Source organism: Coleofasciculus sp. E2-BRE-01, assembly GCF_040221695.1.
Lineage (GTDB): Bacteria > Cyanobacteriota > Cyanobacteriia > Cyanobacteriales > Coleofasciculaceae > Coleofasciculus.
In genome coordinates, this window is record NZ_JAVKEA010000216.1 from 1 (window position 1) to 57,671 (window position 57,671).

General features: G+C 45.6%; 42 protein-coding genes, 1 tRNA gene and 1 pseudogene. 23 read left to right on the forward strand and 21 right to left on the reverse strand.

Features of this window, described 5'->3' with window-relative positions; genetic code table 11:
- Positions 1–3,743 (forward strand): beta strand repeat-containing protein (locus tag RIG66_RS29255; RefSeq protein ID WP_446382931.1); only part of this gene is annotated, 3,743 nt, incomplete at its 5' end.
- A 289-nt stretch (positions 3,744–4,032) separates the two neighbouring features.
- Positions 4,033–5,680 (forward strand): annotated as a pseudogene (locus RIG66_RS29260) (IS1634 family transposase).
- A 280-nt stretch (positions 5,681–5,960) separates the two neighbouring features.
- Here RIG66_RS29260 and RIG66_RS29265 read toward each other — a convergent pair.
- The gene (locus RIG66_RS29265; protein ID WP_446382933.1) at positions 5,961–7,004 is read right to left on the reverse strand and encodes a pentapeptide repeat-containing protein; all 1,044 of its coding nucleotides are present in this window, start codon (positions 7,002–7,004) and stop codon (positions 5,961–5,963) included.
- Positions 7,005–7,121: 117 nt separating this feature from the next.
- The gene (locus tag RIG66_RS29270) at positions 7,122–8,243 is read right to left on the reverse strand and encodes a site-2 protease family protein (RefSeq protein WP_446382935.1); all 1,122 of its coding nucleotides are present in this window, start codon (positions 8,241–8,243) and stop codon (positions 7,122–7,124) included.
- Between the two features lie 268 nt (positions 8,244–8,511).
- Between RIG66_RS29270 and RIG66_RS29275 the strand changes: the two genes are divergently transcribed.
- Positions 8,512–9,015 (forward strand): 2TM domain-containing protein, encoded by a 504-nt coding sequence (locus RIG66_RS29275; RefSeq protein ID WP_446382937.1) that lies wholly within the window; start codon positions 8,512–8,514, stop codon positions 9,013–9,015.
- Positions 9,016–9,039: 24 nt separating this feature from the next.
- Here the strand turns inward: RIG66_RS29275 and RIG66_RS29280 are convergent, their stop codons facing one another.
- Complete coding sequence (locus RIG66_RS29280; protein WP_446382939.1) at positions 9,040–9,990, reverse strand: precorrin-6A/cobalt-precorrin-6A reductase; 951 nt, start codon at positions 9,988–9,990, stop codon at positions 9,040–9,042.
- Positions 9,991–9,993: 3 nt separating this feature from the next.
- Complete coding sequence (locus RIG66_RS29285) at positions 9,994–10,188, reverse strand: hypothetical protein (RefSeq protein WP_446382941.1); 195 nt, start codon at positions 10,186–10,188, stop codon at positions 9,994–9,996.
- Between the two features lie 393 nt (positions 10,189–10,581).
- Here RIG66_RS29285 and RIG66_RS29290 point away from each other — a divergent pair, with 393 nt between their 5' ends.
- Positions 10,582–13,122: a sugar phosphate nucleotidyltransferase gene (locus RIG66_RS29290; RefSeq protein WP_446382943.1), complete on the forward strand. Its 2,541-nt coding sequence runs from the start codon at positions 10,582–10,584 to the stop codon at positions 13,120–13,122.
- A gap of 21 nt (positions 13,123–13,143) precedes the next feature.
- Here RIG66_RS29290 and RIG66_RS29295 read toward each other — a convergent pair whose 3' ends face one another.
- A complete protein-coding gene (locus RIG66_RS29295) occupies positions 13,144–13,275 on the reverse strand; it encodes a hypothetical protein (protein WP_446382945.1) in 132 nt (43 codons plus the stop codon).
- A 165-nt stretch (positions 13,276–13,440) separates the two neighbouring features.
- Here RIG66_RS29295 and RIG66_RS29300 point away from each other — a divergent pair, with 165 nt between their 5' ends.
- The 3 genes from RIG66_RS29300 to RIG66_RS29310 all read left to right on the forward strand — a co-directional run bounded on the left by RIG66_RS29300 (position 13,441) and on the right by RIG66_RS29310 (position 15,165).
- Entirely contained in the window at positions 13,441–14,007 is a 567-nt protein-coding gene (locus RIG66_RS29300; RefSeq protein WP_446382947.1) for a single-stranded DNA-binding protein, read from the forward strand.
- 413 nt (positions 14,008–14,420) lie between these two features.
- Positions 14,421–14,624, forward strand: coding sequence for a hypothetical protein (locus tag RIG66_RS29305; RefSeq protein WP_006098999.1), 204 nt, complete (start codon positions 14,421–14,423; stop codon positions 14,622–14,624).
- 145 nt (positions 14,625–14,769) lie between these two features.
- Positions 14,770–15,165 (forward strand): hypothetical protein, encoded by a 396-nt coding sequence (locus RIG66_RS29310; RefSeq protein WP_446382949.1) that lies wholly within the window; start codon positions 14,770–14,772, stop codon positions 15,163–15,165.
- A 70-nt stretch (positions 15,166–15,235) separates the two neighbouring features.
- Here RIG66_RS29310 and RIG66_RS29315 read toward each other — a convergent pair whose 3' ends face one another.
- Positions 15,236–15,430 carry a hypothetical protein gene (locus tag RIG66_RS29315; RefSeq protein WP_006098826.1) on the reverse strand — a complete coding sequence of 65 codons (195 nt, stop codon included), beginning with the start codon at positions 15,428–15,430 and terminating at the stop codon, positions 15,236–15,238.
- A gap of 605 nt (positions 15,431–16,035) precedes the next feature.
- On the opposite strand from RIG66_RS29315, the gene RIG66_RS29320 reads away from it, so the two are divergent.
- The gene (locus tag RIG66_RS29320; protein ID WP_446382951.1) at positions 16,036–16,410 is read left to right on the forward strand and encodes an STAS domain-containing protein; all 375 of its coding nucleotides are present in this window, start codon (positions 16,036–16,038) and stop codon (positions 16,408–16,410) included.
- 253 nt (positions 16,411–16,663) lie between these two features.
- Positions 16,664–19,336, forward strand: coding sequence for a TIGR03960 family B12-binding radical SAM protein (locus RIG66_RS29325; RefSeq protein ID WP_446382953.1), 2,673 nt, complete (start codon positions 16,664–16,666; stop codon positions 19,334–19,336).
- A 283-nt stretch (positions 19,337–19,619) separates the two neighbouring features.
- Here the strand turns inward: RIG66_RS29325 and RIG66_RS29330 are convergent, their stop codons facing one another.
- The gene (locus RIG66_RS29330) at positions 19,620–22,418 is read right to left on the reverse strand and encodes a UPF0182 family membrane protein (RefSeq protein ID WP_446382955.1); all 2,799 of its coding nucleotides are present in this window, start codon (positions 22,416–22,418) and stop codon (positions 19,620–19,622) included.
- A gap of 444 nt (positions 22,419–22,862) precedes the next feature.
- Here RIG66_RS29330 and RIG66_RS29335 point away from each other — a divergent pair, with 444 nt between their 5' ends.
- The gene (locus RIG66_RS29335) at positions 22,863–23,042 is read left to right on the forward strand and encodes a tetratricopeptide repeat protein (RefSeq protein ID WP_446383002.1); all 180 of its coding nucleotides are present in this window, start codon (positions 22,863–22,865) and stop codon (positions 23,040–23,042) included.
- Positions 23,043–23,364: 322 nt separating this feature from the next.
- Here RIG66_RS29335 and rfbB read toward each other — a convergent pair whose 3' ends face one another.
- The 3 genes from rfbB to RIG66_RS29350 form a co-directional block, all read right to left on the reverse strand.
- Positions 23,365–24,438: a dTDP-glucose 4,6-dehydratase gene (gene rfbB / locus RIG66_RS29340; RefSeq protein ID WP_446382957.1), complete on the reverse strand. Its 1,074-nt coding sequence runs from the start codon at positions 24,436–24,438 to the stop codon at positions 23,365–23,367.
- A gap of 125 nt (positions 24,439–24,563) precedes the next feature.
- Positions 24,564–25,904, reverse strand: a complete 1,341-nt coding sequence (locus RIG66_RS29345) for a TonB family protein (protein ID WP_446382959.1) — start codon at positions 25,902–25,904, stop codon at positions 24,564–24,566.
- A gap of 87 nt (positions 25,905–25,991) precedes the next feature.
- Positions 25,992–26,702, reverse strand: coding sequence for a precorrin-2 C(20)-methyltransferase (locus tag RIG66_RS29350; RefSeq protein WP_446382961.1), 711 nt, complete (start codon positions 26,700–26,702; stop codon positions 25,992–25,994).
- 41 nt (positions 26,703–26,743) lie between these two features.
- Here RIG66_RS29350 and RIG66_RS29355 point away from each other — a divergent pair, with 41 nt between their 5' ends.
- Entirely contained in the window at positions 26,744–27,457 is a 714-nt protein-coding gene (locus tag RIG66_RS29355) for an esterase/lipase family protein (RefSeq protein ID WP_446382963.1), read from the forward strand.
- Positions 27,458–27,889: 432 nt separating this feature from the next.
- Here RIG66_RS29355 and RIG66_RS29360 read toward each other — a convergent pair whose 3' ends face one another.
- Complete coding sequence (locus RIG66_RS29360) at positions 27,890–29,851, reverse strand: cation:proton antiporter (protein WP_446382965.1); 1,962 nt, start codon at positions 29,849–29,851, stop codon at positions 27,890–27,892.
- Positions 29,852–30,246: 395 nt separating this feature from the next.
- On the opposite strand from RIG66_RS29360, the gene RIG66_RS29365 reads away from it, so the two are divergent.
- Positions 30,247–31,578, forward strand: a complete 1,332-nt coding sequence (locus RIG66_RS29365; protein WP_446382967.1) for an ArnT family glycosyltransferase — start codon at positions 30,247–30,249, stop codon at positions 31,576–31,578.
- 219 nt (positions 31,579–31,797) lie between these two features.
- On the opposite strand, the gene RIG66_RS29370 is transcribed toward RIG66_RS29365, so the two are convergent.
- A complete protein-coding gene (locus tag RIG66_RS29370; protein WP_006099102.1) occupies positions 31,798–32,202 on the reverse strand; it encodes an AbrB family transcriptional regulator in 405 nt (134 codons plus the stop codon).
- 460 nt (positions 32,203–32,662) lie between these two features.
- Between RIG66_RS29370 and RIG66_RS29375 the strand changes: the two genes are divergently transcribed.
- The 6 genes from RIG66_RS29375 (at position 32,663) to sppA (ending at position 38,350) form a co-directional block, all read left to right on the forward strand.
- Positions 32,663–33,106: an Rrf2 family transcriptional regulator gene (locus RIG66_RS29375; protein ID WP_446382970.1), complete on the forward strand. Its 444-nt coding sequence runs from the start codon at positions 32,663–32,665 to the stop codon at positions 33,104–33,106.
- Between the two features lie 27 nt (positions 33,107–33,133).
- A complete protein-coding gene (locus RIG66_RS29380) occupies positions 33,134–33,526 on the forward strand; it encodes a GFA family protein (protein ID WP_446346743.1) in 393 nt (130 codons plus the stop codon).
- Positions 33,519–34,484 carry an adenosylcobinamide-phosphate synthase CbiB gene (gene cbiB / locus RIG66_RS29385; protein ID WP_446382972.1) on the forward strand — a complete coding sequence of 322 codons (966 nt, stop codon included), beginning with the start codon at positions 33,519–33,521 and terminating at the stop codon, positions 34,482–34,484. The genes RIG66_RS29380 and cbiB overlap by 8 nt, the downstream gene beginning before the upstream one ends.
- A gap of 235 nt (positions 34,485–34,719) precedes the next feature.
- Positions 34,720–35,259 (forward strand): bifunctional pyr operon transcriptional regulator/uracil phosphoribosyltransferase PyrR, encoded by a 540-nt coding sequence (gene pyrR, locus RIG66_RS29390; RefSeq protein ID WP_446382974.1) that lies wholly within the window; start codon positions 34,720–34,722, stop codon positions 35,257–35,259.
- Positions 35,260–35,326: 67 nt separating this feature from the next.
- Complete coding sequence (gene fni / locus RIG66_RS29395; protein ID WP_446382975.1) at positions 35,327–36,355, forward strand: type 2 isopentenyl-diphosphate Delta-isomerase; 1,029 nt, start codon at positions 35,327–35,329, stop codon at positions 36,353–36,355.
- Positions 36,356–36,535: 180 nt separating this feature from the next.
- On the forward strand, positions 36,536–38,350 hold the full coding sequence (sppA, locus tag RIG66_RS29400) for a signal peptide peptidase SppA (protein WP_446382977.1): 1,815 nt from the start codon (positions 36,536–36,538) through the stop codon (positions 38,348–38,350).
- A gap of 736 nt (positions 38,351–39,086) precedes the next feature.
- On the opposite strand, the gene RIG66_RS29405 is transcribed toward sppA, so the two are convergent.
- The 4 genes from RIG66_RS29405 to RIG66_RS29420 form a co-directional block, all read right to left on the reverse strand.
- A complete protein-coding gene (locus RIG66_RS29405) occupies positions 39,087–40,004 on the reverse strand; it encodes an alpha/beta fold hydrolase (protein WP_446382980.1) in 918 nt (305 codons plus the stop codon).
- A 259-nt stretch (positions 40,005–40,263) separates the two neighbouring features.
- A complete protein-coding gene (locus tag RIG66_RS29410) occupies positions 40,264–40,926 on the reverse strand; it encodes a GDYXXLXY domain-containing protein (RefSeq protein WP_446382982.1) in 663 nt (220 codons plus the stop codon).
- Positions 40,927–41,012: 86 nt separating this feature from the next.
- Entirely contained in the window at positions 41,013–42,374 is a 1,362-nt protein-coding gene (locus tag RIG66_RS29415; protein ID WP_446382984.1) for a DUF2157 domain-containing protein, read from the reverse strand.
- Between the two features lie 512 nt (positions 42,375–42,886).
- Positions 42,887–44,008 carry an amidohydrolase family protein gene (locus RIG66_RS29420; RefSeq protein WP_446382986.1) on the reverse strand — a complete coding sequence of 374 codons (1,122 nt, stop codon included), beginning with the start codon at positions 44,006–44,008 and terminating at the stop codon, positions 42,887–42,889.
- 166 nt (positions 44,009–44,174) lie between these two features.
- On the opposite strand from RIG66_RS29420, the gene RIG66_RS29425 reads away from it, so the two are divergent.
- Positions 44,175–44,654 (forward strand): GNAT family N-acetyltransferase, encoded by a 480-nt coding sequence (locus RIG66_RS29425; RefSeq protein ID WP_446382988.1) that lies wholly within the window; start codon positions 44,175–44,177, stop codon positions 44,652–44,654.
- Positions 44,655–44,818: 164 nt separating this feature from the next.
- On the opposite strand, the gene RIG66_RS29430 is transcribed toward RIG66_RS29425, so the two are convergent.
- From RIG66_RS29430 to RIG66_RS29440, 3 genes are all read right to left on the reverse strand, one after another.
- Complete coding sequence (locus RIG66_RS29430; RefSeq protein WP_446382990.1) at positions 44,819–46,273, reverse strand: adenylate/guanylate cyclase domain-containing protein; 1,455 nt, start codon at positions 46,271–46,273, stop codon at positions 44,819–44,821.
- Between the two features lie 187 nt (positions 46,274–46,460).
- A complete protein-coding gene (locus tag RIG66_RS29435) occupies positions 46,461–47,198 on the reverse strand; it encodes a DUF1995 family protein (protein ID WP_446382992.1) in 738 nt (245 codons plus the stop codon).
- Between the two features lie 300 nt (positions 47,199–47,498).
- On the reverse strand, positions 47,499–48,767 hold the full coding sequence (locus RIG66_RS29440; protein WP_446382994.1) for a glycosyltransferase family 4 protein: 1,269 nt from the start codon (positions 48,765–48,767) through the stop codon (positions 47,499–47,501).
- Between the two features lie 597 nt (positions 48,768–49,364).
- Here RIG66_RS29440 and RIG66_RS29445 point away from each other — a divergent pair.
- Positions 49,365–49,453 (forward strand) — tRNA-Ser (locus tag RIG66_RS29445).
- Between the two features lie 132 nt (positions 49,454–49,585).
- On the opposite strand, the gene RIG66_RS29450 is transcribed toward RIG66_RS29445, so the two are convergent.
- Positions 49,586–51,037: an isochorismate synthase gene (locus RIG66_RS29450; RefSeq protein ID WP_446383004.1), complete on the reverse strand. Its 1,452-nt coding sequence runs from the start codon at positions 51,035–51,037 to the stop codon at positions 49,586–49,588.
- Between the two features lie 196 nt (positions 51,038–51,233).
- Between RIG66_RS29450 and RIG66_RS29455 the strand changes: the two genes are divergently transcribed.
- From RIG66_RS29455 to RIG66_RS29465, 3 genes are all read left to right on the forward strand, one after another.
- A complete protein-coding gene (locus RIG66_RS29455) occupies positions 51,234–52,613 on the forward strand; it encodes a cytochrome P450 (protein ID WP_446383006.1) in 1,380 nt (459 codons plus the stop codon).
- Between the two features lie 113 nt (positions 52,614–52,726).
- Positions 52,727–53,638 carry a 2-carboxy-1,4-naphthoquinone phytyltransferase gene (gene menA / locus RIG66_RS29460; RefSeq protein ID WP_446382996.1) on the forward strand — a complete coding sequence of 304 codons (912 nt, stop codon included), beginning with the start codon at positions 52,727–52,729 and terminating at the stop codon, positions 53,636–53,638.
- A gap of 766 nt (positions 53,639–54,404) precedes the next feature.
- Complete coding sequence (locus RIG66_RS29465; RefSeq protein ID WP_446383008.1) at positions 54,405–56,201, forward strand: alpha-glucosidase family protein; 1,797 nt, start codon at positions 54,405–54,407, stop codon at positions 56,199–56,201.
- A gap of 46 nt (positions 56,202–56,247) precedes the next feature.
- Here RIG66_RS29465 and cax read toward each other — a convergent pair whose 3' ends face one another.
- Complete coding sequence (gene cax, locus RIG66_RS29470) at positions 56,248–57,366, reverse strand: calcium/proton exchanger (RefSeq protein ID WP_446382998.1); 1,119 nt, start codon at positions 57,364–57,366, stop codon at positions 56,248–56,250.
- Between the last annotated feature and the right edge of the window lie 305 nt (positions 57,367–57,671).

Here is a 57,671-nt window from a genome sequence, read left to right on the forward strand (position 1 = left end):
GACTTGGAGATGCGGGCAACATAGATATTAATGTATCGAATAATCTCACTGTAGCTGGAGTGAATGCCGGGTTTTCTAGTCGAGTCACCAGCAATGTTGAAGCGGGAGGAGTTGGCAACGGTGGCGATATCAACATTCAGGCTAACTCGCTTTCCATCACAGATGGTGCTGGAGTGCAAACCTTCGTTAGTAAAGCTGCTGGTACCATCCCTGCCGGACAAGGCAATGCTGGCAACATCAATATTAATGTTCGAGATGATTTTACCCTTGATGGTGTCAATTTTGTGCCAAGCGAAGTTACTAGCGGTTTAGATGTTAGAGCTACAGGCAGAGGCGGAGACATTGATATTGAAGCGGGTTCATTCTCTATCACCAATGGTGCTCAGTTAACTGCTAGCACCTTTGGACTTGGAGATGCAGGAAACATAGATATTGATGTATCGAATCATCTCACTGTAGCTGGAGTGAATGCCGGGATTCCTAGTTTAGTCGCCAGCAACGTTGAAGTGGGAGGAGTTGGCAATGGTGGCGATATCAACATTCAAGCTAACTCGCTTTCCGTCATAGATGGTGCTGGAGTACAAGCAATAGTTCGTCAAGCGTTTAATTCATTCCCGGCAGGACAAGGCAACGCTGGCAACATCACAGTAACAGCGTCGGAGTCTATAGAACTAATAGGCGCTTTAGCTAATGGGCGATTTAGTAACTTACTGACTCAAACCGAACCAGGAACTACCGGAAATTCGGGAAACTTGTCGATTACTACAGGACGGTTAACGGTTAGGGACGGAGCATGGATATCAACTAGTGTTGCAGGTATAGGTGAGGGTGGAAACTTGACCGTAGCTGCCTCTGATTCAGTAGAATTAATTGGTACAGTAACCACGGCTAATGGAATACGTTCTAGCAGCTTGATTACTCAAACTGAAGAGTTGGGTGGAAATGCTGGAAACTTGACGCTTGATACAGGACGGTTGCTGGTTCAGGATGGGGCTCATCTATCAACAACGACTTCTAGTGCTGGAGAGGGAGGAAACCTCAGCGTTACTGCCGATTTAGTTGAAGTGAGAGGATTGTCTGCTGGCTTGGGTGCTTTAGCTACAAGTAGTGGAGATGCTGGAGATTTAACTATTGGTACGGAGAAGTTAATTATTCAAGATGGCGCACTAGTTTCGACATCCACTGTGGGTGAAGGACAGGCTGGAAATCTGAATGTCACTGCCAGAGAATCTGTAGAAGTGAATGGTACTTCACCCGATGGTCAAGCTTTTAGTTCTCTATCTACGGAAACTTATAGTCGTGCAAATGCAGGAGATTTAACAATCTCCACTCGACAACTAAGTATTCGGGATAGAGCTAGAGTATCAGCTTCTAGCTTTGGGGCAGGGGACGGCGGCAATTTAACCGTAACTGCCTCTGAGTTTATCGAACTGAGCGATATGTCACCCGATGGTCAAACGTTTAGTAGTTTGGCTGCCGGTACTTCAGAAACTGGAACGGGTGGCAATGTGAACGTTTCAACGGGTCGGTTGACGGTTAGAGAGGGAGCAGCCGTATCAACTTTGACGGCAGGTAAAGGTGATGGAGGAGATATAGTTGTTACGGCTTCGGAGTTAGTAGAAGTCATTGGTATCGCACCAGATAATCTCGGTGCCAGTGGCTTATCTACTCAAGCAAAGTTAGGGTCGGAGGGCAATGCCGGGGACTTAACGATTAACACAGAGCGATTGATTGTCCGAGATGGGGCTGAAGTATCAGCCAATACCTTGGGTCAGGGTGATGGAGGAACCTTAACGGTGACTGCCTCCGAATCAGTAGATTTGATGGGTAACAGTGGCTTGTTCACTAGCACTGAGTTAACCATGGGAGGAGACGCGGGAGACTTAACGATTAACACAGAGCGATTGATTGTCCGAGATGGAGCTCAAGTATCAGCCAATACCTTAGGTCGGGGTAATGGAGGGACATTGAGCATAAATGCTTCTGAGTTGGTACAAGTCATTGGGGAAGCAGCCAATGGACAACCCAGCGTTTTGGGTACTCAAGTTAATGAAGAGGCGACAGGAAATGCCGGAAACTTAAAACTTGATACAAGTCAGTTAATGATTCAAGATGGAGGTCAAGTCTCAACTACGACGTTTGGCTTCGGCAAAGGTGGCGACTTAACGATAGAAGCCTTAGACTTCGTGGAAGTAGTGGGGACTACAGCCGATGGTAGCATTCCCAGTAACCTGAGTGCTGGTTCTTCAGGTAACAGCGATTCTGGAAGCCTCAGGATTACCACAGGACGACTGCTAATCCGGGATGGAGGACAGTCAACAACAGGAACTTCTGGTGTGGGCAAGGGGGGTAATCTGATTGTAGACGCCTCAGAGTTTGTGGAAGTAACTGGCACAGATGCCAAAGGAAACCACAGTAACTTATCTACAATCGCTGCTTCAGGTTCCACAGGAGATGCTGGAGATTTATTGCAAATCGATACAGGAAAGCTAATCATCCGGAATCGGGGCGTGGTTGGCGCTTCTACATTTGGCACAGGAGCGGCAGGTGGCTTAGTTATCAATGCTTCTGAATCTGTGTCTCTGAACAATCAGGCGCGTTTGTTGACTAATTCAATGAGTGTTGGTGGGGCTGGGGATATGAGGATTACCACACCACAGTTAAGTCTTCAGGAAAACTCCTCCGTATCTGCGGCTACTGTATCCAGTCAAGGTGGAGGGATTACCTTACAAGGTTTAGACACCTTGCAAGTCAATAACAGCTTTATTTCCGCTTCCACACAAACAGGTACAGCCGGAAAATTGACGGTTAATGCGGCTGACTCCGTACAACTCACCGGAGCAGGCGGTTTAGCTGTTGCAGCCACCAACGGCGGTACGGCGGGAGACTTAACCGTTACAACTCAGGAACTTCAGGTGGAAAAAGGAGCGCAAGTTACCGTCAGCAGTCCCCAAGGACAAGCTGGAAATCTCACAATCGCGGCGGATTCCATCGTCCTCAATCAAGGCACAATCTTTGCTGAAACCGGAATCAGTAGCGCACAAGAGGGTGCCAATATTACCCTGGACGATTTAAACCTGCTATTCCTAGAAAACGAAAGCCTGATTTCTGCCAGCGCCCTCGCCGACGCCAATGGGGGTAACGTGACAATTGATTCGACATTTATCATCGCCCTACCTCCAACTGGTACAGAAGGAAGTGATATTATTGCCAATGCGGTGCAAGGAAACGGAGGGCGCGTCACCGTTACCACTCAAGGACTATTTGATATTGCATTTCGACCTCAACGCACTCCCTTAAACGACATTACCGTTAGTTCTGAATTTGGACTCGATGGTGTCTTTGTGGAAAACCGACCTGATATTGACCCGAACCGAGGATTAACCGAATTAGAGAATAACTTTGTTGATGCAGAACGCCTGATTGACCGTTCCTGTAATGCGGGGGGTGGGGCGTTAGCCAGTAGTTTTATTGTTACAGGTCGCGGCGGTATTCCAGCGAGTCCTCTGGATGTTCTGGAGAGTGACGTGATTGTTAGTAATTGGGTGAGTTTAGATGAAGATACTCCAACCCAAACATATCCAGAATCTGTCACGCCCAATTCAAGTCAATCTCGGCAAATTATTGAAGCGCAAGGGTGGGTGAAATTGGCAAATGGGCAGATAATGTTGGTGGCAGAATCTCCCACCGTAACACCTCAGGTGAATTGGCAAAACGCCACAGGCTGTGAAAGTCCTGAATAACAGTAGTGATAAAGGTCGAGTTTATGATGACTAAATAAACTCCTACACTGCCCTTTACCCAGCACCCAGCTAAAATAGTGGAATAGATATTACGATTTTAGGGGCGCAAGGCTTGCGCCCCGACAATTTCATTGAAATGCACCCTGTTTAAATCCTACATTCCGCAGATATTTCAACAGAATTCATAGCGATGAAATTGAATAAATTAAATCCCAAAATATTTGGCCAGTAACTGTTTCAGGCGTTTTTAAGGTAAAATAATGGAGTCAAAGACTAAGAGGGAAAAAGCATGAAAGAGAGTCAGGATACGCTAAAAATTGAAAATTTAGACCATTTAGCAATAGTGGCGGGAATAATAGATGAGATGGGATTGGTGGAAGAAGTGAATAAAATAGTAGGGATAAAAAAGAAAGAAACTCTTAGTCCCGGACAAGTCATGAAAGCGATGATTTTGAATGGATTGGGATTTTTGAGCGCCCCACTATATCTATTTGAAAACTTTTTCGTGGGGAAAGCCACAGAACACCTAATAGGAGAAGGAGTATTGCCGGAACATTTGAATGATGACCGATTAGGAAGAGGATTAGACAAATATCACCGAGCGGGAATAACGAAAATATTTACAGCATTATCCCTAAAAGCAACGCATATTTTTCAAGTAGAAATGAACAGTGTTCATATAGATGGGAGTTCAATGGCAGTACAAGGAGAGTATGAAATAAAGGGAAAAAATAACGAAATAATTGAAGGAGAAGAGCGAGAAGTAGAACCCGAGATGAAAGCCATAGAGATAGTTCATGGATATTCGAGAGATAAAAGACCAGATCTGAAACAATTTATCATTGACATGATTGTAACCGGAGATGGAGACGTGCCGCTGTATCTAAAAGTGGATTCCGGAAATGTCGATGATAAAAGTGTATTTGTCGAAAGATTAAAAGAGTTTAAAAAACAGTGGACATTTGCGGGGATATATGTGGGAGATAGTGCCTTATACACAGCGGATAATTTATCAGCGATGAGAGAGATGAAATGGATAACAAGAGTGCCGTTAAGTGTGAAAGAAGCAAAAAATAAAATAGTAGAGATTGAAGAGAATGAATGGGAAGAGAGCCAAATAAAAGGATATAAGATGGCAGAGCGAGAAAGTGAATACGGCGGCATCAAACAAAGATGGGTAGTTGTAGAAAGCGAAGCGAGGAAAAAAGCAAGGCTCAAACAAATAGACAAGCAGATAGAAAAACAAGAAGAAAATGCACAAGCCAGTGTACGCAAGCTTTACAGACAGTTGTTTGCTTGTAAAGACGACGCAAAGAAAGCCATTAAAACACTTTCTTGCTTCATGGAAATATCACCAAATAAAAGAAATTGAATGTCGAGAAAAACGAGTTAAGCAGCCTGAGAAAAAGAGCGAGAAAAAATTCTATCAAGTTAGTGGTCAAGTTGAGAGGCAAGAATCCGTCATCGAAGCGGAAAAAATCAAAGCAGGCAGATTTATTTTAGCGACGAATATATTAGACGGAACTGAGGTAAGTAATCAGGAGATATTAGAAGAATATAAAGGACAACAAAGTAACGAAAGAGGATTTAGATTTCTCAAAGATCCGTTGTTCTTCACATCGAGTGTATTCGTTAAAAATCCCCAGAGGGTGGAAGCGATTGCGATGATAATGGCACTATGTTTGTTAGTGTATAACCTCGCCCAAAGAAAATTGCGAAAAGAATTAGCATCTGCCAATGAGACCGTGAAAAATCAGGTCAAAAAATTAACAGGTAGACCGACAATGAGATGGATATTTCAGATGTTTCAAGCTGTGCATTTAGTGACTGTAGCTGGAAAGCGATACGTGAGTAATTTAACCTTAGAACGTCAACACATATTGAAACATTTAGGAAAATATTGCCGGGAATATTATTTAATTGTTGAAGATGGATGAATCAGAGTATACAAATAATACTATTTGGTCATAATCCGAAGTTATTCGCGGAAATTAAAATTGTTTTCGTGGTCATTATCCTGAAAAAAATATCCAAGTTTTATCCAGGAAATTATTTTTTAAATGTAAGTTGATAAATTTACATCATTAATACTCCATGTTCGTCTAAGAATGAACAAAAAAGCAACAGAAACGCAAGAATTGTTGGACTGATTGATTTTGTCGGAGTAAATTTTTTATTACTTCCTAATGCTGTCCGTCAGGATCTGCGGAATGTAGGTTAAATCCTTCTTTTAGCCTCTCGATGATACAAAATATTTTCGTTTTTTTTGAATTTAGCGGGTTGGAGATTGATGCTATCAATATAAGCATTGCTGAGATCCACTTGACTCAGATTAGCATCACTCAGATTAGCGTCATTCAGATTAGCATCACTCAAATCTGCCCCTCTCAAATCAGCCCCGCTTAAGTTAGCACCACTTAAATTAGCATCGGTAAAATCAGTATTTCTCAGATTAGCCCCACTCAAATCAGCATTACTTAAATCCGCATTATTGAAGTCAGCATAACTCAGATTAGCCCCACTCAGATCAGCGTCACTTAGGATAGTATCCATCAAATCGGCTTGACTCAGATCCGTTCTACTCAAGTTAGCATGACTTAAATCTGCCCGACTCAAGTCCGCACCCTTTAAATTAGCACCAATAAGATTAGCATTGCTCAGGTTAGCATCAATCAGATCAGCACCTTTCAGGTTAACTTCACTCAGATCCGCATGACTCAGATCGGTAGCAATCAAGCAAGCACCAGAGAGTTTCGCAGCATTCAGTTTCGCTTTATGAAGTTTCGCTTTATCCAGGTGACTGTTACTCAGATCAGCGGTAATTAAATTGGCTTCTTGTAAGTTAGCTTCATAGAGAAACGCTTTCGGTAAGTTGATACGTTGTAAATTTGTCCCTGGAATATTGAGTCCTCTCAAACTCACACCATCTTCATTCAAATCTTGCAGGGCTTGAACCCGCGCATAGCTAGTTTGTCGTCCATGGGCAGCGTCTATTGTGCGCCAAGCTTGGTAATAGAATTGTTTTTTTCGATTCGGCGTTTCTTTTAAAAATAAAACAACCGCCGCAAAAATACTGATAGCTTCAACATTATTCAGAATTTTAGAAAGTTGAGAGTTCTCATCCGTAATCAGGATCACGCCGATGACCAGAACAGTCGCCCCGACAACAACTGACCAAGTGGGTAACTTCCAGAAATAAGCGACGAAATGAACTGAAAATTTTCGTACCCAAAAGATTAATCGCTTAAGTTTTGTCTTCACTGAATCACTATTTAACCTCCTAATACATCTTTTCCAGGATGCCCATCTATTATAAATCCCCCGAACTTTATTCGAGGGATTAGGCTTAAGTCTTTAATTTCACTGACGCCAATAGGTTTAAGCGGGATTGGTTTGAGTTCGCTTCTCTAGGAGACTAACAATTGATGCCTTTTCCAGCAGCCCAACCAGGACTCCATTTTCGCGCACCACAGGCAATTGAGTAAATTTGCCTTGTTCCAGCAGCGTAATCACTTCTAACAGAGACTGATCGGATTTGACGATCGCATCCAAATCCACAGGCTGGATCAGTTCACTGACTGGAGTCGTTGTCCAGTTTGAGGTGGGGATCGTTTTGAGATCATCAACCGCGATCGCACCGATCAATTGTCCTTGTTCATCAGTCACCAAGAACTTGCGCCATTCTTTTTTGCCGATAATATAGTTGTTGGCAAATTCCCGCAGCGACAGATCAGCCGAGATAATTGGACTCTCTGGAATTACCGCATCTTCAGCTTTCAGATCCTGGAGTTTTTCTTGCAGGGTGGCTGATTGCGCCGACATACCCGCATTTTGCAGCAGGAATACCCCAATTAATAGCGTCCAGATGCTACCAAAGTTACTCAGTCCCAAGACAGAAAGGATGCCGATGCTGATTCCCATCCATCCCACAACCTGACCAACCCGGCTAGCAAAAACAACACCTCGATAGGGATTCCCGGTGATTTTCCAAACCACGGACTTGAGGATATTGCCACCATCTAACGGTAAGCCAGGAATCAGGTTGAACAGGGCTAAGACTAAATTGATCGAAGCCAGTAAACTGAGAATGGCTGCCAAGGGACCAGAGACGCCGCTGCTCACGCCGATACCCGTAAATAGGGCAAAAAGGGCTAAACTAACTAAAGGACCCGCGATCGCCACCCAGAATGCGTCGGCTGGCGTTTGAGATTCCTTCTCTAAGCTGGCTAGACCCCCAAAGAGAAACAGGGTAATCGATTTCACCTCAATGCCCTGGCGAATGGCGACTAAACTATGCCCCAATTCATGGGCTAAAACCGAGGCAAATAGCAACAGCGCCCCCACGAATCCCAGCACCCAGGGTAAAAGACCTGTCAATCCAGCAAACCCGCCGAGATATCCGCCAAACTCAAAGGTGACCAAAGCTAGAACTAAAAACCAGGAGGGATTTACATAAAAGGGAATCCCCCATAAATTACCAACACGAATACTACCGTTCATACGAATTACCTCAAATCTACTGTCAAAGAAAACGTTTTTATAGTTGTTATAGTGTCCTCCTTGGGGTCTGAATCTATCGTAACGAAATGTAAAACTTCCGTTCCACTATTATTTTTCGTAAAATCCGACCCTAGGGGTTCGGTTGTGAACATCAGCAGGTCTGTGCTGTCTGTCTAGGTGTCGTTGATAATAATAGAGGAAGGACAACCTCAATGTGCCACTATTTGTTGTTTTCATCTTCAGCCCACTCATCCTCTTAATTTAGGTCATGTCTGTTTCTGAATCCACTACTATCCAGTCTTATCACCAAGAAGAACTCCAGCAAATCCTGAATCTCGCGATCGTCCGTCAAGCCAATGGCGGCGAGTTTTCCCGGACGCAGCTTGTGGAAATTGCAGCTGAATTGGGAATCTCGCCAGCGAACCTCCAACTAGCGGAACAGGAATGGCGGCTTCAGCAGCAACAGCAGCACAAGCGCCAGGAGTTTGAACAATATCGGCGCAGCCAATTAAAGCAGCGGTTGGGCAAATATATTATCGTTAACAGCTTTTTAGTTGTGATTAATTTGCTCAGTGATGGTCAGCTTTCCTGGGCATTGTATATTCTCTTGTTTTGGGGATCAGGACTGGGTTTGAAGACGTGGAATACTTATCAACTTCAAGGAGACGCTTATGAGAAAGCGTTTCAAAAGTGGTATCGCCAGCAACAGTTTAATCAGTTGACTCAATCCATTTTTACCCGGCTGAACAATTGGATTAAGGCAACAGGGTGATGTTTTGATTTTTTCTTTTATGTCCTAACTAGAGTGCGTAGCGCTATATCTCTGGCAAAACTCCAACGCTACGGCGACATCACTGGTTTGCTGTGGATACGTTACCACCGGACGATCAATGACAATTAATGGAATTCCCAACTGCGCCGCCACTTGTCGCTTCGTCGCCTCTCCCCCGGCTACCCCAGACGCCTTAGTCACTACCCGTGAAATATCCCAGTGACGCCAGAGTGCCATTTCCAATTCAACGGGTACAGGGGGGCGTAGGGCTATAATGCGATCGCGACTAAATCCGGCTGCGATAGCCGCCTCTAAAGACGTAACGGCGGGAAGAATCCGGGCAAATAGAGTCGATCGCGCTTGCCAGTCTTGAAATAAGGATAAAACTTTATAACCAACGGTTAACAGTACCCGTTGTTGGTTCAAATAGTTACCCGCCACCAACGTTTCAAAGCTGTCTAAGGTAATCACAGGGGGTTGATTATTCGTCTGTAGGGGCGGGTTTAGGGAATTTGGTTTCGCTGTTGATGATAACCTTTGTTCAAAACCCGCCCTGACCGATGTGTAGGGGCGGGTTTCACTATTATCATTTGTTGTCACCCTGATGTTACTAAACCCGCCCTGATTTCCCCCATCTCCCTCGTTTCCCTTAACCAGAGGACGTTCAAAACGCAGGTAGGGAATTTGGTAACGTTGTGCAGTCGCGATCGCAATTCGGGAAATTTCTACTGCATAGGGATGAGATGCATCAAGTATGGCTGTAATCTGCTGCTGTTGACAAAGCTGCTCAATCTGCTTCCCATTCAAGCGCCCTACTTGTATCTGTAAACTGGGTGTTTGAGGATAAAGTGACTCAGCGGCAGCTGTTGTCACCGTAACCAGACAAGGCAGATCTCCAGACGCGATCGCCTCTGCTAACTGTACACTCTCACTTGTCCCACCAATCAGCCACAGACGCCTTTGACTCTCTGGCAAAACCTACCGACCTTTCAGCGCTCTGTTAAAGTTTTTCCGATAAGACTTATTAGCCACAATCAAAACGGGCCACAACAGAGACAAATAAATCCGGTTAGGCAAGCCACGGGAGAAGTTTGTCCGATTGAACCCCGTCCAGAACTTCCAAGCGCCGTAGCCATAAATCCCTAACACCAGAAGCAAAACTAATACTTTCATCCAAATTAACCCCCAAGAAGCCGAATCAGGGACTGTTTTACACCGACTGCGAAGCCTCAGCCGAGCAAAAGCGAGCCTGCTAATTTACTCATTTTAGACCAACTCCTCCAAAACGTCTCCGGTGATCTCTGGAGGTATACGAATCCTTGAATAACTTTTCAAATCAAGCTTTCAGCTTTTTGACTTTAACATTTCAGTCCTGGGTAGAATTGATCCCAGCTACAAGTCAAAGTAGCATATAAGTTCAGTTCCAGTCTATTTATCCATCTATGTGTCAGTTGTAGCGTGACCTTGCTAGCTCAGCTTTTCTCATCAGGAACGGTTGAACGAGACAATAAGTAGAAAACTATACGGTTCAAACCCCGTCAAGCCCAAAAATTTTTAGGAGGACTTATGCGAGCAGTGCTGATGGCAGGCGGTTCGGGAACACGTCTGAGACCACTAACCTGTGATCTGCCCAAACCCATGGTGCCGGTACTCAATCGACCGATCGCGGAACACATTATCAACCTACTCAAACGCCATAACATCACCGAAGTCATTGCTACACTTTACTACCTCCCCGATGTGATGCGGGATTATTTCCAAGATGGCAGTGACTTTGGCGTGCAAATGACGTATGCGGTCGAAGAAGAGCAGCCCCTCGGTACTGCTGGTTGCGTGAAAAATATTGCCGAACTACTCGATGATACCTTCATTGTGATCAGTGGTGACAGCATCACCGACTTCGATTTGCAAGCCGCCATTGAATTCCACAAAAGTCGTAAGTCGAAAGCCACCATTGTTCTCTACCGCGTCCCCAATCCTGTGGAATTTGGGGTGGTAATTACCGATGAACAAATGCGGATTCGCCGCTTTTTAGAAAAACCCTCAACCAGTGAGATTTTCTCGGATACGGTAAATACAGGCACTTACATCTTAGAACCGTCTGTCCTGGATTACCTGCCCGAAAACACAGAATCTGACTTTTCTAAAGACCTGTTTCCCCTACTCTTAGACAAAGGGGAACCCATGTATGGCTTTGTCGCGGATGGATATTGGTGTGATGTCGGTCATCTTGATGCTTACCGCGAATCCCACTACGACGCCTTAGATAGAAAAGTAGAGATTGACTTTGCCTACGAAGAGCAGAAACCAGAACTATGGGTGGGGCAAAATACATCCATTGATCCTACAGCTAAAATCGAAACCCCAGCCCTAATTGGCAGTAATTGTCGCATTGGTCCAGGGGTAAATATTGAGGCAGGAACCGTCATTGGGGATAATGTCACCGTTGGGGCTTACGCTGACCTGAAGCGTCCGATTCTCTGGAATGGTTCGATTATTGGCGATGAAGTCCATCTGCGGGCTTGTGTCATTTGCCGAGGAACGCGGGTGGATCGTCGTGCCCATGTCTTAGAAGGTGCGGTTGTGGGGGCTTTGTCCACCGTGGGAGAAGAAGCGCAAATTAGCCCTAGTGTGAGGGTTTGGCCCAGCAAGAAAATTGAATCGGGTGCCATGTTAAACATGAACCTGATTTGGGGAAGTACAGCGCAACGGAATCTTTTTGGTCAGCGCGGCGTTCAAGGCTTAGCAAATATTGATATTACGCCAGAGTTTGCGGTCAAATTAGGGGCGGCTTACGGATCAACCTTAAAAGCGGGGTCTCAAATTACCGTCTCTCGCGATCAACGTAGTATCTCTCGCATGGTATCGCGATCGCTAATTGCGGGCTTGATGTCGGTGGGGGTTCATGTCCAAAACCTAGAAGCCACAGCCATCCCCATCGCTCGTCTGGTTGTACCCACACTAACCGTGATCGGGGGGATTCACGTCCGGGTACACCCGGATCGCCCTGACTATATTCTGATCGAGATTTTTGATTCCCACGGCATCAATATCTCTAAGGCGAAGGAGAAGAAAATTGAAGGGGCTTACTTCAAAGAGGACTTGCGCCGATCGCCGATTCCAGAAATCGGCAATGTCAACTACCCCAGCCAGTTACTCGATCTCTATAGCGTCGGCTTTGAGCGGCATTTAAATGTGCAAGCGATTCGCAATAGTGGCGCGAAATTAGTGATTGACTATGCTTATGCCGTTTCTGGGGCGGTTCTCCCCGTCTTGTTGGCGAAATTCGGCTGTGATGCCGTTGTCCTAAATGCCAGCTTAAATCAAATGTCCCTATCTGCCGATGAACGAGAAGGATTGCTAACCCAACTCGGTCAAGTGGTGGAAGCCTTAAAGGGCAATTTTGGCGTGCAGGTGTCCGCGAATGGGGAACAACTGATCTTGGTGGATGAATCCGGAATGCCTGTACGTGGGGAAACCCTAACCGCGCTGATGGTTAGCGTGATGCTGACGGCTCATCCTCGCAGTACTGTAGTGGTTCCGGTTCATACCTCCGGTGCTGTGGAACAAATCGCCCGTCGTCATGATGGTCGAGTGATTCGTACTAAGGCGAATCCAGCGGCGTTGATGGAAGCCTCTCAAACTAATCCTAATGTTGTGTTGGGTGGTTCTGAGGAAATGGGCTTTATTTTTCCGCAACTCCATCCCGGATTTGATGCCATGTTCTGCATCGCCAAGTTAATTGAGATGCTAACCATTCAAGAGCGATCCTTAGGTCAGATTCGCAGCGAATTGCCTCGGGTGTGCCATAAAATCTATACCATGCGCTGTCCTTGGACGGTCAAGGGAGCATTAATGCGCCACTTAGTCGAAACCCATGCCAATGATGACTTAGAACTGATTGATGGGGTGAAAATTGTGGATCGGTACACAGACAGTTGGGTGTTGATTTTGCCCGATGCTGGAGAACCCCTAGTCCATATCTTTGCCAACAGCGATGATCGGAATTGGGTCGATGAAAATCTGAGAAAATATCGCACGTATGTGCAAGAGTTCATCGAACAAGAGCAAGGGTTAGAACTGCCCCAAGCAGAATCGACTGTCTAGGAGGTGTAAAGACGTAGCAGGCTACGTCTCTACCGTCAGGGCGGGTTTCGTACTTTCTGTCTTCTCCCTCCTGACAATATAGTACTTTTGTTCTAAATTAAAGAAGGAAGCCGTTGAGTTATAGCAACGGACTCCTTTTTCGTTGGTCAACATAAGTCTGCTAGGTAAGGAGTCAATAGCTCCTATCAGAGTGATGATAGAATGGGCGAATATGGTTTTTTAAACGACCAATTGTCCCAAACATAAGCGCGACTCAACTAGCAGTCATGGTCAATCAGTGACTCGACCAATTACCCAAAGCGCCAGGAGATATTAACGATGAATAGCTGCGTCTTGATGGCACAAATTATTCAAGATCCAGAACTGCGTTACACCTCAGATAATCAAACCCCGATTGCCCAAATGCTGGTGCAGTTTCCCAGTGTGCGTTCTGATGATCCACCTTCAACACTTAAAGTAGTCGGTTGGGGCAATTTGGCTCAAGAAATCAAGGAAAACTATGGGGTTGGTGATCTTGTAGTCCTGGAAGGGCGTCTGAGTATGAATACGATTGAGCGCCCCGAAGGATTTAAAGAAAAACGGGCTGAATTAACCACTTATCGAGTTCATAAGCTGGGTGCAGATACGGACATGGGGCTACAAACGGCTACCGTTTCCCCAACGATGCAGGCGACAACAATCCCATCATCACCTAAGCCTAACGAGAATGTGGTTCCCATGCGATCGCGCCCAGCCCCTCCAACCCCGGCACCTGTATCTGCACCCAGAGATCAGGACTATGATTATTCATCGCCGATTGAGCAGCCGACTTATGAACCGACTACGGTGCCAAACGTTCCCCCGGTTCCTGATACCCAGAAAGATTTAGATGATATTCCGTTTTAAAGATAATTGGCACACCTTTAGCGTCTCTTAAGGGAGGGAAATCTTGAATGTAAAGACATGCCATGGCGCATCTATAGGGGTGGATTTCATGACTAAGAAATGTTAACCACCCTCAAATTCTGACTGTTCCCGGTTCCCTCGCCTTACCACCTATTCAGCCGCCCCTACTTATCGACTGCAATGAGCCGCAACTTGGTAAGATATTTAACTGCCAATGTTGCGGTACCGATGATCGAATCTGGCAAAATTTGCTATAATTTCCAAAACTAATCATTCAGATTAGTTTTAATAATAGTGTTGGTTAATTTGTCAGATAGGATAGAATTGTGTTTCAAGTTCTCTACCCCCTCATTCAGGCGATTCAGCCTTTCCTCATACCCTTGTGCTTTTGTCTAGCGTGGACAATAGTAATCATGAGCCTAGTAACAGTCGGGTTGGCGATTAAAGACGGTGTGGCAAATGCTAAGCGTATGCATCAAATCCCTTGTAGCCACTGTCAATTTTTTACCAACGATTATCGTCTCAAATGTACCATTCATCCGTCTGTTGCCAATTCGGAACAAGCGATTAATTGCCGAGACTATTGTGCAGCTAATCAGAGTATAACGCTGAATTAGCCAAAGGTTGTGGACGTGCCTATATTAAAATAATTCTAAAATGCTGTAATCCTTGTTAGTATTGGATTACGGCAAATACTTAAGGTTATCCCCTCAGATTGAGATTCAACCGAGGGGTGGTTTTCATGAAAAATATTGTGACAAAATGAGCATTATTCAGACTCACCAGATCGTTTGTTTAGAATACGCAACACGCCACTTATACGCTGAAGTGATTGAAGTCGTTGAATGGCGGCAGATTTGCTGGTTGCGTCCTTTGATGTTAGCTGTAACCTCAAGCGAGAATGAAGATATAACCTCGGTTCTGCCTCAATCTCTCAGATTGTATGATTTGCGTCAAGGACCTGACGTACTTTGGCCCACAAAGTTTTTACGACTGGTTTGGGATACGGAGGTCATTCCTCTATTAGCGCAACTGGAAGACTTACATCGTCACCCAAAAGATAATTCTGATACTCGCCATCAACTTGCTGATTTCATTGCTGAAATTTGGCAAACCTATCCCCAGGAGTTTGATTCATCCCTGAAATCAACTCTATAGGGTAATCTAAAACTGGCTTTTGGCACTTACAAAAATTTCCCGTCTAGCTGGTGATGATTAACGTAACCCTCTAAACACTAGGAACTAACCGGATTCTACCCGCATCCATCTCAGCCATTAATAATTCAAGGGCTTCGTAATCAGCATCGGAAATATATCCTAAGCGAGTTAATTCGTAGTTAATTTCATTCTCTATATCAGGAGTTAGTTGCCTGATATAAAGCGCTCTTTCAACCAAATGGCGGATAACGTAGGTGGTTTTCACTGTTGATATACACAGAATTCCATACTAGATCAATTCTCTGGGAAATTGCTAGACGAGAGCGTGATTATAATCTTTTTTTTTAGTGATCTATGTCACTGTTATTTGGCAAAAAATCGTATAGGGAATTGATTTGATAACTAAGCAGACGGTTGGCTTAAGCCGCTGAAAAAGGAGCAATTCTAACAGTTTATCGCAGATCAGTCCTTCTTGGGTAATCGATTAGCGTATTTGATTATACAAAAAATTGTTAAAGAAGTAGAATAAATGCTAAAACATGATTCATTTTATTCTCTACCTGAAGGAAGATGTCACAGATAGGCTATTAATTATAAATATAAAGCAACTGGTATTAAGGATAAATATTTCGTGACGCAGAAATTGTGGGATAAGACTTTTGACTAAGTGTTCATTATTCAGTATATTAGGATACAAAGTTGAATCTTTTTTTACGGAACACTAAAAACTGAAAGAAGGAAAATCACCGACGAAGGAAGCCTTAACCCGTTATTAATGAAAATTTGTAGCTGATTGGAGAATTGACGCGCTATCTTTAGGTGGATTCTCTAATCCAATGTCTTAACCTATACAAATCTGAGGAGTGAGCTATGGCAATCACAACTTTAAACTCCAAATTATCAATCGTTAGACCAACGGGTCAGGTTAATGCCTCTAATGCGGTTGAATTGGATCGGCAACTGAAATCAGCTATTTTGTCGGAACGCTATTCGACGGTGCTGGTAGATATGCAGCAGGTAGAAACCCTTGACAGTGCTGGCTTGGGTGTATTGGTATCCGCGTTGCGTTTAGCGCAACAGCGAAACCAGCGCTTTAGCATTTGCAGTGTGGGGGATTCGGTTCGGATGATTTTTGAGCTAACTCAACTGGATCAAGCTATGGAAATCTTTGAAAGCTATGATGCGTTCTTGGCAACCTTAACCGCTCAAGAAGACAGCTCAAGACGGACAATGGCGTATGCTTAATCCCTTGGCATTAGCTAGCTCAAACGCTCAGTAGTGTTCCCTGATAACGCTGTCAAGTAGATGTCCCTGATATCGAGAAACTAGGACAATATCATAAAGTAGGTGAATTGTACACTTCCCTGACGGATTCATTTGTTCTTATTGGAGACAGTCACAGGATTGTCGAGTGACGATTGGGCATTATTGCTAGTCTTCTGTAAGATGGATGAGTTGTAAGGGTTAACCGCACTCGATTCAGAGGGGCAAGGTTGTCATGACGATCGCACCAGAGAAACTACTGACTAAAGACATCATCAAACCAGCCCGCTACCTGGGGAACGAGTTAGGCGCTGTCCATAAACCCTGGGACACGGCTAAGGTGCGCTGGGTATTAACCTACCCAGAAGTCTATGAAGTGGGTGCATCTAATTTAGGGCATATTATTCTCTACAACATCCTAAACACTCAACCTCGACAACTTTGCGATCGCGCGTATTTACCCGCATCCGATTTAGCCACGAAATTGCGGGACACTCAAACCCCTTTGTTTACAGTCGAAAATCGGCGATCGCTCACCGACTTTGATATCCTGGGATTCAGCCTCAGCTACGAACTTGGGGCAACCAATATCCTGGAAATGCTTTCCTTAGCCCAGATTCCCCTCACTTGGCAAGAACGGGCAAATCATAGCATTACCGAAATTCCCCTAATTTTTGCTGGCGGACAAACCGCGACATCCAACCCAGAACCCTACGCCGACTTTTTAGACGTTGTGGCGCTAGGGGATGGGGAAGAATTACTCCCCGAAATGGGTTTAATTATTGAAGAAGGAAAAGCCGCCGGATTAACTCGCACGGAATTACTCTTAGACTTGGCGCAGATTCCGGGGGTTTATGTGCCACAATTCTACGATATGGCAGAGGATGGTTCAGTTCATCCCAATCGCCCCGATGTGCCAGCGCGGATTTTGCGGCGAGTCGCTACACCAATCCCGGAGTATTCTATTGGACTCGTACCCTATATCGAAACCGTTCATGATCGGTTAACGATTGAAGTTCGACGCGGTTGTACCAGAGGGTGTCGTTTTTGTCAACCGGGAATGTTAACCCGCCCCGCTAGGGATGTAGAACCGGAGAAAGTCGTGGATGCGATCGCAAAGGGAATGGGGGCGACGGGATATAATGAGTTCTCTCTGCTTTCCCTCTCCTGTTCCGATTACCTGTCCCTACCCGCCGTGGGATTGGAGGTAAAGAATCGTCTCAAAAATGAGAATATCTCTCTGTCTCTCCCCAGCCAACGGGTAGATCGGTTTGATGAGAATATTGCCAATATTATCGGCGGTACGCGCAAAAGCGGGTTAACCTTTGCCCCAGAAGCTGGCACCCAGCGGATGCGGGATATTGTGAATAAGGGATTGACGAACGAAGAATTGCTGCGGGGTGTGAAGACGGCATTTGAGCAAGGGTGGGATAAAGTTAAACTCTACTTTATGATTGGCTTGCCCGGTGAAACCGATGCCGATGTGATCGGGATTGCGGAAACGGTGAGGTGGTTGCAGCAAGAATGTCGGGCATCGGGGCGGAAACGGTTTAACTTTAATATCACGATTTCTAACTTTACGCCTAAGCCGCATACACCATTCCAGTGGCATTCGGTGTCTACGTCTGAGTTTATCCGCAAGCAAGACTTATTACGCGATGCTTTTCGCCGGATTAAAGGTGTGAAAGTCAACTACACCGATGTGCGAATTTCGGCAATGGAAGACTTTGTGGGGCGCGGTGACAGACGCTTAGGGGCGGTGGTGCGTCGCGCCTGGGAATTGGGTGCGGGAATGGATGCCTGGTGGGAAAGTTTAGATAAAGCGTTTGCGGCTTGGGAAGGTGCGATCGCAGAATCAGATCTTACCTGGAAATATCGCCAAATCGAAAATGGCGAATGGAATGTGTTTGATGGTGCAAACCTCTCGCACTCAGACGGGGCGGGTTTAGTTGCATCTGGGTATAAAGCAAAGGATAGTAGTGAAACCCGCCCCTACACCCTTTCCCCCTTACCCTGGGATCATATTGATACCGGGATTGATAAAAACTGGCTGATTGAAGACTTACAACGCGCCCTAGATGCGGCGACTGTACCCGATTGTGCCTTTGAGGGCTGTTCTCACTGTGGGATCTGTGGCACGGATTTCGGTCATAATATTGTCTTTGAACCGCCACAAATTCCCGAATTTACAGGTCATTTTAAGCCAAATCAACACAAAGCGCAGCGATTGCGGGTGTGGTACGGTAAGGTGGGCGAAATGACATTAGTCAGTCATTTGGATTTAGTCCGGTTATTTGACCGTGCCGTGAGACGGGCATCGTTACCGATTACCTTTACTGGCGGATATCATCCTGGACCCCGGATTATGATCGCGAATGCGTTGTCATTGGGGATGTCGAGTAGTGGTGAGATTGCTGACTTTGAGTTAACCGAGTCGATGGATGTGGCGGAGTTTCAGCAACGGCTAGCGGATCAGCTGCCGCCGGATATCCCAGTTTATCAGGTTGAAGAAGCGGATTTAAAGGTTCCAGCGACAACCCGCCTCTTAGAGAAAGCGGAGTATCGGCTTGAAGTGGTAAGCGAAGCGGGATCAGCGTCGCTGCAACAGTGGCAAAATTGGGTTAATCAGGTAAACCAGGCTGAGGCGATTTGGCTAGAGAAGCGAACCAAGTCGGGGAAAAAGAAGTCGGTGAATTTACGCGATCGCTTATTTGAGTTAGAACTGATAGAGGTGAAAACAGACGCCCCATCCCAACCCGCCCTGCTACGTTATGTTGGCAGTTGTCGGAATGACGGCACGCTGCTGCGACCTGAAGATATCATCTATATGGTAGAGCAGGTAGGGCAACAGGAATTCCAGTTATTGCACAGTCATCGACAACGGCTCATTTTAGGTGAGGCGATTTAACTCAGGATGAATGTCACTGACTTAAAGCCCCGACACCCGCGAGGAGATTGATACATTTATCAGTGCTTTAAAAGAGGCGATTCCCTTTGTAATAGCGCTCCAATGTCAGGCAAGATAAAGAATAAATCATCGGGTTATCGCCATTTGTCCCAATTGCAGCCGTTCTGAATAATTAAGGATTTTTTCCCCACGTTGCCCTGTTCCCTGTGGGGATTAACTAATGTCCTAACGTATCCTCGTAGTGCTATAACAACAAAGGTTCTGGAGTTCGGCTCAGGGAAGATTAATTTTGGTCGCCTGCTGACTTTCTCAGATCGGGTGCAGATTTTGGGGTTTGGTTCAATTGCTGTAAGATGCTCTCCAATTCTTGTTGGTATTGACCGTATTTTTGCCAATTGCCTTGACGCATGGCTTCCTGTGCTTTTTGATAGGTTTCCAAGGCGGATTGGGCGAGTTTGGAAACTCCTTCTTTTGGTGGAGCAGATGGTAGAGTCGAAGTAGGTTGTTGCACGTCTGCTTGGGTTCCGCCAAAGATAGTCGCTAAAGCTTCCTCTAAGGTTTCTTCCATAACCACTTCTTTCGCATAAGCAACAATTACCCGCTTCAATTCTGGCAGTTCGCCTTGTTCAGCCCGCAGATAAACGGGTTCGACGTACAGTAATGATTGGTCAATGGGAATCACTAACAAATCGCCGCGAATTACTCGCGATCCTTCCTGACTCCATAACGTTAATTGTTGGGAAATTTGCGGATTTTGGTCAATGCGAGCTTCAATTTGGGATGGACCATAGACGAGTTCTTGTTTCGGGAATTCGTACAAGAGCAATTTGCCATAGTTTTCCCCATCAGAACGCGCTGCCATCCACGCAATCATGTTATCTTTATTGACGGGCGTAAAGGGCAGAATTAGAATAAATTCTTCGCTTGACGCTTCGGGTAAGCGCATGATCACATAGTAAGGCTCCATGATCCGCTCATCCCCTTGATAGATTTCGGTAGGGAAACGCCACAAATCCTCCCGATTGTAAAAGACTTGGGGATTATTCATGTGGTAAGACAGATACATCTGCGCCTGAATGGTGAATAGATCCAGGGGATAGCGGAAATGGGCTTTTACATCGGCAGGAATCTCGTTTTGGGCGGTAAATAAGGTGGGGAATATTTTGCGATAGGTTTGCAGTACTGGATCATCTTCATCAACAACCACAAACTGCATGGTGCCATTAAACGCATCCACGACAACTTTAACAGAGTTGCGAATATAATTGATATCGCCTAGAGACATTTGGGCGATATCGTCGCCTTGGACGATGGCGCTAGCATTATTACTTTGAGAAACAGGTTCAGAATAGGGATAGCGATCGCTTATCGTATAAGCATCAATAATCCACTGCAATCTGCCATCAATTAGGGTAATATAAGGGTCTTTATCAAACCGCAAAAAGGGTGCAACTTGGTTCACCCGTTCCCCAATCTGGCGATGGTAATGAATGCGGGAGGTGTTGATAAAGTAATTGGAGATTAAAATTTTTAGATCGCCCAAATCATAAGCATAAGCTAATCGTTGCCAGAGGGAAGGAATGGGTACGCCACCTTTCCCGGCGTAGGTAGTGAAGGCATTTTCATCGCCACGGGGATAGTCAAATTCTTGGGTATTTGTACCTGTAAATATATAGGTGTCGGTTTCTTCGCCATAGTAAATGGCGGATTCATCCACCTGAAGATCGACTTGAGAGATAGGCGGAATATCTTTGATAAACAGTTCGGGTAAGCCATCCTCGGTGACTATATTAACCGGACTCATCACCAAACCATAGCCATGGGTATATTTTAGCCGTTCGTTGACCCAAGTCTGAGCGCGATCGGGGACTTGGGAATACACTAATTCCCTGGGTGAAAGCATCACCTGTCTGTAATTCTCGTCAATAGTGTAGCGATCAACATCGACATCTTTAAATCGATAGTAAAGGCGAATTTCTTGGAGTTGGCGATAGGTACTTAATAACGGTCGATAATCCCACAAGCGAATATTACGAATCGTGGATTGGTTTTCTTGCAACGCTTGACGACTTAATTGTTCTTCCGCTGGATAGTCCTGGGTTGGTACTTCGTCTAAATCATAAGCTTTGCGCGTATAGGCGATATTATGTTCAATGTAAGGCTTTTCTTTTTCTAATTCATTCGGTTCGACAATAAATCGTTGTTGAAACCAGGGAAAAAGACCACTGAAAACGAAAAAAGCAATCAGATAAATTCCGATTCCGTAGGTAGGTAAGGTAATATTGTTTTGCCAAATTGCCAGGATAAACGACAAGCCTAGCAGAAGGGATACAATGCTCATAATCCAGAACGCTAGACGTTGAGCATGAGCATCGGTGTACCCTGCACCATAGACGACACCATCGCCTGTGAAGAGTAATTCATAGCGTTCTAGCCAAAAGCCGATCGCGATAACTAAAGCAATTCCTGCTAACAGTAAACTGAGATGGGTTTTTACGTCTTTAGTGAGGAAATGTTGCCAGTAGCGATCTAACCTTATTTTGCCTTTTAACACATAAACGGCAACAGCTAGAACAAACCCCCAGCCTAAGAGAGTCAATACCCAATCTTTTAACCCCTCATAGAACGGAAACTGAAACAAGTAAAACCCAATATCCTGTTGATAAATGGGGTCAGTCAGATTAAACTCGGTGGCATTCAGATATTTTAATATCGTCTCCCAAGCCGATGCACTGCTGGTGGCGGCGGCTAAACTAATCAGGAAGATCGCCACTAAGACGGCGGAATTGGCGATACTATCGGTATAGGGAGCTAAATCACTACCGTCTAGGAAACGAAACGCGCGATCGCGAGTTAGACGCTGCGCCATCCAGTAGTTAAACCATAAGAATAGTCCGTAAATAATAAAGGTTCCCACCCAAGCAATAATTTTCCAGGTGATCCGTGTCCAGAATACATCTGAAAAGTTAACGGAATTAAACCACCAGGCTTCTGTAAGAATGTGAACCAGGGTGTGAGAGAAAGGTAAGCCGAGGATAACGACTAATAGAAAGCCTATGATAATTTTATTGGCTGATTTCATAATTTTTAATTTAATTAACTCACCGGAATCCGTAAGCCATAATCCAACCCTAACACGAATAGCACGCTCCTTAACCTGAGTTTGTAGTAAGCGCTGTCTTCGCTGATGGCACTCAAGTGCCAACTACGAACTCTAACGCTAGTACCATTCTTCTTCAGCATGAGATTATCAACTCACTGCTCACTGCTAAGAGATTTGGACTTCCCATTATAGTGAAGAGACATGATTTTTTCCTCTAACAAACGGGATAAAAATTTTCTTGGGGTGATTCAGTTGTCACATTCTTACGCTGTGTCAGTTCCAAGAATGAAAGCAAGTGACCAATCAAGTATCAATAAAAATTGTCAACTCTATTAAAAATTGATATTTTTTATCAATAACTTAAAAGAAAGATTATTAGAAACAGGTGACTTCAGAGAAGCAATTGAGGACTTCAATTAAGCAATCGAGTTAAATCCTAACTTGGCTAAAGCCTACAATAATCGTGGAGTGTCATATTTTTCAATCGGGAACATTAATCGTGCGATCGCGGATTTCCAAAAGGCAGCAGATTTATCCAGACAACAGGGCGACATGACGCTTTATCAATCGTCTCTTGACCAAATTCAACAGCTTCAGCCGTAAAGAGGTACATAGGGTAAGGGTACGGCATTGCCGTACCCCTACGATTTATATAGATTGAGGTAATCTTTTACAGAAGTTTAAATTGTAGGTTGGGTTGACACTAGGAAACCCAACAGAATCTAGGGCTAAGGTTCCCTTACTACGAACCCAAGCTAACGCTCTATTGTCATTCCAAAAGGGACACAAGAGCGCTAATCTCACAATTAAGGTGTGCCACGCCACTCCCCAAACGATCGCAATTGATTACAGAGCAGGGAAGAGTGAATTTGAATGCCGAACAGCTTAATCCTCACCCCACTATCTGCAAACATCCTTTGCTGATTTAACCATAAATTTTCCGGTAGTAATCTTGATACTCCTTCGACAGCAAAGGCTCCCACCAATCCCGATGGGTCAAATACCATTCAACGGTGCTACGTAATCCTCCTTCAATCGTTTCTTGAGGCGTCCAACCCAGTTTTGCCTTAATTTTGCGAGCATCAATCCCGTATCGGCGATCGTGTCCCGGTCGATCTTTTACAGAAGTAATTAACTTTTTACTCGGAGAAACAGGCAAATCCGAGGCTAATTCATCCATAAGCTGGCAAACCATCTGAACCAAATCCAGGTTTTTGATTTGGTTGTTACCGCCAATGTTATAGGTTTCGCCGGGAGTTCCTTGGTGAATGACTAAATCAATGGCTTGACAGTGATCATTCACATAAAGCCAATCCCGCACATGCTGTCCATCCCCATAAACAGGTAAGGGTTGACCCAGCATGATGTTAATGCACATCAGGGGAATCAGTTTTTCGGGAAACTGATAAGGACCATAGTTATTGGAGCAATTGGTAATTAGCGTCGGTACATTGTAGGTATGATGATAGGCACGGACGATGTGATCACTACCCGCTTTAGACGCCGCGTAGGGACTGTTGGGTTGATAGGGTGTGGTTTCACTAAACAAGGGGTCATTCGGATTCAAACTGCCATAGACTTCATCTGTAGAGACATGGAGGAAGCGATCGCTCTTGAGAGATCCCCGCTTTTTCCAATGCTGGCGAAAGGCTTCCAAGAGAGTGGACGTACCTAAAACATTCGTTCTGACAAATGCTTCGGGTCCCAAAATTGAGCGGTCAACATGGGATTCCGCCGCAAAGTGGGCAACGGTATCAATCGTCTCACTGCGGAGTAAGGCATCAACGAGAGTGCGATCGCAAATATCTCCCGCTACAAACCGCAAATTCTCTCGTCCCTCGACTGGCTCTAGATTCCGACGATTGCCGGCGTAACTGAGCAAATCGAGAACAACGACTTGATCCTCTGGGTAGCGATCGCACCAGTGATGGACGAAGTTGGAGCCAATAAACCCCGCTCCACCTGTTATGAGTATGCGGCGAGGTTCTCGTGAAGGCATAATGACTTGGGTTCCTTTTTGCTGTAATCTCGGAGGGGATAATTCTAACCGTCGATCATCTTAACATCCGGTTGGGGATCAAGGAGTAGACGGGTTCAAAATTGATCCCGAATGCCCTTTTGGGATTAGAGTGTGGGTACAACCACGTTAGGTAGATTGGAGGCTTCAGGGCTTTCCTCTGTTGGATTAGCTGACTCTTCCGGTTGGTCTTTTGGAGCCTCGGACTCTGAGGTTGTGTCTGATGGCGATGGTTGTTCAGAGTTTTCTGGATCACGATCCGAGGTTTCTGGATCGGATGAAGAAGAACTTGGGGAATTCGAGCCCTCAGCCGCCTCCGGATTCTCAGGTTGGGGTGTTGGCGAATTAGACCCCTCAGGAGTCTGATCCGAGGCTTCGGGAGGTGTTGGCTTCGGACAAACCTTGTCTTGATCAGAGAACTCAACAGAGACTTGGTATTCCTGTGGCTGTTCGGTGCGATTCAGAAAACGATGAGCTTGAATTGTATCTTGTGCCTTTTGCTCAAGAATGGGATCACCGGTTCGTTGCATGAGTTGTAAATTCGTTGGTTTACCATCAGCCCCGACGACAACCCGATAAAGGGGTGTGCCACTAAGCTGTTTTTGGCAAGCGGCTATAGGGTAGTTAGCAATCAATGTTCTCCGTTTTACGGGCGGAGGTTCCACTTTATTCTCTTCAGCGCTAGTGCTATCCAACTGGTTATTCGAGTTGGGTTTCTGTGCTATTGGTTGCTCTAGTTCTGATGCAGAATCTTCGGTATCTGGGGTTGGTTCGTCTGTCGTGGCGGAGGAATCATCCTCGTGTTTGTCGTTGATGATATGGTGTTCCGTTGATTGAAAGCGTGGATTTGTCAACACCGATGGGTTGCGATCGCGTAATCCTTTTCCTATACCATCAATACTCGGTGTCGGCTCTGTTTCTGTGGCTCTTGATTCAGGATTCATTGTTCCTGGGGGAGGCGGTGGCGGAAGTTGGCTAGGAAAAACTGGAATTCCTAGATTTCTCCTCATGGATGGAAATGGGGTACTCGGTTGATTCAGGGAGATTCGGGTTCGGGTTCGTTTCGGAGTCGAAGACGACGATGACGGAATTTTTAACGATTGGGAAGGGGGCGCCACGGAAATGTTGCCATCGAGGGGTAAAGAATCTAAGGAATCCTGAGAGGGGAGAGGTGGGAGTGGTGGGAATGGCGATTGTAATGGTGTTTGCTGATAAATATAGGGGGGAACCGTTGGCACCGATAAATCGGGTAGGCGACTCAAATCGGCTTCGCTTAATTCCAACATTTGTACAGTTCGCCGCGTCGGTGGCGCTTCATTGGAAAAAACGGGGACATAAGAGGGTAAGGTTAGCCCCAAGATGACATGAATACCCACCGATGCCATAACCGCGATTCCGGTTGGCTGATTAAGTTTCTCGGAAACCGTTCTAAATAAGAGATTCGACATAGCCGTTATCATTCTCTCCGTTGCGGGGTTGTCGGGAATTCTATTGGTTTTAATAAAAATAATCTAGAGTCTAATTGAACCCAGGGATTAGGTAACGTTGACAATCATGATGGAAAAGTAGGGTAATTTTAGGGTCGGGCGATCGCGTAAATCGTGATAAATCACTTGATCGGGTAGGGTAGCGCGTTCGACTACCCAGGCGGTGTCCAATAATTGGCGGCGATGCAACACCTGCCAGACCTGTTCATACACCGAACTCACTTTCATCAGGACGATGACATCCGCCCAGTCTAAAATTGTTTCCAGTTCCTTTACATTATAGAGAGCTGGCAGCACCACCAAGCGATCGCGCTGTACCGTTAGCGGTAATCCTAACACTGAGGCGGCTGCCATGGGTGAACAAACGCCAGGAATCATTTGCACTACGGCGTTGGGTTGCTGCTGTTGCAGGGTTTGCGCCAAATACGTGAATGTGCTGTAAAAACTGATATCCCCTTCACAAACAAACGCCACATCTTGCCCGACGTTTAGATAATGCCAAACCTGTTCGGCGGCTTCCTTCCACGCTTGGGTAAGAATGTCAAGGTCTTGCACGTAAGGAAATGTTAAAGGCAGTTGAACCTGTTGAGCGTCTAACCATTGCCCCACAATTTGCTGTGCCATACCCAGTTTCCCCCTCACTCCCGCCGGAAACGCCACCACGGGTGCTTGTTTGAGGATACGCAGGGCTTTAAGCGTGATTAATTCGCGATCGCCTGGACCCGCACTCAGACCGTAAAGCGTGCCAACTTGCCCCATGATTATTTGTTACGTTTGATTAAAAAGCTCTACAATCCCAAATGCCACTACCGACTGTTATTCTACCGGGTTTTTTTGCCGGGGCAACTGAATATCGAGGATTAGAAACCGCGTTAAATCAAATTGGGTTTCCCACCGTTACTGTACCGCTACGACAAAGCGATTGGATTCCCACCATTGGCGGTCGCTCAGTTGTACCAATTTTACGCCAACTTGACCAAACCGTGAAACAGGTTATGGCAGATTACAACGCCACTCAGGTTAATCTGATTGGTCATTCCGCCGGAGGCTGGATTGCCCGAATTTACCTGGGCGAAAAACCCTACGATATTCATGGCGATGTGACACCCTCAGTCCCCGGATTATGGAATGCTCATCCTGCTATTGCCACATTGGTAACATTGGGGACACCTCATACTAGCCAAGAGCGCTGGACGAAACGCAATCTGGATTTTGTGGCAATCCACTATCCGGGAGCGTTTTATCCCCACGTTAAATATATCTGTGTCGCAGGTAAAGCCATCTATGGTCAACGACGTTTGGGTCAATGGTTAGCCTATAACAGTTATCAGCAAACCTGTGGAGTCGGAAATTGTTGGGGAGATGGGATTACTCCCATTGAAGCGGCTCATTTAGAGGGTGCAGTCAATCTTACCTTAGAAGGGGTGCTGCATTCACCGCGAAGACAGGGACTTTGGTATGGTTCGCCAGAACCAATGAAATCGTGGGTTCCCTATTTAAGGGCTGATGAATAAGTGCTGTGGTGAGGGGGAGCGGGGGAAGCCGAGGAAGACTTCGGCGTGAGCGCTCAGTCGAACGCTGGGGAAGCTGGGGGAGCAAGGGTACATCTTCCTGATAGTGGTGCAAGGGTTTTGATGAGTTTTATTCTCTTTCCTGGAAGATGAGCCAATGTCAATGCTACTCAAAGCATTGATGGCTAAGAGTTTTTGGTTTGTGCAGCAAACCCTATTTAAGGTAAAAATCGTAGGGGCGCAAGGCTTGCGCCCTTTATTCAATGAGCGATTCCTCTGAATCATTAGACAGTATTGAATAAAAAAACCTGCATTTTGAGTCAGGGCGGGTTTTGTTGAAATGTTATCGCTACCCCCACTAAGGAAGCGTCTAAACCCGCCCCTACACACTCGCACGCCATGCCCGAAAAGCTTGGCGAAGGAGTCAAAACTGTTTCATCCTTCAACCTTCGCCTCTTGTTCACCCTTCGGTTTATTGGCAATTTCTTTCACCGCTTTCTCTTCCACAGGCTCAGAAATCGGGATTTCCTCGACTTCTGGCAACTTTTCTACCGCCAGCCGAGAGGACGAACTGCCACCGGATAAGCGTTTCAAGAGTTTAGGTCTGGGATCATGCAGCAGATAAATAATTTGATCGTCAGCCTGCCAAGTTTCATTCGCGCTAGCCACTTGTAAATTCCCTTGGCGTTCGATTAATAAGGGAACCAGTTCCCCCGCCCGAATCAACGCTTGTAAATGCGCTCGCTGAAAGGCTAATCCCGACTCTTTTAACGTGGTTGTACCTAACTTGACTTGCCCCTCGACAATATATTTGTTCCACGTCTTAATCGGTAGTTGCGGCACAAAGGCTTGATGGATTTTCGTTTTATTATTCGTGGTATTGGCTTGGGGATCACGAGGAAATACGGCAACCACTCGCGGCGGAGTAAACTCTTCAACCGCTCGTTGAGCTAAGACTAAGTTCACCTCACCATTCTGGGTCATCGCCAGAAATGTACCCACCGATTCAATCCCAGCTTCTTCTAGAACCTCAACATCTAAACCACTGCTTTGGAACACCCGCAGATTTTCCTCCTCGGCTTTTTGGCAGGCTTCGGGATCAGTGTCAATCAGGACAACCTCTTCTTCCTGTTCTTGAAACAAACGCGCAATAAGACGACTCAAAGGATTACAGCCCACAATCACCGCACCCGTTGCCTTTTCCTGGGGATTCAGTTGTAGCCATTGGGCAACCCAACGCGCCGTTAACCCTTGTAAAAATACCGTCAGCATAATCGTCAAGAAGACCAGGGCTTTAATCGAATCTCCCCCATTAATCCCGCGTTCGGTGAGAAGAATCGCAAATAAGGAGGCGACGGAAGCACTGACAATTCCTTTGGGCGCAATCCAGGATAAAAAGATTTTTTGACGCCAATTTAAGCCGCTATTCCAGGTACATAAGCTGACACTCACTGGGCGCACCAGGGTCATTAATGCCAAAACCGTGAATACACTGCCCCACCCTAAAGCGAAAACACTGTCAATGGACAAATCGGCGGAGAGGAGAACGAAGAGTACGGAAACCCCCAGCACTGTTAATTGTCCTTTAAACCGTCGCAACAGGCGCTCTTCTGGTAGAGAAGACGCACCGACAACGATTCCGGCGACGACGGTTGCCATTAATCCGGATTCGGAGCGAATCGTTTGTGCCAAGCCAAATAAGCCTAACATCCCGGCTAGCACCACCAGGTTTTTCAGGTCTTCTGAAAGAAAATCGGCTCGTTTGAGAAATAAACCCAGCAGCCAGCCACCGATACCACCAATCACACCACCAATACCCAGGCGTAACCCTAGACCGACAATTGCAGCCGAGGCTCCCGCCTCGCTGTTGAGAATGGTATCGAGGACAACAACGGATAGAATCGCCCCCACTGGGTCAATTAACACCCCTTCTCCTTCTAAAAGGGCGGCAACTCGTCGATCAACTTTTACTTGTTTAAGCAGTGGACCAATAACCGTCGGACCGGTCACAACTACGAGAGCCGCATAGAGAAAGGCAATCGACCAGGGAAATTCTCCTAACCAATGGGCAGCCATCCCACCGCCTAGCAGTGTAATCAGCGTTCCCAGGGTGACGAGGTTTCTCAGAGAACCGGATACTTTGCCTAAGTCGCGTAGGTTGAGGTTCAGTCCTCCCTCAAACAGAATTACGGCAACTGATAAGGCAACAATGACTTCTAAACCCACTCCCAGTTCTTGAGGGTGTAATAAACCCAAACCATCGGAGCCGAGGGACACGCCGAAGATGAGCAGGAAGACGATGCTGGGGACTTTTAGGTATTCGGCAATCACCTGAGCGCTGATTCCAGCACAGACAGCGATGACCATTTGTAGGGTTAATTCAAAAGATCCTTCCATAGGTATGCTTGTCGCAGGTGATCGACTGAGGTCTAGATGCCTGATGATTGGCTCTATTTAACAAAATGAGCACGTTGAGTTGATAAAGCCTAACTATATTACTGTGAATAAGCGGCAGGAGTGATTCGGTTAACCCGTCGGGTGTGACGCTAACGTTGATCCTAACGCGGCTAGGTCTATCTATCTATAGCACTACGCACTCTAGTTATTCCTAAAGTTACACTGATCGAGGTAGTCAGAGTTTTTTATTTTTAACTGAAAAGTCATAATTGAAAAGTCACCGTTTGATTAGGTCGCGCCACGGGTTGAGTCACGGTGAAGGCAATGGCAACCTGTTGGATGGCAGCAAGGTGAACAACTGGCGACCAGCAGCACTCTAACTTGTTCGTTTAAAGATGAATCGTCAAACATTTATTTCGGGACGCTCAGAGAGTCGAATTCGCAAAACTCAACGTTGGATTGAGCGGATGTGGATGTTCGGCTTACTCTTAGCCGCTTTGCTCTTATTTTGCCTAAATCTGGATAGCCCACCTCTCTTAAATGGGGGTGAACAAACGATCAATCAGGTCGCTGGTGAATTAACTACCACGCCTTTGGCATCTTGGCAATGGTTTTATCCAACGTTTGGGGACAAATCTTATGTTGAAGATCCACCCTTACTGTATTGGCTAATTGCTTTGGCTTATAAGACAGGGAATGATAGCACCTTGATCACACGCTTACCGACTGCTCTTCTGAGCGCTCTGTCTGTTCCCCTTTTCTATGGAATCGGTCGAGAAATTTTCCCCTCTCGTCAAAATGCGCTTTTTTCGAGCTTCATTTATTTAACTGTATTACCTGTGGTGCAGTATGGACGTCTCGCGATCGCGGATAGTGCAGTGTTATTCTTTGTCATGCTAATGATGGTATGTCTGTTGCGATCGCGTCGTGATTTGCGTTGGTCATTGGTAGCCGGTATTGGATTCGCTTTAATTTGTCTAACTCAGGGAATTGGATTCGGATTGCTTTTGCTGGCAATCGGTTTGATTTTTATTGCCTGGGATACGCCGAGACTGCTCAGATCTGGCTATTGGTGGTTGGGCTGGATATTAGGTATCATCCCCGGATTGGTTTGGTATACTCTACCCTGGCTTGAGGGTCAAGCATTTCTCACTGCCAATCTGATCCAAGAATCACTACAACCCTTTGGGCATTCTGTCAAGATTCCCAGGACTCTTACTGGCTATTACGATTACCTATTGGAGTTCTTAAAATTCTCGGTTCCCTGGTTACTCTTTGCGTCTTATGGATTAGGGTTGGCGTGGACTCATCGCAATTGGGGGTGGGCAAAATTCGTATTGGTTTGGACGGCTGTTTATGGAGGAGCCGTTTGTCTAATCGGGTCTCCTTTATCGGCGTATAGTTTGCCAATCTACCCCGCTTTCGCCCTAGCGGGTGGCGCTCAACTTGCCGCCATGTGGAATTCGCCCCGCTCTCAGTCCTATCCTCGTCTCTGGATCTTGGGATTGAGTCTCATGTCTTTAGGGACAATCGCCGCTACGGTTTATTTCCTACTAGAAGCCTCTGGAAGCCTTTTACCTGTCGTTTCTAGCTCCCTCGCCTTAACCTTCGCGATCGCGGCTATCCTCGTGGCTCGACGCGACATACAATTTATTTTCATTTTGTTTTGGGGAATGTATGTGTCTCTGGTATTGTTGATGACCTCTCCCCATTGGATTGTGTCTTAGCCATTTCAATGAATAGCAGGATATATCCCCCGCTGAATCTTCTGGATTCTAACGGGGGTCTTTTTTGCCAACTCTAATAAAAATCCTATCGCCCAACCATCAGGTTAGGACGCGGACTTATTCGTTGTTGCTACTATGACTCAAGACAATTGAAATGCTGATAAACGGTCAGGTCAGCATCTTTAGGCTTTTCGCTTTTCCTTCGCTATCGCCTGAGTCTTACTCATCAATTTCCTCTTCTGCGCCAAGTTGCTTGAGATGAATGTGCTTACGACCTAAGGTGATTTCAAATTCATCCCCAGGTTGTAAACCCATCTGTTTCGTATAAGCAGAACCAATAAGCAGATTACCGTTAGATTGTACAGAGATGCGATAGCTCGCACTCCTACCCCCGCGTCCATTGCCATTGGCTTTGCTATCTAATTCAATACCCTCAGCGTCAATCAGCGCATTCAGGAATTTCATCATATTGACGCGCTCTACATCGTTTTTAGTTACGGTGTAGTAGCCACAGGCTCTAGCTTTTTCTTCTTTGCTGAGGTTACCTAGCTCTCTAACTTTCTCAAGCAGTGCTTGACCCTCTAAGGGTTCCATCTTGGACTCCATTTTTTTCTTTTTAGCCATCAACTTGAATCTAAACCTAAACAGTGAGGTCTCAGGTAGCGATTTCGCTATACTGAATACATAACCAAGATAACAAAATATTGGTTATGTATCATCCTCTATAGAACTATATTACATGGATACTGTCAACTTGGTTGCTTATATTTGTTGAATTTATCTTTTTAACAAATCAACCGCTGACTGGAGAACGTGTCAGCCATGGATACGCAGCGATAAGGTGGGGCGTTTCCAGTTGATCGAGTCAGCAACAAAAACCAATGATGTGCAAAACTCAGGATTGATGGGAGGCGTTATCAGGCTTCAGGAAAAACCCACCTGGTTATAGTTGACAGTACAACCGTCCGGGGACGTCAATAAAAAAACCCGTTCAACTCTTAAACCCTGTACAACCCAACCTGAAACTGGCTGAATTAGACTCCAGCTTCAAACCCACTCCAAGCTAGGAGAGATTACAATCCCTATGAAGTTGACAACTCGCGGACATTATAGTGTTAAAGCGCTCCTTGATCTCAGCCTACAGCCCGGTTATGGACCAACATCCGTTAAAATGATTGCCCAGCGCCAAGATCTACCCGCACCCTATTTAGAAAAACTACTGATTGAAATGCGTCGTGCTAATTTAGTGAATTCAGTACGGGGTTCTCAAGGTGGCTATCAATTAGCTCGCAAACCTTCAAAAATTTCTCTGGGTCAGATTTTAGAAGCCGTTGGTGAAACAATCGAACCGTTACACCATCACAAGGCAGATGCCACTCAAGCCGAAGACTGGGTAACTTTAACCTTGTGGCATCGACTGCATGAAAAACTCAAAGATGCCCTATATAGCATAACCCTTGCCGATCTTTACTATGATGCTCGAAGTTGGCAAGCGGCTCAAGGAGAACAAACCAGTTTTGTGATTTAATAGAGGCTTTGATCGGGAATAACCATAATGAATCAACTGATTACCTATCAAGGGGGCTGTCACTGTGGTTCTGTCCGTTTCCGTGTGACAGTTGACCAGCACGAGGCAATCGATTGCAATTGTTCAATTTGTCGCAAAAAAGGCTTCATCCATCTAATTGTACCCCCGGAACGGTTTACTCTATTGAGTGGGGCTGACGTTTTAACAACGTATACGTTTAATACCCATACCGCTAAACATACATTCTGCCGTATTTGTGGGATTCACCCCTTTTATCGTCCCCGTTCTCATCCCCAGTCGATTGATGTTAACCTGCGTTGTCTCGATGATGATGTCCTGTCTCGATTTGCCAGAGTGCCGTTTGATGGTGCGAATTGGGAAGATAATATAGATACGCTCAAAGGCAACAAGATTGACTAGAAGTATCATTGTTTTGTTACTTGCCGCCAGTCTAGATTACTGGATAGGTGATCCTTGGGGTTGGCTTCATCCCGTCCAAGTCATGGGTTGGCTGATTTCTCACTTTAGCCAATGGATAATTCACAATCTTTATCGTCCATGGGAACGCCGCCTCGCCGGAATTGGATTGGGGTTAGGATTAATTATCGGTAGTGGCATGGCAGGATGGTTCATCGTGTTGGCAGCAAACTGGCTTCATCCTTGGGTAGGGATTGGGGTTGAAAGTATTCTGCTGGCAAGCTGTTTTGCGGGTCGCAGTTTACGAAACGCGGCTGATGATGTGATACAACCGCTAACTGATGAAGAGTTAGAGCAAGCGCGTTCTCGTTTGCGTCAATATGTAGGTCGAGATACAGAAAAATTGACAGCACCGGAAATGTTTCGGGCGGTTCTAGAGACTATCGCCGAAAATGCCACGGATGGTGTTACAGCGCCCTTATTTTATGCTATTATTGGCGCGTTTTTTCCGATAGTGGGTAGCGTTCCCTTGGCTTTAGCCTATAAAGCGGCTAGCACTCTAGATTCAATGATTGGTTATCGACGCGAACCTTATACAGATTTAGGGTGGTTCAGTGCTAAACTTGAGGATTACTTAACCTGGCTACCTTGTCGGTTCACGGTAATAACCTTAGCGCTTTTGTCAGGAAAACCTCAAAAAGTATGGAGTTTATGCTACCGAGATGCAACCAGCGATCCTAGCCCCAATTCCGGTTGGAGTGAATGCGCTTATGCTGCTATTCTGGGCGTACAACTTGGGGGAACCAACTGGTATCAGGGAGTTGCCAAATATAAACCCCTTTTAGGTGATCCGGTTGAGCCAATTACACCGACCAAAATTGACCAAGGGTTACAGTTGACCCGATACTGCTGTTTGATTTGGCTGGTCATCGCGATCGCCATACTGGAGTTTTCTCATTGATTCCCATCCTTATATATATGGCATCAAAACTCGATTCTCCACTAGCGAAGCGAAGGATCATACATCAAAACCCCAAACTTAAACAAAGGGCGGGTTTTGCAACCCAACTAGGAAAGACAATTTATATTAGTCCCTAAACCCGCCCCTACTCCAAACTATATGCCGTGAACTCTAGACAATATCCCTAATTCTCTCCCCTAGTCCTATCCCATCCGCCATCAAACCAGCAACGAGAATGCCAACTCAAACTATTGAAATTCTCTCCCCTGAAGAACTGCGCCGCACTGTCACTCGTTTGGCATCTGAGGTGATTGAACGCGCCGGAGATGTGTCTAAACTTGTCCTTTTAGGCATTTATACTCGCGGAGTTCCCCTCGCCAAGCTGCTAGGACGGCAAATTGAAATGTTAGAACAGGAATCAGTAGCGGTAGGCGCGATCGATATTACTTTCTACCGCGATGATTTGGATCAGATTGGCGTCCGTACCCCAGCGAAAACCGAGATTTCCTGTGATCTTTCAGGCAAAATTGTGGTATTGGTCGATGATGTTATCTTTAGTGGGCGCACGATTCGCGCCGCCCTCAATGCGGTGAATGAATACGGTAGACCCGAAGTGATTCAGTTGTTAGTTCTGGTCGATCGCGGACATCGTGAGTTACCGATATGTCCCGACTTTACAGGGAAACAGCTACCCACCTCTAGAGACGAACAAGTTAAGGTTTCCTTGCAAGATTTTGATGGACGAGATGCTGTGGAGTTAATCAAAGTCTTCTAGTGTATCGTTTGCTGAAACCTGATGCAAACTCTCCTACCCTCCTACCCTGTTCTCATTTTCCAGCACGATGACAGAAACCCAAACGCGCAAAGCCGATCACATCAGAATTTGTCTCAATGAAGATGTGCAATTCAATCAAATCACCAATGGATTAGAACGCTATCGCTTTACCCACTGTTGTTTACCAGAAATCAACCGCCATGAGATTGATATATCTACCGGGTTTCTGGGTAAAACCTTAGGCGCACCCTTACTCATATCCTCCATGACTGGGGGAACCAAACAGGCGCAAACGATTAATTTCCGCCTTGCTGAAGTCGCCCAAACGTATCAATTAGCCATGGGTGTAGGTTCCCAGCGAGTCGCGGTGGAGAATCCTCAAGTGGCGGATACCTTCGCTGTGCGATCGCTCGCACCGGATATTCTATTATTGGCGAATCTGGGCGCGGTGCAACTGAACTACAGTTATGGCTTGGATGAATGCTTGCGCGTGGTGGAACTGTTAGCCGCCGATGCCTTAATTTTGCACCTCAATCCTTTACAGGAATGTATTCAAACGAACGGGGATACCAATTTTCGCGGATTACTTGACAAAATACACAAATTGTGCTGCAAGCTGCCTGTACCTGTGATTGCCAAAGAAGTCGGCAATGGCATCTCAGCCCCCATGACACAGAAACTACTTGACGCAGGGGTGAGCGCTATTGATGTCGCGGGTGCTGGGGGAACTTCTTGGGCAAAAGTTGAAAGTGAACGGGCATTAAATCTCAAGCAACGTCGTTTAGGACAAACCTTTGCCGACTGGGGATTACCCACAGCCGATTGTATCACCAGTATTCGAGACATTGCCCCGGATGTTCCCCTAATCGCTTCCGGTGGATTACGCAATGGGTTAGAGGTTGCCAAAGCGATCGCGCTGGGTGCGGATTTAGCTGGATTAGCCTTTCCCTTTCTCCAAGCCGCATCTGAGTCTACAGAGATGGTGAATGAACTCGTGGAGTTATTAATTGCGGAAATAACCACGGTACTTTTTTGTACAGGAAATGCCAATCTGTCTCAACTCAGGCAATCTGACGCCTTACAGAAGTTAGGATGAATGTTTGTAGTAGGCAATGCGAGTGCCAGAAGCGAAGACAGCGCTTACTACAAACTCTAAAGTCAGTGATATTCAAGTTAGGATAGAGGCAGTTGTCCGTCAGGATAGCTATAGTTTATTGGTCTGGTACTCAGCGCTGGTTAAACAGATAACGAATAACTCATAACGGATAACCCGAAAATGCGTAAATTTATTACCCAAACCCTTGCCAGTATGCTGGGTAGCCTACTTGGTTTTACCTTATTTTTCGGTATTGGTACCGTTGGACTCATCAGTTTAATTATCACAGCCGCATCCAGAGATACTGGACCCCAAGTCAAAGATAAATCAATACTGGTTTTTGACTTATCCTTAACGGTTCGGGATACCGATCCGACATCTAGCACCAGTCGAGCGATTGAAGAAGCACTATCTGGAGAAGAAACCGACACGATTACATTACGCAAGGTTGTCGATACCTTAAACGCGGCGGCTGAGGATTCCCGAATTGTGGCGCTTTACCTGGATGGATCACAGACAAGCACCAGTAGTGGTACAGGATTTGCCACGCTAAAAGAAGTCCGAGAAGCATTAGAACGGTTCAAAGAAAGCGGCAAAAAAATTATTGCTTATGATGTGGATTCAGGAGAAGGAGAATATTATCTGAGTTCAATCGCCGATACAATTGTCCTCAATCCCATGGGCAGCCTGGAAATGAATGGCTTTAGTTCTCAGCCCATGTTTTTCACGGGGGCTTTAGAAAAATTTGGGATTGGGATTCAGGTGATTCGGGTGGGTAAATATAAGTCAGCCGTGGAACCCTTTGTCTTGAAAGAATTGAGTCCAGAAAACCGACAGCAGATCCAAGCGTTACTAGAGGATTTGTGGTCAGAATTTCGGACAACGGTGGGGAAAAGTCGTCAAGTAACGCCCCAAGAGTTACAAGCGATCGCGGATACTCAAGGTATCGTCTTGGCATCAGATGCGATCGGACGCCGCTTAGTCGATAAAGTGGGCTATTACGATGAAGTTATTGCCCAACTTCATGAACTCACGGGTGAAAGTGAAACAGAGAAATCCTTTCGTCAGATTCACCTGTCCACCTATGCGGATATCGCCGATAAACCGGAACATCAACGCGCTTCTAAAAATAAAATTGCTGTCCTTTATGCCAGTGGTGAAATTGTTGATGGTGAAGGAAGTGTGCAAGAGGTGGGAGGGGAATCCTTTGCCGCACAAATGCGAAAATTGCGCCTTGATGATTCAGTAAAAGCTGTTGTCTTACGAGTGAATAGTCCGGGAGGTAGTGCTACAGCGTCCGAGATTATTCAACGGGAAGTCAAACTCACTCGCGACTCCAAACCTGTAATTATTTCCATGGGAGATGTAGCTGCATCTGGGGGATATTGGATTTCCACTTATGGTAACCGGATTTTTGCCGAACCCAATACAGTAACGGGTTCAATTGGCGTGTTTGGACTACTGATGAATGTCCAGCAAATTGCCAACGAGAATGGGATTACGTGGGATGTAGTGAAAACGGGACGTTTGGCTGATCTGCAAACCGTTTCTCGTCCCAAAAGCCCGCAAGAGTTAGCCCTGATCCAAAATATTGTGAATCAAATTTACACTAAATTCCTGGATAAAGTTGCTGAGTCTCGCAAGCTACCCAAAGATAAAGTTGCCCAAATTGCTCAGGGGCGAGTTTGGTCAGGTATTGATGCCAAACAGTTGGGATTAGTGGATGAAATTGGCGGACTCGATGATGCGATTGAGTATGCCGTCAAAGAGGCAAATTTAGGCGAGGATTGGAAATTAGAAGAATATCCGCGATTTCAAACCTTGGAAGAACGCCTGATTGAAGAGTTTGTCGGGAATGATAGTAATAAAACGCGACAGCCTGATCTGTTAATGGCAGAGTTTATGAAATTGAAAGAGGATTTAGCCATGTTACAGGCGCTGAATGATCCAAAAGGGATTTATGCGCGTCTACCGTTTAATTGGCGGTTCGATTGAGGTAAAGTCACCTCCTTTTTACCACGGCGATTTAAATCGCTGCTACACAAACTAAGTCCGCCTACGCGGACTGGATTATAAAAGGAGTCGTTAAACCAGATTTTGTAGAAAGAAAGTAGGCGATTAAAATCGCTACTACACAAACCAAGTCCGCCTACGCGGACTGGATTATAAAAGGAGTAATTAACCCAGATTTTGTATTAGTCAATGCGACTAACTTTAAGTTGGATGGCGCTGAAAATTTACAGTTTGTAATCGCCAAAATCCTGGATATACCGTAGGGTGGGCATTGCCCACCAGCCTTAAGTCTTTAAGTTAGATAAATCATAAAAGAGTTTTGATTGTAGAGACAATGGTCAAACCTTACAATTTAATAACCTTCCCGCTAACTACAACGCCGGGTATAGCAGCAAAGGAAATATAGTTAGTGGCGTATTACAAGTCATAGATCCAAACAATCCTGGGAATACAATTTTTATTCAACTTCCACCAACCCAAGTTCCTGATACTGATGATAATGAGCCGATTAGCGGATCTGGTACTTTATCAATAGGTCTTCCCACAGATCGATAAGCTGTTCAGCATTTAAACCTTAATGTCAATAATGCCGAAATCCTTGTAGTGCGAGCATCTTGCTCGCTACTAATAATGAATGTAGGGGCGCAAGGCTTGCGCTCCTACCTATGTAACTCATCCATTTGAGAAACGCCATAATAATAATTGTTCAATGATGTTTTCAGTGTTGCTTAATCCAATCCGCCACAACAGAGACAAAAGTAGCCGTTGACTCATAAGGTAAAACATTGCGACCCGGAATTTTACACCCCTGACCTTGGGGCAAATGCTTGATATAGTAATCTAAGCGTTGCTCTGGTGTTTCTAATTTACCCTCGCGACTGATACTGCTGGCTTCTTCGCCTACTACCACAAATGTCGGTTGCTGAATGGAAGCAATAACCTGTTGATAGTCTTGTCGCCAGAACCCAGATAGGAACGAAAAAACGGCGTGGCGACTAGCAGTATCAGCAGCACCTTTTCTGAGACTTTCTAACCATTGCTCATCAATATCGTCTGGTTCAGCAAATAACTGCTTTGAGGAAAATGAACGCAAAAATTGACGGCGACGGGCGTAGCGATAGAATAGACGACCAAAGGGCGAATCAAACAGATTCCAGGCAAGTTTGTGCTTCAACGTAGAGGTTTCCTGAGTCATTACAGCCCAAGACGGTGGACCCGACAATACCAATCCTTTGACATAATTTGATGCATCTGGCAACTGGACGAGAGAAAGGGCTACGGGTAATTCTGCACCTTGCACCACCACAATAGCGGGTTTTTTGACAATAGTCTGTAAAAAATAATTTAACTGCTGCGCCCAATCTGTAGGATGATAAGCAACATGGGGCATATCACTGTCACCACATCCGAGTAAGTCAGGATTATAAATGGGTTGAGAATATCCCGCTTGATACCACTGTTGGCAAAAGCGATGCCAAAACCAACGGGATAATCCGACGCCAATCGGATGCAGTAACACCAATGGTGTATCGCTAGCCTGATTCGGCTGATAATATTCGTAAGCACAACGATAATTACGCCAACTGTAAAACTCAGTTGTTGCTGACGGGATGGGGAAGTTTGAAGTAATCGTCATAAAAAGTCAACAGTCAAAATTAATAAATTATGTAGGGGCGGGTTTAGCCATTAAAACGACTTGTCATCAATAAATGAACAACAAAACCCGCCCTAACTTATTGATAATATATCAACAAAACCTGCCTTGATTCAATTGTCGGGGCGTGACACAGTGCGTAGTAAGGGGTTTAGCCTTTGTTTTTTTTTGTTGAGCGAAGTCGAAACCCAACCTACACCCTCCACTATTAAGGACAAATGACATAAGACGAATGACTAAATCAGAGACGATACTGGCGAATATTTTGTTGATTCGCTTCACCAGTCTGTACCCAAAGACTAATCGGAACCGCATTTCCCCAAGCATCAACTTTAACTTCCATAACAATAGGCGGAATTTGTTGGGTTTGTTCAGGATTGGCAAGTCTTGCTGCCCGCAGATCGTCATTAATCTGATTCCGTTCTGCTTCAGGCATAGTATAATTTTCGAGTCCATACTCAATTAATCCCCGTTGGGCAATTCCTCTCAAAACAACCTGATTATTGTTGAGATTGGTAGGACGTTTGAGACTCAGAGAAATGGGTTCCCACGGTTGTGGTAGTCCAGGCAACCTGAGTGAAATCGGTTCTGCTAAAATCACATAAAAGTGAGTTCCTGGCTTAATAAACATTACGGTGTTGTCATCACTTTGTTGTTTAGGTAAATTATTCCAACCTGGTAAACCGCGTAATTGCTCTTGACTAGAAATGTCATATCTCATAGTCTGAGAGTAGCCTCGCAATAGATTGTAGGGTTCTAAGGGGGCTGTTTGCAAAATGATAATTTTACCCGTGATATGAGTATAAATCGCTTGGGCAGGCACAGCCAGGATTAAAGCTGTTTGAAATAATAAAGTGAACCAAAATCGCCGGAAAGGGATAGAAGGGGTAGTGTTATTTGTCATTTGTCATGCGTCATTTGTCATACTCGAAGAGCGCGATAAGCAAGCTACGTCATTTGTTATAGACTAGAGACTAGGGAAGAGAAAAATTATTTTGAGTGTTGAGCGCGAATATAGTATTCAAAACTTACCCCAGCCACCATAATACCGCCACCGCACAGTAAAAAGACCAGGGATTTGAACAGTAAATCGGTATTGTACTCAACCATCCGACTTAAGATTTGTAATGTTAACAGCACCAACCCTCCCCAGAAAAAACGTCGTTGGGCTTGGGTTATTCCTTTACGGATTATACCGATCGCTAAAACGAGTAACATTAAATTGAACGTTAATACTGCCGCGATATCTAAGGAACCCGTCCTTAGATGCCAATAGGGAATGACGGCGCTAATTACAATCATGAAAGCCACAACGCCCGTTGTTCGATCGCACTGACGCCACCTATGCAGCCATTCCCAAATTGTTAAGCTGACGAAGATAAACAAATTGACCAAAATATACCACGGTACATGAAAGGCGTTATTGGCAGATGGCATAAAGGAAACATTCCACATCCAATAGAACGATAAGAGGGAAAATAAGAGACTGAGGAAAATAATGGCAAGTGTGCGGGCTGTACTCTCGAAAGACTTAGCATTAGAAAGATACCGTCTCCAGAACCTATCCCTGTACCCCCATAGTAATGCTGGGGGAAGGGCGCAAGCGATCGCGCTAACCCAGGCGGGGGCGATTAAAACGTTGAGGCTTAGTAAGTTCACCTCCAATGAATAAATCACCGCGATCGCACCGAGGCGAAATATCCACCGAGAACCACACCAGTAGGCTAAGGGAATAAACATCACAGCCGCGAGTACGGGCATAAATCGTACCATCAGCCGCAGCCATGCTATCTCTCCAATCGCTAAAAATTCGGGTTGTCCTTGTCCCTGAATATATCCAATTCCGATCAAAAGGGCAGAAAGTATCCCTAACCCAGTTAACCGCAAGCTATACGCCATCCCCAAGACGCCAACTCCCCAAAGCAGCAGCAATTGGTAAGCAGGTCTATTTTGCTGAAAGAGTTGGGAGATCAGCGCCATATTTACTCCCAATATCAGCGCCCCTAGCACCAGCAATATTTGTCCTAAACGGCGTTGTCCTCCTTTAGGACGTTGCCACAAAACAAAGCCTGCTGTATTGAATCCAATAAACAGCAGCAGGAGTAACGCTACTTTCAACTCTCGCGACCAAACTTGCCAGTTGGCGGCAAAAAACGCGATCGCGCCTACGCCTAAAAGGATACTGCCGATCAGCAGGAGAATCGAGACAAATTGGTTACGGGAAGCCGTTTCGAGTTCCCCAAATTGATAGCGTTGGGCAAGTTGTTCATAGACAGAGGGATCAATTAACCCCTCACTTTGCCATTGCTGTGCTTCTTGACGCAACTGACGACGAAACTTCTGGGAAGGCATATTAGCATTTTAGTCCGGTTCCACCTCTTAAAATGTTGTAACATTTTAAACATTCAAGTAGCTTGGGTAGAGTCAATTCTATGGAAAGGGCGGGTTTTGTACTCCAGTTAGGGTCAATTATCAATGTTAATCCCTAAACCCGCCCCTACAGATAGGATCTCGCTATATTAATTCTATGGAAAGGGCGGGTTTTGTACTTCAGTTAGGGTCAATTATCAATGTTAATCCCTAAACCCGCCCCTACAGATAGGATCTCGCTATATCAATTCTATAGAAAGGACGGGTTTTGTACTTCAGTTAGGAGCAATTATCAATATTAATCCCTAAACCCGCCCCTACAGAAACTACCTAAATCTAGATGCAATCAAAATGAAAATGCAATTGTTATTACAGCATTTCTCAGTCTAGTGAGGTACAGTAACAAGACGAGGTTAGCCTCTGTGAGAGCAAAAGTCTTATTCTCAATGTACCTCACCAGCATGGAAAAGGCTGTATGACCCATTAATTATTGTTTATGACTTTTCCAAATAAAGTTTTCGGGCATTGTCACAGAGAATCGCATAAGCAACTGATTCAGCTTCCTTTGCTGTCAAATCACCATCCTGAATCGCCCCATCTAACACCTGAATTAACACCTCTCGCCCCCATTTTGCGCCCAAATAATACAATTCTGGAATATTGTGAGCATCTGAGGAATACATCAGTTTACTGGTTGGCGTCAGTTCTAACAGTTGCTGAACCGTTCGACGCATTCCAGCACGACTCAAAAACGGAACGGCTAATCCAAAATCTAGATAGACTTGAGGATAAACGGATGCTAAATATCCAGCTTCCTGACTATAGGGATAAGCCGCGTGTAGTAGGACAATGGGGACGTTTTCAAAACGTTTATCTTCAAGGAGCGATCGCAGATGCAAGGGATTGCTCAAGCGCAGATCCAAATCCGGGTCACCAAACCCTGTATGAAATTGTATCGGTAACTGGTATTTGCCAGCAATTTCTAGAGCTTGGGTGATTACAAAATCAATAAATGGCTTGTCTGATAGGCGTAAGGATTGACTTGAGGTTGGCTTGATTTCATAAAATCGTTGTTTAGCAAACTCCTTCGGTGTCCATTGAATATCTAAACCTGTTCGGTAAGCAGCAACACTTTTAAATCCCACAATTTCAGCCGATGGTGGATCAAGCTGACTGCGAAACCGTTCCCAAAATGTCTTAAAATTGTCTGACTCTATAATCAGCTTTTCTGCTAGATATTCCAATCGCAAAATCCGCTGCACAGGCACAAATTGCTGATGCCATTCCAGTGGCAGAATATCACCGGGTAAAAAGCCATCATCGAGAAATATTGCCTCAAGGTTAGAACTCTGGAAACATTTCTGCGTGAGTTTTTCTAACCCTAGTTGCCTGCGATGTTCAAGAATTACAGCTTCTGTTGGCTCACAATCCAAAAGTTGAGCAATATCCCGTAAACTACGACGGTAGAACAGGCTATAACGGGCATGATGATTAACAATATCAGGGTGATACCCTTCCGTAAAAGCCGCTGTATAAGGATAACGTTTTGTGGCGGAGGGGTTCAGTAGGTTGTGAGCATGTTGATCGATCGCGGCAATGTCCCAGAGGTTGACCATTATTTTGAATTTATGGTTTATTATTCATAATTTAGTGTAGTTTCTGCCAATTTTACCAGTATGTACCATAGACATATTGAAAAGGTAGCACTGTTCTGTTGATGACAATTGCTCGAAAGTTAACTAAAGAGGATAATAAAACTCGACATGCTTTATTTTGTACACAATGAAAACCTATTACCGTGATTTTTTAATTCGTGACTGGGAACCGCGTGATCGCGTCAACGCTGCTGAGGTGATTGGTTCAGTCTTATCAGAATACGGCTTAACCTGGGAACCTAGGGGAGCTGATCGCGATGTGGTTGACGTCGAAACCTTCTATCAAACGGTTGGGGGAGAGTTTTGGGTGATTGAATACCAAGGTAAAGTTGTGGGAACCTCGGCGTATTATCCAGTCGAACGCGGCAAAAACGCTGTAGAAATTCGTAAAATGTACCTGCTTCCAGAGTTTAGAGGACAAGGACTCGGTAAATTTTTGTTGCAACAACTTGAGGAAACAATTGCCAACCGGGGTTTCCAAGAAATTTGGATTGAAACCGCTAGCGCCCTCAAAGAAGCCATCCAGCTTTATGAAAGTAGCGGCTATCAGCCAACCACAGGGGTAGAGACAAAGCGGTGCGATCGCGTTTATGTTAAACAACTATAGTATAGTTTTGAGTGTGTAGGGGCGGGTTTAGGGACTAACTTTGATAATTGACCCTAACTGGATTACAAAACCCGCCCTGACTGAATTTTGCATGAACTCCCATCTCCCTCATCTTCACCATCTTTCCCATCTTTCCCATCTCCCAGACGTGCCATGGCACATCTCTACAACTTCTGCTTCCCAACCAACCAATAGCTGATCATTTTCCCTTTTCCCTTAACCGCGATCGCGCCCCGTTCTTCAAATATATACTGATCCTGCAAACGCTCTTTTGTCGCCACCGTCACTTGAATTTTCCCCGGAAGTCCCAATGATTCCATGCGAGATGCCACATTCACCGCATCTCCCCAAAGATCATAACTGAACTTTTTGATCCCAATTACACCAGCCACTACCAAACCCGTATTAATGCCAATGCGAATTTGGAAGGGTTCCCCTTGTGGTGTTTTAAACTGTTGAATGGCTTGTTGCATATCCAACGCCATGTTTGCAATTGCCTCAGCATGATGATCATTCGCGATCGGTAAACCTGCCACCGCCATATAAGCATCGCCAATGGTTTTGATTTTCTCAATGCCATGTTTTTCGGCTAATTTATCAAAAATAGAGAAAATATTATTTAATAAATTCAGCAGTTCTAAGGGAGACATTTGAGCCGAAAGGTGCGTAAATCCGACAATATCAGCAAATAAGATAGTCGCTTCTGTAAATTGTTGGGCTAAACTTCCCTCAAACTGTTTTAATTGGTCAGCAATAGGCTTGGGTAAAATGTTGAGCAATAACCGTTCTGACTTTTCTTGTTCTAAACGCAGAGCCTGTTCCGCTTTTATCCGATCACTAATATCGGATTGGATGCCGACAAAATGAGTCAAATTATTTCTATCATCATAAATGGGCGAAATTGTCAATTCATTCCAGAATGGTGTTCCATCTTTCCGGTAATTGAGTAAGGTAACGGTGCAATTTTCTCCGGCTTTAATCGCCGCACGGAGTTGCTCAACGGCTGGCTGACTGGTATCTTTTCCTTGCAAGAAACGACAATTATAACCCAGTACTTCAGCGTCAGAGTAACCCGTGATTCTCTCAAAGGCAGGATTAACATAGATAAGCGGCATATCTGGCAAACGCGCATCAGCAATGACAATGCCGACACTGCTGGCTGCGATCGCTTGATCGCGTAGCTTAACGGTTTCCTGGACTCCTTTTCGATATGCGTGACTACCTCGCCAATTGCTTCCGGTGACATCTTGGGCGATGCCATGGCTTACACTATTGTGATAGGCTCCCAAACGCCAAGATAGCCAACGATAGCTTCCGTCTCGGCAACGAAAGCGATTTTTAAGGCGAATTGGGGTTTTATTATCCTGGAGAGTGTGACATTGATTCTCCATATCAAAAGTGAATGCCACATCATCAGGATGAACAAACTCTAACCAAGGGCGCGATCGCAGTTCATCTAACGTCCAGCCTAGAGTCTTTTCCCAAACTGAGTTGAGTTCTCTAAAATACCCGTTACTATCACGGATACACAACAAATCAGCAGAAAGAGCGAAAAAGGCTTGGAGAGATGCTTCCCCATGGAATAGGTTTGGCTCATTCTCCTCACAAGAAGGATTCATTGGACATGTTCCAGGGAAGATTTACGGTCGGTTTTTGCACCCTCTATCAAAATTTTTTATGCAATTTCAATTATTACATTGGCGTCATAAAGTGTAGAATCATATCATAGATAGCGCTTTTTCAACATTTTTGCGAAAAAGACGCTAGAGATAGTGGGTTTTTGGCGTTTAGCGTTTAGATGTTTGATTAACGACTCAATGCGTCTAAAAAGCTCTGTAGTGTAGAGAGAAACCCTGGTTTTTTGGGGGCAGGCGCGTCTTCTGAGTCACCGCTACCCGTTACTTTAGCAATAATCAGTTCTATGGCATCTCCTACAGGTTTTTGCGGTTCTTCAGCAATAAGCTGATAGGCATTTTCCTTTTCCAGCCAGATTTGCCATAGTCCCGGATAAACCCGAAGTAGAGCCGCTCCATCCAGAGGTTGGACGTAGTAACAAGAAGTTAGGGTACTGAGAAACCGTTCACGGAGTTGACGGGCGGCGTAGCCAATACCCACCACTTTCAGATCTTCAAGCTGAGGCGTGAGTAAGACACAGGGGCGATCGCCTGCCAAATTGCAGAGTGTTTCCACTTGACTCACTTCCACCGCCGAAGGGGAAACAATCAAAAACGCCTCATCCTCTGGCTGAATCCTACTTTCGACAGGGGAGCGACTTGTGCCAATGTCTGTCACTTTAAACGGTGTTTCCCCCCAGTCTCGACGGGCAAGTGCCGCCGCCCCAGCATCAGGGAAGAGAACCTTTAGCCCCGAACCATACTGTTCAAAGATCGGGGTAAATTGCCATGCAATGGATTGGGCTTGCAGGGCAATCTCTGGAAACACTAACTCGACTTGCAGGCGAGTGTATCCATCATTGAGGGCGGCTTGTGTGGCTTCGCGAGCTTGAGCGATCGCTTCGTCTAATGTTTGAGGAAGTTCAGCCATCGGTCATTTGTCCTTTGTCCTTTGTCCTTTATCCTTGATTTTTTGTTCGTCGTGTCCTTTCAATTGTAACGAACTATGAATCACAAACGGGAACAGGGAGTCGTTTTGAATTTTGAGTTTTGATCGCCCCCGATCCGACCAATGTTTAAGACTTGTAGCGATTAGGTCTGAAGCGTGATTGCACCAAGGCATAAAAAGCCAGCGCTCTCCCGTGAGGGGAGCGTCTGGTACATCATTGATGAATCCCCTTTCCTTTAGAATGTAGGGGATTCGGAAGAGTGATTGTCAGCGCTGAGTCGTTTACGCGCTGGCTTGTTCCAACACCTGGGAGGAGTTTCGGACTAACTGGAGATAAAGATCACTGAGTTGATGCGCGACACCATCCCAGCTAAACTTTTCCTCCACTCGCCGTCTTGCCCTTTGACCCAATTGATTGCGCCAGTCGGGGTGAGATAGAATGCGGTCTATTGCCTCAGCAAAAGCCACCTCATCTTTAGGGGGTGCCAGTAATCCGGTTTCTTCGGGTACGACAGTAAATTGCAACCCACCGACATCACTGGCAATAACTGGTGTACTACAAGCCATGGCTTCAATTGCCACCAGACCAAAGGGTTCATAGTGACTGGGAACCACACAGACATCAGCCGCCGTATAGTAAACCGATAGAAGTTCGTCGCTAATGCGTCCGGTAAATGTGGTAATATCCCTCATCCCCAGTTCATCAACGATCGCCTCAATCCGTTCTCGCTCAATCCCATCACTATGACCGGGACGTGATCCGCCACCAATAATCAGTTTCACTTGGGGATCATGGCGTATCTGAGAGCAACCCACAGCGCGAACCAGAGTTTCTATACCTTTACGCGGATCAAAGCGTCCCACATAAAAGATGATTTTTTCATCAGGATTCCATCCTAATTCAAGTCTTGCTTGAGTGCGGTCAATCGCCCCAAAGCGTTGAATGTCTGTGCCACAGGGAATGATCTGAATATGACCCTTACTCGAAACCAGCGATCGCATGTGGTCTTTTTCCTGGGGAGATGTAGCCACAGTGCGATCGGCTGTCTCTAACACCGCTTTTTCCACATCCAAGCGAGTACCAGCAATCATGGGGATCGCTTCGACTGACTGGTACTTAACCGCACCTAGAGAATGGTAAGTATGAACTTGGGGAATCGATTGCCGTTTTTTCCACTGCATTCCCACCCAAGCGGAAAGCCAATAGTTGGTATGCACCAGGGAATACCGAACACCTTCCCACTCCTGAAACCTCAGCAAATTATCTAAGAACTCGCCAGTATAGCCAAAGATCTTATCCCGTGGGACAAATGCCTCCGGACCGGCTTTCAAACGAATAGTCCGACAACGTGGACTATGGTCTACGATGACAGGATCATCAGCATTGGCTTTTCGGGTAAACATATCTACATGCCATCCCAGATGGGCAAGGGCTTCACCCAAATGGCGCACGTAAACATTCTGTCCACCCGCTTCTTCCTTACCAATTTCCACAGCGGGATCGCCATGAACTGAGATGAGAGCAATATGCTGTCTACGTTTACTGGTCATAAGTTGGTCTAATCCTCGATTTCAACAAGGGTTAAGCTTAATTAAGCGTTTGATGCTTGTGCGGCTTTTCCCTCCGCTCAGATTTTTGGTTGAGAAAACCTTAAACGCTGAGGGCTTTGTCCGCATCAGACTACAGGATGGTAAATGCTGTGAACCCTTAACTTACAAGCAACCAAGGGTGAATTAACCCTTGAGTGGGAAGACTTGTGCCACATTTCCCTCCCTTTTACTTTTCGCAGAAAGAATTAACTAACTGAAACGACGCCGGATTGGGCTGGTAATTCCCTACTATAGAGCTTGAGAAATGAGTTCCTCTTTCAGGTCATGGACGGCTTTACCAGACTACACCAAATTTCATCGGAAACCTCATCATTGTTGTACATAGCTTAAAGGGTGCAGACTTAGCAATAGCTAATGAAAAGAGCTGAGTTTTACTCGTTTGAAAAGAGTATAGCCTCTAGAAATCCAAGTTGCAATATGTAAAGAAAAATTTAGTTATGTAAAGACGCACACAACCGGATAGGGTGAGTAATTTGCATCCACCCACCACTAGACAAAAAGGGGTTGTAATCTGCTATGATAGTCAAGCACCGCCTTGGAGAGGTGGCTGAGTGGTCGAAAGCGGCAGATTGCTAATCTGTTGAAGTGTTTAGGCGCTTCCGAGGGTTCGAATCCCTCCCTCTCCGTTTTATTAACTCCTCCAGTTGAACTAAGCTATTGGTTCAGCGTTTGCCGTAGCCAGAAATCAGTCATCCTGATATGACAGTGGCTGGGATAGCAGCGAACAGGACAAAGGACAAAGGACGAATGACGAATGACTAAAGCAATGCTTTGAGTAATGCCTGAAGCTTGAGTTGGATTTCTGCCAGTTCTTTGTCGGGGTCAGAACCCGCCACAATTCCCGCCCCCGCGTAGAGTCTAGCGCGGTAGGTGTTGTCATGATTTAGAGAAGACGGGTTGCTGTCGATTAATGCTGAACGAATACCGACAATGAACTCACAATTGCCTTGATAGTCAATCCAACCTAACGGGGCTGCATAGAGGGAACGGTCAAAGGTTTCGTAGCGGCGGATCTGTTCTTGAGCAATCTGGGTAGGAACACCGGCTACAGCAGGGGTAGGATGAAGCTGGGCAACAATGTCTAGGGGATGGACATTGGTAAACAGTTGTGCTTGGATTGGTGTCCATAGATGCTGGATATTAGAGAGTTTAAGCAGTTGGGGCGCAGGTAAGTATTGGGGGATGAGTCCCAACTCAGATAGGCGTTGAGTGATAAAATCTAGGACAAATTGGTGTTCACGCTGCTCTTTTTCAGAACCAAGCAAGCGATCGCCAAACTCAGCATCTTCAGTGGCTGTCCTTCCACGAGGCGCTGATCCAGCTAAGGCATCCGTTACCAACAGATGGTCACGAATACTAATTAACCGTTCAGGACTCGCACCGAGAAAGTTCTGTCCTTTACCATTGCTGGCACAAAAGATATAACAATCCGGATGGCGTTGGCGCAGATTCTCCAGGGAGTGGATGACGTTAAAGGGTTGGTGGGAAAAAATATCAACGGCATTAGCCAGAACAATTTTACTAAATTCATTGGCATCGATAAAATTTAAGGCGGCGACCACGGCTGACTTAAAGGCTTCAGTATTTATGGATTTGGGCGGGATAAATGGAGAACAATTAATCCGAGTCAGCGAACTGGGTTTATGCTCTGAAAATTTAATTTCAGCAATTTGATCATATAGGTCTTGCAAGAGTCGTTTAATGTTGACGTGAGGATCAACTTGAACATTCGCCACTACTGTACCGCTATTCCCCCGAAACGCCACTTGCCACCGAGGAAGAAAAATGGTAGCGGCTCGAAATGGGGACGGTTGATTTAAAGCAAAAAATGTAAAAAAGCAAAAAAAGTGCGGTCCGGAAAACGAGATCGTTTGATTTTGTTGAAGCCAAATCCAAGTGTCTTTTAGATAATTATGAATGACAGTCTTAGCGTGTTGGAATCGATTGATTCCTTCAAGTTCAGCATAGATAGTCGCATCAATAGCCAGAATCGCTTCATTTTCCTTTCTTTTTTCTAAGTAAAACTGGAATGACTGAGTTCCACCAAGAATCTGGAGTACCGCCAGTGGATCAACCCTGGGAATTTGCACAGAAATACTGGCAATTTGAGTGCAGCCTTTCTCAAGAGATGCCTGCTGACAAGCGACAAGGAACTGGTATAGCTCCTTGTAGTCTGGCAAGCGATCCGTATGAGATGATAAATACGCCATGTACAAGAGGATTGCAGATTTTCGGTGATCCAGGCAAGACAGTTTCCCCAGATGTCGGCTACACGACTCAACGTCTGCCTTTCTATCTACCATTGCATATTTTGCCCAGTCAGCCATAAGGGAGTTAATCCAGTTGACTGAATCCCCCGCCTTATGGGTAAAGTGTTACCTGTTGCCTCAGCCCGGAAAAAGTGGAATGAAATTGCCTGATGGTCCAACGTTGCCGTTTTTTGTGCAAACGCTGCAACTCATCGCTGATCCGCTTAAATTTCTCGACCTCTGTACGCAGCGTTACGGAGATGCCTTTACCCTCCGCTTACTAGGTCGGAACTCCCCACCTGTGGTCTTTTTCAGCCACCCCCAGGCAATTCAATCCATATTTACCACCTCCTCTGATAAATTTGAGTTGGGTAAAGTCACCGATGTCTTCCGCCCCCTGACGGGTTCTACCTCGCTGATTATGTTAGATGGACAGCAACACCAGGTCATGCGGGGGTTGTTGATGCCGCCTCTGCATGGGAAGCAGTTGCCCACCTACAGTCGGCTTATACGTGATATTACAACCGATGCGATCGCGGATTGGCAGCCCGGATCATCCCTTCCCATTCGGGACTACATGTCGGAAATTTCCCTCCAAGTCATCTTACGGGTGGTGTTTGGTCTTAATTCGGGCGATCGCTATGACAGGCTTAAACAACTGATTGAACCATTCTTGAACAATATCACCTCCCCCCTGAACTCAATTCATTTTTTCTGGACACCATTGCAGCAAGATTTGGGTGGGTGGAGTCCCTGGGGCAAGTTTGTCAGGCAACGGCAGCAAATTGATGATTTAATTTATGAACAGATTGCCCACCGTCGCATTCAACCGGAGGGAGATGATATCCTTTCTCTGCTCATGTCTGCCCGTGCTCAAACGGGTCAATCGCTGACCGATGTCCAGTTACGTGATCAGTTAATCACCTTGTTATTACTGGGTCATGAAACCACGGCGTCTGCTTTGGCGTGGGCGTTTTACTGGCTGCATCGTCAGCCGTTATGCTTAGAAAAATTAACACAAGAGTTAGACAGCTTGGGTGAGAATCCAGACCCTGACGCGATCGCGCAACTCCCCTATCTTACGGCTGTCTGTAAAGAAGCGCTACGAGTGTACCCGATTGCCTTAATTGCTCAACCGCGTCAGGTGAGAGCATCGGTGCAGATCCAAGGGTATGAATTGGAGCCAGGAGCGATCGCGGTGCCTTGTATTTATTTAACCCACCGTCGCCAGGATGTCTATCCCGAACCTGACCAGTTTAAACCCGAACGCTTTATGCATCAGCAGTTTTCCCCGTATGAGTATTTCCCCTTCGGCGGCGGTAGTCGTAGCTGTATCGGTATGGCGTTGTCCCTCTTTGAAATGAAGCTGGTTCTGGCAACGGTTCTATGCCGTTATCAGTTGGCGATTGATCCCAACACGTCTGTACAACCGTGGCGACGAGGGATTACCATTGTTCCCTCTAAGGCTTGTCCCATGGTGGTGAAGACCCAGCGTCATGTTCATTCAGCTAGAGAAAAAGTCATAAGTTATCAGTAATACGTTGTAAAATAGAGTACCTTTTTGATCCGATTTCTAGACCCAAACCGGGAAAACAAGAATTTATTGCTAATTGGATCAGCGCTAGTTTACTGGATGTCTAACTTGCTATCATGACCACAAAGTTCATTGCTCATTCCCAAAATAAGTTATGGTTAGCGGCGCTTAAACCACCGATGTATAGCGTGGCTATCATTCCCATTTGGATTGGTACGGCTGTAGCCTACCGGGAAACTCATCTGATTCACTGGGACATATTTGGCACATTTTTACTGTCAGCTATTTTAATTATTGCTTGGCTTAACCTTAGTAATGATGTATTTGATTCAGAGACAGGGATTGATCAAAATAAACCCCATTCACTGGTGAATTTAACCGGGAATAAAGCGTTAATTTTTGGGTTGAGTAATCTATTTTTAGCCGCAGGTATCCTGGGAATCATCGCGATCGCGTGGTGGCAACGGGATTGGACGGTGATTGGCATTGTCTTGCTTTGCTGCGCTTTGGGGTATAGTTACCAAGGTCCTCCCTTCCGCCTGGGTTACCAAGGGTTAGGTGAGGTTATTTGCTTTTTTACCTTCGGTCCTATGGCAGTGGCGGCGGCTTACTACTCCCAAGCCCAAACCTTCTCGTCAACGGGGTTAGCTGCCTCAATCATTATCGGCATTAGTACCTCGATTATTTTATTTTGCTCCCATTTCCATCAAGTTGAGGACGATATAGCCGCCGGAAAGCGATCGCCGATTGTTCGCTTGGGAACTCAACGTGGTGCTAAACTCCTCCCTTGGTTAAGCGGCAGCATTTTTGCCTTGACTGCTTTGTTTATTGTGTTTGGAATGTTTCCGATTTGGACAGGATTAATCGTTCTGAGTTTACCCTTTGCTGTTGAGTTAGTCCAGCATGTTGGCGACTATCATGATCAACCGACGAAAGTCAGCAATTGTAAATTTATCGCCGTTAAGCTGCATTTTTGGAGTGGACTCTTGTTTGGCTGGGGCTTTGTTCTCTCGAATCTTTCTCTCTAATTGACACTCCCCCGCTTGAAAGACGAGGGATTCTTCGTTCATCCAATCACCTTAGAGTATTGATTCTCATCAATACACGCATAGGGCGAGTTGTCCCGAAGCGTTTATCCAATTCGCTCGGTGTGTAACAGGCAAGAATAAGGATTTGAGGTTGGTTAACATTTATTAGTACAACGTACAGAATGTATGTCCAGGTACTTCCTCTAGGATACTCAGAATTCTGCTTTGGAGAGGATGCTGCGATATTTGGGCAGGAGTTCTATTGATCCCCAGCCCTGGTTGAGATAGTAGTATCATAAAGTAAGGTATAAAAAAATAAATTAAACTATTTCACAGCCTCCAGCGTTGAAGCTAGGAGCTTTTTTGACTGAACTTAAAATAAAATTGCCGCCATTGATGTCCATCTCTTGAACGATATAGGGATGAGTCAGTGTTAATCCCTTGGAGAGAGGTAAGTCTAAGTGCCAGAACCTTACAATTTAGTTAGTCGTCCATGATTCACTCACCTGAGTAGGCTGAAGCGCTCTAAGCTGAGTGAAGTTCATGCACCAGTATTAAGGTTGGTTAATACTCAGGAAAGAATCTCGCATAGATACTGACTGTGAGTGTAAGATTGGCAGGCGGCTGAGGTTCATCCCCTTTAATAGAATCCCAACCTAAATAAAAAGAAGGAGAACTATTGAGGTTGAAGTCAATGAGTTTCAGCCAATTTAATTCGTCCTTATTTCTAAACTCATCATTAACAAAGGATTCAATTATGCAACTTATGGATATGTCAAAGCCCCACAAAAGTACTTCAACGAACAGAGAAGCTTGGTGGCAAACTCCTGTACTTAATCGTCGGGCATGGACGTGGGAAGATGCGCGTAATGTGAAACACCAAGGTGAATGGTGGCAGAATGCAGTTATTTATCAGATTTCCCCGCAGAGTTTTAAAGACAGTGATGGCAATGGTGTCGGTGACTTGAATGGGATTATTGAACAACTCGATTACATTGCCTCTCTCGGTGTCGATGCCATCTGGCTGTGTCCGATTTATGAATCCCCGATGGAAGATTTTGGCTATGACATTACCGATATGCGGGATATCGACCCGCTTTTTGGCTCTCTAGAGGATTTTAAACGATTACTGGCAGTGTCTCACTCCATGGGATTGAAAGTTCTGCTGGATCAAGTTTGGAGTCATACCTCTGATAAGCATCCCTGGTTTCTCGAAAGTCGGCAAAATAAAAATAATCCTAAGGCAGATTGGTATATTTGGGCAGACCCTAAGCCTGATGGTTCACCCCCCAACAACTGGTTATCCGCATTTATGGGTCACAGTGCTTGGCAATGGGGACCCGAACGTAAACAATTTTATATGTACAATTTCTTAAAAAGTCAACCTGACCTGAACTGGCATAACCCAGATGTGGTTGACGCAATTTTGGAACGGGCAAAATTCTGGTTGGATTTAGGAATTGATGGGTTCCGCATCGATGCGCCTAACTTTTTCATGCACGACGCCCAATTACGGGATAACCCCGTTCGTCCGGAGGATGCCTCTTTACCTGATGGTGTCGCCCCCGATAATCCTGTGGTTCGGCAACTGTTTAAGTACAACTTCTGCCGTCGAGAAACCTTAGATGCCCTCAAACCTATCCGTGATCTAATGGATCAGTATCCGGGTACGGTTGCCTTAGGCGAAGTAACCTTCTGTGAAGACTCGATTGCCCTTGCCAGTGAATTTGTAGCAGGTGATGAACGCTTACACATGGCATATCATAGCGGACTTCTCATCGATGAACCCATCAGCGCCAAACTCATGCGCCAGATGATGGAAAAAGTGTTAAGTCACTTTACCGAAGGTGGTGATTGTTGGATTGTCGGCAATCATGACTATGGTCGCTTGCGATCGCGCTGGACTGGAAAGGATGCTCAGGGAAATCCTTATCCAGAAGAATTTTATCACATGATCGCCGCACTGCTACTTTCTTTACCGGGTGCAATCTGTCTCTACCAGGGAGATGAACTAGGTTTAACTGAGGCAAGAATCCCTGAAGATATTCCGGTGGACGATATAAAAGACCCCTTTGGTCAAGCCCTTTACCCGGCAATTAAAGGACGAGACGGTTCGCGCACACCAATGCCCTGGCAAGCGGATGTCCCCCATGCTGGATTTACCACGGCGGAAAAACCCTGGCTACCTGTTGCCGATTCCCATTATCAACGGGCGGTGAATCTGCAAAATCGAGATCCGAACTCCTTGCTAAATACCTGGCGTCGTTTACTTCACTGGCGCAAAAAACAACCGGCATTAGAAGCAGGCAACTTGGAAATTCTGGAGACAGAGGAACCGATTTTTGCCTTTATCCGGGACTATGCAGAACAGCGAATCCTGTGTGTTTTCAATTTGAGTAACGAATCTGCCCGCTATGACTTGTCGGGATATCCAGGGTGTAAGGAAACCGAAGGATTAGGCTTTATCACGAATCGTCAGGGTGAGACGCTGGAAATTCCTGGCTATAGTGTCTTCTTTTGTAATATGCCCCCAACCTGTGATTATCAACTGAAGTCGAATTAAGGGTAGCGTGTAGAGACGTTGCATGCAACGTCTCTACATTTGTTGGTTATGCTAATCCTTCCACAACCGGATGGAAGTAAAATGCCAACCCCAACACCAAATAAGCCGCAATTAGCAAAATTCCCTCCAACCAGTTCGACTTCCCATCAGAACTAATGGAATTGGCGATTAACACCGCTACAGCTACAGCTACCAGTTCAAAGGGGTTAAAATCCAAATCCATCGGCTGACCCAAAAACCAACCCGCAATCACCAAGACAGGGGCGACAAACAGGGCAATTTGTAAACTTGATCCCACCGCCACCGACACCGACAAATCCATCTTATTTTTCATCGCCACAGTCACCGCCGTAGCGTGTTCGGCGGCATTGCCAATAATGGGCAATAGAATCACCCCTGTAAATAGGGCAGTTAATCCTAACTGGGAGGTAGCTTCCTCCAACGTCCCCACCAATAGTTCCGACTCTAACGCCACCAAAAGGGTGACTCCAAGTAACACGCCAATCCACAAGCCTAAATTCACCTTATGTTCCGGTTCCTCGGTGGAGGAGGAAACATCGTTTCCCTCTTGGGACTCAACATTCACCATGCCCACATCCAACAGATAGCTGTGGGTTTTCATCGAAAATAATAAGGTAAGAGCATAAACCACAATCAACACCCCCGCCACAGCAACCGATAATCTTTGTAACGTCGCTTCATCAATGTCAGGCGTCGTAGCATCCATCGCCGTCGGTAGCAACATGGCAATGACAGCCAAATTCATTGAGGACGCATTTACCCGTGCCACAATCGGTTGAAAGTCCTGTTCCTTGTAGCGTAATCCCCCCAAAAGCATAGATAAGCCCATCACCAGCAGCAAGTTGCCAATAATTGATCCCGTAATCGTGGCTTTAACCACATTGACTAAGCCAGCATTGAGGGCAATCAGGGCAATAATCAGTTCTGTCGCATTACCAAACGTGGCATTCAGCAACCCGCCCAAGGTAGGTCCTGCTACAACCGCAATTTCCTCCGTCGCCGTTCCCATCCACGCCGCCAAGGGAACGATCGCCAAACAGGAGGTAATAAAGACTATAGCTGATCCCCATTCCAGAAAATGCGCGGCGATGGAAATGGGGACAAAAAGTAACAACAGTGACAGAATCGTGTTTTTGTTTAGCATATAAGAACCAGCAAAGAGGCACAGATTTACGTTAACGGTCAGGATTGGTATTTGTCATTGGTCATTGGTTATTGGTCATTGGTCATTTGTCGAACAGAGCTTGCACTCTATCGGGGCAGGTTTAGTGATATCAGGGTGAATATCTAATGGTAATGGTAAAACCTGCCCCTACATACAGACGCTTCTGGCATACCGGGAAGGAACATGACTCCCCCATCACCCCATCACACCCTTATCCCTGCAACTTCCCAGGAAGATGTGCAATAATCGGCAAGAGTTGCTATAGTGCGTCTAAGTTTTGTGAA

Coding starts and splice junctions, on each gene's coding strand:
- RIG66_RS29420 (WP_446382986.1), bottom strand. CDS start 44,008: ATGGTCAACCTCTGGGACATTGCCGCGATCGATCAACATGCTCACAAC.
- RIG66_RS29435 (WP_446382992.1), bottom strand. CDS start 47,198: ATGGCTGAACTTCCTCAAACATTAGACGAAGCGATCGCTCAAGCTCGC.
- RIG66_RS29415 (WP_446382984.1), bottom strand. CDS start 42,374: ATGCCTTCCCAGAAGTTTCGTCGTCAGTTGCGTCAAGAAGCACAGCAA.
- RIG66_RS29405 (WP_446382980.1), bottom strand. CDS start 40,004: ATGACGATTACTTCAAACTTCCCCATCCCGTCAGCAACAACTGAGTTT.
- RIG66_RS29285 (WP_446382941.1), bottom strand. CDS start 10,188: ATGAAAGTATTAGTTTTGCTTCTGGTGTTAGGGATTTATGGCTACGGC.
- RIG66_RS29300 (WP_446382947.1), top strand. CDS start 13,441: ATGAATAGCTGCGTCTTGATGGCACAAATTATTCAAGATCCAGAACTG.
- RIG66_RS29295 (WP_446382945.1), bottom strand. CDS start 13,275: ATGTTGACCAACGAAAAAGGAGTCCGTTGCTATAACTCAACGGCTTCC.
- RIG66_RS29290 (WP_446382943.1), top strand. CDS start 10,582: ATGCGAGCAGTGCTGATGGCAGGCGGTTCGGGAACACGTCTGAGACCA.
- RIG66_RS29350 (WP_446382961.1), bottom strand. CDS start 26,702: ATGGGGCAAGTTGGCACGCTTTACGGTCTGAGTGCGGGTCCAGGCGAT.
- sppA (WP_446382977.1), top strand. CDS start 36,536: ATGCGTAAATTTATTACCCAAACCCTTGCCAGTATGCTGGGTAGCCTA.
- RIG66_RS29450 (WP_446383004.1), bottom strand. CDS start 51,037: ATGGCGTATTTATCATCTCATACGGATCGCTTGCCAGACTACAAGGAG.
- cax (WP_446382998.1), bottom strand. CDS start 57,366: ATGCTAAACAAAAACACGATTCTGTCACTGTTGTTACTTTTTGTCCCC.
- RIG66_RS29375 (WP_446382970.1), top strand. CDS start 32,663: ATGAAGTTGACAACTCGCGGACATTATAGTGTTAAAGCGCTCCTTGAT.
- RIG66_RS29465 (WP_446383008.1), top strand. CDS start 54,405: ATGGATATGTCAAAGCCCCACAAAAGTACTTCAACGAACAGAGAAGCT.
- RIG66_RS29345 (WP_446382959.1), bottom strand. CDS start 25,904: ATGTCGAATCTCTTATTTAGAACGGTTTCCGAGAAACTTAATCAGCCA.
- RIG66_RS29380 (WP_446346743.1), top strand. CDS start 33,134: ATGAATCAACTGATTACCTATCAAGGGGGCTGTCACTGTGGTTCTGTC.
- pyrR (WP_446382974.1), top strand. CDS start 34,720: ATGCCAACTCAAACTATTGAAATTCTCTCCCCTGAAGAACTGCGCCGC.
- menA (WP_446382996.1), top strand. CDS start 52,727: ATGACCACAAAGTTCATTGCTCATTCCCAAAATAAGTTATGGTTAGCG.
- RIG66_RS29370 (WP_006099102.1), bottom strand. CDS start 32,202: ATGGCTAAAAAGAAAAAAATGGAGTCCAAGATGGAACCCTTAGAGGGT.
- RIG66_RS29320 (WP_446382951.1), top strand. CDS start 16,036: ATGGCAATCACAACTTTAAACTCCAAATTATCAATCGTTAGACCAACG.
- RIG66_RS29430 (WP_446382990.1), bottom strand. CDS start 46,273: ATGAATCCTTCTTGTGAGGAGAATGAGCCAAACCTATTCCATGGGGAA.
- RIG66_RS29455 (WP_446383006.1), top strand. CDS start 51,234: ATGAAATTGCCTGATGGTCCAACGTTGCCGTTTTTTGTGCAAACGCTG.
- RIG66_RS29325 (WP_446382953.1), top strand. CDS start 16,664: ATGACGATCGCACCAGAGAAACTACTGACTAAAGACATCATCAAACCA.
- rfbB (WP_446382957.1), bottom strand. CDS start 24,438: ATGCCTTCACGAGAACCTCGCCGCATACTCATAACAGGTGGAGCGGGG.
- RIG66_RS29310 (WP_446382949.1), top strand. CDS start 14,770: ATGAGCATTATTCAGACTCACCAGATCGTTTGTTTAGAATACGCAACA.
- RIG66_RS29355 (WP_446382963.1), top strand. CDS start 26,744: ATGCCACTACCGACTGTTATTCTACCGGGTTTTTTTGCCGGGGCAACT.
- RIG66_RS29330 (WP_446382955.1), bottom strand. CDS start 22,418: ATGAAATCAGCCAATAAAATTATCATAGGCTTTCTATTAGTCGTTATC.
- RIG66_RS29270 (WP_446382935.1), bottom strand. CDS start 8,243: ATGAACGGTAGTATTCGTGTTGGTAATTTATGGGGGATTCCCTTTTAT.
- RIG66_RS29275 (WP_446382937.1), top strand. CDS start 8,512: ATGTCTGTTTCTGAATCCACTACTATCCAGTCTTATCACCAAGAAGAA.
- fni (WP_446382975.1), top strand. CDS start 35,327: ATGACAGAAACCCAAACGCGCAAAGCCGATCACATCAGAATTTGTCTC.
- RIG66_RS29305 (WP_006098999.1), top strand. CDS start 14,421: ATGAGCCTAGTAACAGTCGGGTTGGCGATTAAAGACGGTGTGGCAAAT.
- RIG66_RS29425 (WP_446382988.1), top strand. CDS start 44,175: ATGAAAACCTATTACCGTGATTTTTTAATTCGTGACTGGGAACCGCGT.
- RIG66_RS29365 (WP_446382967.1), top strand. CDS start 30,247: ATGAATCGTCAAACATTTATTTCGGGACGCTCAGAGAGTCGAATTCGC.
- RIG66_RS29440 (WP_446382994.1), bottom strand. CDS start 48,767: ATGACCAGTAAACGTAGACAGCATATTGCTCTCATCTCAGTTCATGGC.
- RIG66_RS29360 (WP_446382965.1), bottom strand. CDS start 29,851: ATGGAAGGATCTTTTGAATTAACCCTACAAATGGTCATCGCTGTCTGT.
- RIG66_RS29410 (WP_446382982.1), bottom strand. CDS start 40,926: ATGACAAATAACACTACCCCTTCTATCCCTTTCCGGCGATTTTGGTTC.